General features: G+C 73.5%; 41 protein-coding genes and 1 pseudogene. 23 read left to right on the forward strand and 19 right to left on the reverse strand.

Features of this window, described 5'->3' with window-relative positions; genetic code table 11:
- From IF37_RS0122695 to tkt, 3 genes are all read right to left on the reverse strand, one after another.
- On the reverse strand, window positions 1-864 hold an 864-nt coding region (locus IF37_RS0122695; RefSeq protein WP_037856910.1), incomplete at its 3' end, for a glucose-6-phosphate dehydrogenase.
- Complete coding sequence (gene tal, locus IF37_RS0122700; protein ID WP_030745358.1) at window positions 861-2,006, reverse strand: transaldolase; 1,146 nt, start codon at window positions 2,004-2,006, stop codon at window positions 861-863. The genes tal and IF37_RS0122695, both read right to left, overlap by 4 nt.
- A 20-nt stretch (window positions 2,007-2,026) precedes the next feature.
- A complete protein-coding gene (tkt, locus tag IF37_RS0122705) occupies window positions 2,027-4,102 on the reverse strand; it encodes a transketolase (protein ID WP_030745361.1) in 2,076 nt (691 codons plus the stop codon).
- A gap of 146 nt (window positions 4,103-4,248) precedes the next feature.
- Here tkt and IF37_RS0122710 point away from each other — a divergent pair, with 146 nt between their 5' ends.
- The gene (locus IF37_RS0122710) at window positions 4,249-5,223 is read left to right on the forward strand and encodes an AraC family transcriptional regulator (RefSeq protein WP_030745364.1); all 975 of its coding nucleotides are present in this window, start codon (window positions 4,249-4,251) and stop codon (window positions 5,221-5,223) included.
- A gap of 309 nt (window positions 5,224-5,532) precedes the next feature.
- Here IF37_RS0122710 and IF37_RS45250 read toward each other — a convergent pair whose 3' ends face one another.
- Complete coding sequence (locus tag IF37_RS45250; RefSeq protein ID WP_216725850.1) at window positions 5,533-6,045, reverse strand: beta-galactosidase domain 4-containing protein; 513 nt, start codon at window positions 6,043-6,045, stop codon at window positions 5,533-5,535.
- A 218-nt stretch (window positions 6,046-6,263) separates the two neighbouring features.
- On the opposite strand from IF37_RS45250, the gene IF37_RS0122720 reads away from it, so the two are divergent.
- Entirely contained in the window at window positions 6,264-7,601 is a 1,338-nt protein-coding gene (locus tag IF37_RS0122720; RefSeq protein WP_030745370.1) for a 6-phospho-beta-glucosidase, read from the forward strand.
- Window positions 7,602-7,662: 61 nt separating this feature from the next.
- On the opposite strand, the gene IF37_RS0122725 is transcribed toward IF37_RS0122720, so the two are convergent.
- A complete protein-coding gene (locus IF37_RS0122725) occupies window positions 7,663-8,787 on the reverse strand; it encodes an ATP-grasp domain-containing protein (RefSeq protein ID WP_030745373.1) in 1,125 nt (374 codons plus the stop codon).
- 1,067 nt (window positions 8,788-9,854) lie between these two features.
- Between IF37_RS0122725 and IF37_RS0122730 the strand changes: the two genes are divergently transcribed.
- Both IF37_RS0122730 and IF37_RS0122735 read left to right on the forward strand, forming a co-directional pair.
- A complete protein-coding gene (locus tag IF37_RS0122730) occupies window positions 9,855-10,760 on the forward strand; it encodes a metallophosphoesterase (RefSeq protein WP_030745376.1) in 906 nt (301 codons plus the stop codon).
- On the forward strand, window positions 10,708-11,409 hold the full coding sequence (locus tag IF37_RS0122735) for a 4'-phosphopantetheinyl transferase (RefSeq protein ID WP_030745379.1): 702 nt from the start codon (window positions 10,708-10,710) through the stop codon (window positions 11,407-11,409). Before IF37_RS0122730 ends, IF37_RS0122735 begins: the two co-directional genes overlap by 53 nt.
- A 190-nt stretch (window positions 11,410-11,599) precedes the next feature.
- On the opposite strand, the gene IF37_RS0122740 is transcribed toward IF37_RS0122735, so the two are convergent.
- Both IF37_RS0122740 and IF37_RS0122745 read right to left on the reverse strand, forming a co-directional pair.
- The gene (locus IF37_RS0122740; protein WP_030745382.1) at window positions 11,600-11,830 is read right to left on the reverse strand and encodes a hypothetical protein; all 231 of its coding nucleotides are present in this window, start codon (window positions 11,828-11,830) and stop codon (window positions 11,600-11,602) included.
- Window positions 11,831-12,038: 208 nt separating this feature from the next.
- A complete protein-coding gene (locus tag IF37_RS0122745) occupies window positions 12,039-12,695 on the reverse strand; it encodes a helix-turn-helix transcriptional regulator (protein WP_030745386.1) in 657 nt (218 codons plus the stop codon).
- 241 nt (window positions 12,696-12,936) lie between these two features.
- On the opposite strand from IF37_RS0122745, the gene IF37_RS0122750 reads away from it, so the two are divergent.
- The 9 genes from IF37_RS0122750 (at window position 12,937) to IF37_RS0122790 (ending at window position 25,357) form a co-directional block, all read left to right on the forward strand.
- Window positions 12,937-13,608, forward strand: a complete 672-nt coding sequence (locus IF37_RS0122750) for a hypothetical protein (RefSeq protein WP_030745389.1) — start codon at window positions 12,937-12,939, stop codon at window positions 13,606-13,608.
- 415 nt (window positions 13,609-14,023) lie between these two features.
- Window positions 14,024-15,022 carry a LacI family DNA-binding transcriptional regulator gene (locus IF37_RS0122755; RefSeq protein WP_030745391.1) on the forward strand — a complete coding sequence of 333 codons (999 nt, stop codon included), beginning with the start codon at window positions 14,024-14,026 and terminating at the stop codon, window positions 15,020-15,022.
- 128 nt (window positions 15,023-15,150) lie between these two features.
- Window positions 15,151-16,503 (forward strand): ABC transporter substrate-binding protein, encoded by a 1,353-nt coding sequence (locus IF37_RS0122760; RefSeq protein ID WP_030745394.1) that lies wholly within the window; start codon window positions 15,151-15,153, stop codon window positions 16,501-16,503.
- 5 nt (window positions 16,504-16,508) lie between these two features.
- Complete coding sequence (locus tag IF37_RS0122765; RefSeq protein WP_030745397.1) at window positions 16,509-17,462, forward strand: carbohydrate ABC transporter permease; 954 nt, start codon at window positions 16,509-16,511, stop codon at window positions 17,460-17,462.
- The gene (locus IF37_RS0122770) at window positions 17,459-18,337 is read left to right on the forward strand and encodes a carbohydrate ABC transporter permease (protein WP_030745400.1); all 879 of its coding nucleotides are present in this window, start codon (window positions 17,459-17,461) and stop codon (window positions 18,335-18,337) included. The genes IF37_RS0122765 and IF37_RS0122770 overlap by 4 nt, the downstream gene beginning before the upstream one ends.
- 33 nt (window positions 18,338-18,370) lie before the next feature.
- Window positions 18,371-19,978: a glycoside hydrolase family 13 protein gene (locus IF37_RS0122775; RefSeq protein WP_030745403.1), complete on the forward strand. Its 1,608-nt coding sequence runs from the start codon at window positions 18,371-18,373 to the stop codon at window positions 19,976-19,978.
- A 56-nt stretch (window positions 19,979-20,034) separates the two neighbouring features.
- On the forward strand, window positions 20,035-22,212 hold the full coding sequence (locus IF37_RS0122780) for a discoidin domain-containing protein (protein ID WP_030745405.1): 2,178 nt from the start codon (window positions 20,035-20,037) through the stop codon (window positions 22,210-22,212).
- A gap of 193 nt (window positions 22,213-22,405) precedes the next feature.
- Entirely contained in the window at window positions 22,406-24,454 is a 2,049-nt protein-coding gene (locus tag IF37_RS0122785; RefSeq protein WP_030745408.1) for a phosphocholine-specific phospholipase C, read from the forward strand.
- A 66-nt stretch (window positions 24,455-24,520) separates the two neighbouring features.
- Window positions 24,521-25,357 carry a phospholipid scramblase-related protein gene (locus IF37_RS0122790; protein WP_030745411.1) on the forward strand — a complete coding sequence of 279 codons (837 nt, stop codon included), beginning with the start codon at window positions 24,521-24,523 and terminating at the stop codon, window positions 25,355-25,357.
- 72 nt (window positions 25,358-25,429) lie between these two features.
- Here the strand turns inward: IF37_RS0122790 and IF37_RS0122795 are convergent, their stop codons facing one another.
- Together IF37_RS0122795 and IF37_RS0122800 are read right to left on the reverse strand one after the other, a co-directional pair.
- Window positions 25,430-26,446 carry a hypothetical protein gene (locus tag IF37_RS0122795; RefSeq protein ID WP_030745414.1) on the reverse strand — a complete coding sequence of 339 codons (1,017 nt, stop codon included), beginning with the start codon at window positions 26,444-26,446 and terminating at the stop codon, window positions 25,430-25,432.
- Window positions 26,443-27,243, reverse strand: coding sequence for a phosphatase PAP2 family protein (locus tag IF37_RS0122800; RefSeq protein WP_030745417.1), 801 nt, complete (start codon window positions 27,241-27,243; stop codon window positions 26,443-26,445). Before IF37_RS0122800 ends, IF37_RS0122795 begins: the two co-directional genes overlap by 4 nt.
- A gap of 202 nt (window positions 27,244-27,445) precedes the next feature.
- Between IF37_RS0122800 and IF37_RS0122805 the strand changes: the two genes are divergently transcribed.
- A complete protein-coding gene (locus IF37_RS0122805; RefSeq protein ID WP_030745420.1) occupies window positions 27,446-28,060 on the forward strand; it encodes a TetR/AcrR family transcriptional regulator in 615 nt (204 codons plus the stop codon).
- A gap of 137 nt (window positions 28,061-28,197) precedes the next feature.
- On the opposite strand, the gene IF37_RS0122810 is transcribed toward IF37_RS0122805, so the two are convergent.
- Window positions 28,198-29,238: a DUF2510 domain-containing protein gene (locus IF37_RS0122810; RefSeq protein WP_030745422.1), complete on the reverse strand. Its 1,041-nt coding sequence runs from the start codon at window positions 29,236-29,238 to the stop codon at window positions 28,198-28,200.
- Window positions 29,239-29,576: 338 nt separating this feature from the next.
- Here IF37_RS0122810 and IF37_RS0122815 point away from each other — a divergent pair, with 338 nt between their 5' ends.
- A complete protein-coding gene (locus tag IF37_RS0122815) occupies window positions 29,577-32,258 on the forward strand; it encodes an AAA family ATPase (RefSeq protein ID WP_030745425.1) in 2,682 nt (893 codons plus the stop codon).
- A gap of 208 nt (window positions 32,259-32,466) precedes the next feature.
- Window positions 32,467-33,657 (forward strand): zinc-dependent alcohol dehydrogenase, encoded by a 1,191-nt coding sequence (locus IF37_RS0122820; protein WP_030745428.1) that lies wholly within the window; start codon window positions 32,467-32,469, stop codon window positions 33,655-33,657.
- Window positions 33,658-33,704: 47 nt separating this feature from the next.
- Here IF37_RS0122820 and IF37_RS0122825 read toward each other — a convergent pair whose 3' ends face one another.
- A complete protein-coding gene (locus IF37_RS0122825) occupies window positions 33,705-34,781 on the reverse strand; it encodes an ATP-dependent DNA ligase (RefSeq protein WP_030745431.1) in 1,077 nt (358 codons plus the stop codon).
- A gap of 73 nt (window positions 34,782-34,854) precedes the next feature.
- Here IF37_RS0122825 and ligD point away from each other — a divergent pair, with 73 nt between their 5' ends.
- Window positions 34,855-35,874 (forward strand): non-homologous end-joining DNA ligase, encoded by a 1,020-nt coding sequence (gene ligD, locus IF37_RS0122830; RefSeq protein WP_030745434.1) that lies wholly within the window; start codon window positions 34,855-34,857, stop codon window positions 35,872-35,874.
- Window positions 35,875-36,131: 257 nt separating this feature from the next.
- Complete coding sequence (locus tag IF37_RS0122835) at window positions 36,132-37,235, forward strand: LacI family DNA-binding transcriptional regulator (protein ID WP_030745437.1); 1,104 nt, start codon at window positions 36,132-36,134, stop codon at window positions 37,233-37,235.
- Window positions 37,236-37,314: 79 nt separating this feature from the next.
- Here IF37_RS0122835 and IF37_RS0122840 read toward each other — a convergent pair whose 3' ends face one another.
- Complete coding sequence (locus IF37_RS0122840) at window positions 37,315-38,106, reverse strand: VOC family protein (protein WP_030745440.1); 792 nt, start codon at window positions 38,104-38,106, stop codon at window positions 37,315-37,317.
- A gap of 268 nt (window positions 38,107-38,374) precedes the next feature.
- Between IF37_RS0122840 and IF37_RS0122845 the strand changes: the two genes are divergently transcribed.
- Window positions 38,375-38,620 (forward strand): WhiB family transcriptional regulator, encoded by a 246-nt coding sequence (locus IF37_RS0122845; protein WP_030745443.1) that lies wholly within the window; start codon window positions 38,375-38,377, stop codon window positions 38,618-38,620.
- Between the two features lie 38 nt (window positions 38,621-38,658).
- Here the strand turns inward: IF37_RS0122845 and IF37_RS0122850 are convergent, their stop codons facing one another.
- From IF37_RS0122850 to IF37_RS0122865, 4 genes and pseudogenes are all read right to left on the reverse strand, one after another.
- On the reverse strand, window positions 38,659-39,633 hold the full coding sequence (locus tag IF37_RS0122850; RefSeq protein WP_030745446.1) for an acyl-ACP desaturase: 975 nt from the start codon (window positions 39,631-39,633) through the stop codon (window positions 38,659-38,661).
- 221 nt (window positions 39,634-39,854) lie between these two features.
- A complete protein-coding gene (gene ddaH / locus IF37_RS0122855) occupies window positions 39,855-40,631 on the reverse strand; it encodes a dimethylargininase (protein WP_030745449.1) in 777 nt (258 codons plus the stop codon).
- A 186-nt stretch (window positions 40,632-40,817) separates the two neighbouring features.
- Window positions 40,818-42,445: pseudogene (locus IF37_RS39605) on the reverse strand (ABC-F family ATP-binding cassette domain-containing protein).
- 292 nt (window positions 42,446-42,737) lie between these two features.
- Window positions 42,738-43,154 (reverse strand): SsgA family sporulation/cell division regulator, encoded by a 417-nt coding sequence (locus tag IF37_RS0122865; protein WP_030745452.1) that lies wholly within the window; start codon window positions 43,152-43,154, stop codon window positions 42,738-42,740.
- A 284-nt stretch (window positions 43,155-43,438) separates the two neighbouring features.
- Between IF37_RS0122865 and IF37_RS0122875 the strand changes: the two genes are divergently transcribed.
- Both IF37_RS0122875 and IF37_RS0122880 read left to right on the forward strand, forming a co-directional pair.
- The gene (locus IF37_RS0122875; RefSeq protein ID WP_030745456.1) at window positions 43,439-44,569 is read left to right on the forward strand and encodes a hypothetical protein; all 1,131 of its coding nucleotides are present in this window, start codon (window positions 43,439-43,441) and stop codon (window positions 44,567-44,569) included.
- A gap of 74 nt (window positions 44,570-44,643) precedes the next feature.
- Complete coding sequence (locus IF37_RS0122880) at window positions 44,644-44,982, forward strand: hypothetical protein (RefSeq protein WP_030745458.1); 339 nt, start codon at window positions 44,644-44,646, stop codon at window positions 44,980-44,982.
- Between the two features lie 7 nt (window positions 44,983-44,989).
- Here the strand turns inward: IF37_RS0122880 and IF37_RS0122885 are convergent, their stop codons facing one another.
- A complete protein-coding gene (locus IF37_RS0122885) occupies window positions 44,990-45,286 on the reverse strand; it encodes a YciI family protein (RefSeq protein WP_030745461.1) in 297 nt (98 codons plus the stop codon).
- A 60-nt stretch (window positions 45,287-45,346) separates the two neighbouring features.
- Between IF37_RS0122885 and IF37_RS0122890 the strand changes: the two genes are divergently transcribed.
- Window positions 45,347-46,105 carry an endonuclease V gene (locus IF37_RS0122890; RefSeq protein WP_030745466.1) on the forward strand — a complete coding sequence of 253 codons (759 nt, stop codon included), beginning with the start codon at window positions 45,347-45,349 and terminating at the stop codon, window positions 46,103-46,105.
- Here the strand turns inward: IF37_RS0122890 and IF37_RS0122895 are convergent.
- A complete protein-coding gene (locus tag IF37_RS0122895; protein WP_030745471.1) occupies window positions 46,054-46,242 on the reverse strand; it encodes a hypothetical protein in 189 nt (62 codons plus the stop codon). The two genes, IF37_RS0122890 and IF37_RS0122895, sit on opposite strands and share 52 nt — an antisense overlap.
- Window positions 46,243-46,317: 75 nt before the next feature.
- The gene (locus IF37_RS0122900; protein ID WP_030745474.1) at window positions 46,318-47,496 is read right to left on the reverse strand and encodes a trans-acting enoyl reductase family protein; all 1,179 of its coding nucleotides are present in this window, start codon (window positions 47,494-47,496) and stop codon (window positions 46,318-46,320) included.
- 321 nt (window positions 47,497-47,817) lie between these two features.
- Here IF37_RS0122900 and IF37_RS0122905 point away from each other — a divergent pair.
- On the forward strand, window positions 47,818-48,927 hold a 1,110-nt coding region (locus tag IF37_RS0122905; RefSeq protein WP_052845305.1), incomplete at its 3' end, for a CaiB/BaiF CoA-transferase family protein.

Consider the following 48,927-nt stretch of genomic DNA (forward strand, 5'->3'; position numbering starts at 1 on the left):
GTGGTTCTGGATGACGTCGCGGGCGGCGCCGATGCCGTCGTAGTAGCCGGCCCGGCCGCCGATGCCGATGTCCTCGGCCATCGTGATCTGCACGTGGTCGACGTACGACCGGTTCCAGATCGGCTCGTACATCTGGTTGGCGAAGCGCAGCGCCAGGATGTTCTGGACGGTCTCCTTGCCGAGGTAGTGGTCGATGCGGAACACCTGGTCCGGCTCGAACACCTCGTGCACGATCGCGTTCAGGTCGCGCGCGCTGTCCAGGTCGTGCCCGAAGGGCTTCTCGATGACCGCGCGCCGCCAGGAGCCCTCCGGCGGGTTGGCCAGGCCGTGCTTCTTCAGCTGCTGGACGACCTTCGGGAAGAACTTCGGCGGCACCGAGAGGTAGAAGGCGAAGTTGCCGCCGGTGCCCCGGGAGGCGTCGAGTTCGTCGACGGCGTCCTTCAGCTGCTTGAAGGCGGTGTCGTCGTCGAAGTCGCCGGGGATGAACCGCATGCCCTCGGCGAGCTGCTGCCACACCTCCTCGCGGAACTCGGTGCGCGAGTGCTCGCGGACCGCGTCGTGCACGACCTGCGCGAAGTCCTGGTCCTCCCAGTCCCGGCGGGCGAACCCGACGAGGGAGAAGCCCGGCGGCAGCAGACCGCGGTTGGCCAGGTCGTAGACGGCCGGCATCAGCTTCTTGCGGGACAGGTCACCGGTGACGCCGAAGATGACCAGGCCCGACGGTCCGGCGATGCGCGGGAGCCGGCGGTCGCGGGCGTCCCGCAGCGGGTTCGCCCAGTCGGCGGCCGTGACCGCCGGGGCCGGGGCCGGGGCGGCCGGGGCCGCCTCGGGCGCGGGCGTCTGGGCGGGGGCGTTCTCGGTCATCGGGCGTCAGCTCCCTTGCTCTTCAGGGACGTGGCGACGGCGTCCAGCAGGTCCTGCCAGGCCGTCTCGAACTTGGCGACGCCCTCGTCCTCCAACTGCTGGACGACCTCGTCGTAGGAGATGCCGAGCCGCTCGACGGCGGCCAGGTCGGCGCGGGCCTGAGCGTAGCCGCCGGTCACCGTGTCGCCGGTGATCCGGCCGTGGTCGGCGGCGGCGTTCAGGGTGGCCTCGGGCATGGTGTTGACGGTGCCGGGCGCGACCAGCTCGTCCACGTACAGGGTGTCCTTGTAAGCGGGGTCCTTCACCCCGGTCGACGCCCACAGCGGGCGCTGCTTGTTCGCCCCGTCACCGGCCAGCGCCAGCCAGCGGCCGGAGGCGAAGACCTCCTCGTAGGCCTCGTAGGCGAGCCGGGCGTTGGCGAGGGCCGCGCGGCCCTTGAGCGCCAGGGCCTCGTCGGTGCCGAGGGCGGTCAGCCGCTTGTCGATCTCGGAGTCCACCCGCGAGACGAAGAAGGACGCCACCGAGTGGATGGTGGAGAGGTCGATGCCCCGCTCCCGGGCCTTCTCCAGACCGGCCAGGTAGGCGTCCATCACCTCGCGATAGCGCTCCAGGGAGAAGATCAGGGTCACGTTGACGCTGATGCCGAGGCCGATGACCTCGGTGATGGCCGGGAGACCGGCCTTCGTCGCCGGAATCTTGATCATCACATTGGGGCGGTCCACCAGCCAGGACAGCTGCTTGGCCTCGGCGACGGTCGCCGCGGTGGCGTGGGCCAGGCGCGGGTCGACCTCGATGGAGACCCGGCCGTCCCGGCCGTCGGTGGTGTCGTACACGGCACGCAGGATGTCGGCGGCGTCGCGCACGTCGGCGGTCGTCATCATCCGCACGGCCTCGTCCACCGTGACCCCGCGCACGGCGAGGTCGGTGAGCTGCTCCTCGTAGCCCTCTCCGGAGCCTATGGCCGCCTGGAAGATGGACGGGTTCGTGGTGACACCGACGACACTTCCGCTCGACACCAGTCCGGCGAGGCTGCCCGAGGTGATCCGCTTGCGCGACAGGTCGTCGAGCCAGATCGACACGCCTTCGTCGGCGAGGCGCTTGAGGGCTCCCGGGGTCGCCGTTGTTTCGTTCACTTTGATCATCTTTCTATTCTGCGTCGATATCAGGCGCGCGTGGTGGCGAGCGACTCGCGGGCCGCCGCGGCGACGTTCTCGGGGGTGAAGCCGAACTCGGTGAACAGGGTCCCGGCGTCGGCGGAGGCGCCGAAGTGCTCCAGCGAGACGATGCGGCCGGCGTCACCGACGAACCGGTACCAGGTCAGGCCGATACCGGCCTCGACGGCGACGCGGGCCTTCACGGCCGGCGGCAGCACCCGGTCGCGGTACTCGCGCGGCTGCTCCTCGAACCACTCCACGGACGGCATCGAGACCACCCGGGTGCCGATCCCCTCGGCCTCCAGCCGCTCCCGCGCGGCCACGGCGAGCTGCACCTCGGAGCCCGTCGCGATGATGATCACCTCCGGGACCTCCGTCGAGGACTCGAACCGCACGTAGCCGCCCTTGGCCGCGTCCTCGTCCGGCGCGTACACCGGCACGCCCTGGCGGGTGAGCGCGAGCCCGTGCGGGGCGGGGTGCGTGGCGTGCCTCTTCAGGATCTCGGCCCAGGCGATCGCGGTCTCGTTGGCGTCCGCCGGGCGGACGACGTTCAGGCCCGGGATCGCGCGCAGCGAGGCCAGGTGCTCCACCGGCTGGTGGGTCGGGCCGTCCTCGCCGAGGCCGATGGAGTCGTGCGTCCACACGTAGGTCACCGGCAGCTGCATCAGCGCCGACATCCGGACGGCGTTGCGCATGTAGTCGGAGAACACCAGGAAGGTGCCGCCGTAGACGCGGGTGTTGCCGTGCAGGGCGATGCCGTTCATCTCCGCGGCCATCGAGAACTCGCGGATGCCGAAGTGCACCGTACGGCCGTACGGGTCCGCACCGGGCAGCGGGTTGCCCTCGGGCAGGAAGGAGCTGGTCTTGTCGATGGTGGTGTTGTTGGAGCCGGCCAGGTCGGCGGAGCCGCCCCACAGCTCGGGGAGGACCGGACCGAGGGCCTGGAGCACCTTGCCGGAGGCGGCGCGGGTGGCGACCGACTTGCCCGCCTCGAACACGGGCAGGGCGTCCTCCCAGCCCGTGGGCAGCTCGCCCTTGCTCACACGGTCGAACAGCTCGGCCCGCTCCGGCTGGGCGGCACGCCACTCGGCGATCCGCTTGTCCCAGGCCGCGTGTGCCTCGGCGCCCCGGTCCAGGGCCCCGCGGGTGTGCTTGAGCACCTCGTCGGCGACCTCGAAGGTCCGCTCAGGGTCGAAGCCGAGGAGCCGCTTGGTGGCGGCGATCTCCTCCTCGCCGAGCGCGGAGCCGTGGGACGCCTCGGTGTTCCGTGCGTTCGGCGCGGGCCAGGCGATGATCGTGCGCAGCGCGATGATCGAGGGCCGGCCGGTCTCGGCGCGGGCGGCCTCGAGCGCCGCGTACAGGGCGGGCGCGTCGATGTCGCCGTCGGCGGTGGGTGCCACGCGCTGGGTGTGCCAGCCGTAGGCCTCGTACCGCTTCAGCACGTCCTCGGAGAACGCGGTCGCGGTGTCGCCCTCGATGGAGATGTGGTTGTCGTCGTAGACGAAGACCAGGTTGCCGAGCTTCTGGTGGCCGGCCAGCGAGGACGCCTCGGCGGAGACGCCCTCCTCCAGGTCGCCGTCGGAGACGATCGCCCAGACGGTGTGGTCGAAGGGGGAGGTGCCGGCGGGGGCCTCCGGGTCGAACAGGCCGCGTTCGTAGCGGGCGGCCATCGCCATGCCGACGGCGTTGGCGACGCCCTGGCCGAGCGGACCGGTGGTGGTCTCCACGCCCGCGGTGTGCCCGTACTCGGGGTGGCCCGGAGTCTTCGAGCCGTGCGTGCGGAACGCCTTCAGGTCGTCCAGCTCCAGCTCGTAGCCCGCGAGGAAGAGCTGCGTGTAGAGGGTCAGCGAGGTGTGGCCGGGGGAGAGGACGAACCGGTCACGGCCGGTCCACTCGGGGTCCGCCGGGTCGTGTCGCATCACCTTTTGAAAGATCGTGTACGCGGCAGGCGCCAGGCTCATCGCCGTGCCCGGGTGTCCGTTGCCCACCTTCTGCACTGCGTCGGCCGCCAGAATGCGGGCGGTGTCCACGGCACGCCGGTCGAGGTCGGTCCACTCGAAGCCGTCGGAAGTCTGCGTCGTCATCTTCAAGAAGTCCTTGTTCAGTGCGGTTGGGCTGGCCGGACGCGTTCAAACATAAAAGTCTGACTTTTTCGAAGGAAGGGCGGGGTGTGTCAGCCTGTGGTGAATCTGGGACAGTGGTCACGCGATAGAGACGGCATAAAAGGGACATGACCGATACAAGACGGCAAGCCGCCGGTAACGGCAGCGGCGTCACCGGCGGCGGCACGACGGACGCCGCCGGCGGTTCCGGCGGCGAGGGCGACACCGATCGCGACGGGATCAGGACCTTCCCCTTCCCGGCGGAACTGGCCCTCGGGGGCGTCGGCATGCAGGTCGGCCCGATGGGCACCGACCGGCCCTGGCACGCCGACGCCCCCCTGCACCGCGTCCACCGCATCGACTTCCACGTGGTCATGCTCTTCACCGACGGCCCCGTACGGCACATGATCGACTTCGCCGAGTACGAGGCCGGCGCCGGCGACCTGCTGTGGATCCGCCCCGGACAGGTCCACCGCTTCTCCCGGGAACCCGTGTACCGCGGAACCGTGCTGACCATGCAACCCGGCTTCCTGCCGCGCAGCACCGTCGAGGCCACCGGCCTGTACCGCTACGACCTGCCCCCGCTGCTGCGCCCCGGCCCGGCCGAGCGCGCCGCGCTCCAGGCCGCCCTCGACCAGCTGCGCCGCGAGTACGAGGACGCCGACACCCTCCCGCCCGGTCTGCACACGGCGGTCCTGCGGCACACGCTGACCGCGTTCCTGCTGCGCCTCGCCCACCTCGCCACCAGCACGGCGCGGATCTCCGGGCAGCACACCGACAGCACCTTCACCCGCTTCCGGGACGCCGTCGAGCACGGCTTCGCCACCAACCACAGCGTCAGCGCCTACGCCGACGCCCTCGGCTACTCCCGGCGCACCCTGGTCCGCGCCGTCCGCGCGGCCACCGGCGAGACCCCCAAGGGCTTCATCGACAAACGCGTCGTCCTGGAGGCCCAGCGCCTCCTCGCCCACACGGAACTCCCGATAGGCCGCGTCGGGGTGGCCGTGGGCTTCCCCGACGCGGCGAACTTCTCCAAGTTCTTCCACCTGCACACCGGCCAGACCCCGGTGGCGTTCCGGGCGGAGCTGCGTTCGCCCGGGTGAGCCCCCCCCGCGGTGTCCGCACCGCCGGGCCGCGCCCGGTGCCCGATGCCGAACCGGTTGACGTTCGCGGAGCCGAACCGGTTCACGTTCCCGGAGCCGGCCGCCCGGCCGCCGGTGAGGGCGAGGCGGGTGTCGCGCCTGCCGGTGACCGCGTCGAAGTCTGCCGGGACCGTCCGCCGGGACCGCCGGTCACCGGCGCCCGTGGCCCCCGCGACCGCGCCGGACCGGCTGTCGTCGCGGTCGGACAGACTCGGCCCGCACGCGACGGCAGGCGTCCCGGCCGCCGGAGGGCTCGGCCCGCAGGAGGGTTCAGCGGCCGAAGGCCGTCGCCGACCGCCGTCCGCCCGCCGCTTGCCGCGCGGCGTCCGCCTCCGTCCGGAGCCGGACGCGTGGTGCGCACACCCGGGTACCGGGCGGTGCCCCCGGGTGCTCCTCGGCCGTCACCACCCGAAGCGTCAGCCAGACCGCGCCGCCGTCCGCCGGCAGCGGCAGCGGCAAGGGCCGTGGCAGCGGCACGGCGGCGGTCTCGCCCGGCCGCAGATCGGGCAGCTCGGCCGGGGCGGCGAAGGTCCGGCCGTCGGCCAGGCTCAGCTCCCAGGTGGCCGCCGGCCCGGCCAGACCACGGGCCCGCCGGTGGTTGACGACGACGATCCCCTCGTGCCGGTGGCACCGGATGCCGACCGGGCCCGGGCTCCCGGGGTCCCGCCGTACCCGCTCGTCGCGCTCACCGCCGTACGCCGGGCGCCCGCCGGACGCGGTGGCAGCGTTATCCCGCCGTCCGGCGCCCACCGGCCCGGGCCCGGCCGGTCCTCGGTCCGTCACGCGCCGAGGATCGCGCGGGCCCGCGACCCCTGGATGAAGGCGCCCTGAAGACCGCGGCGTGGAGCCGGTGGCGGACGGTGGCCGGGGTGCCGGGCGGGTGGGGCGGCGGCGCGGCGGATGACAGGGTGGTACCGGTCGCCGGTGTGGCCGAGGAAAGGCCCGGGTACGGGCGGGGCGGGGCCGGCGCGGACGGGTACGGCGTGACGAAGGGTACGGGCGTGAGGCTGACGATTGTGGGCGGTGGCGGGTTCCGGGTGCCGCTGGTGTACGGCGCGCTGCTGACGGACCATGCCGAGGGGCGGGTCACCGAGGTCGTGCTGCACGATCCGGACGACCGCCGGCTGCGCGCGGTCTCCCGGGTGCTGGCGGAGCAGGCCGCGGGCGTCCCCGACGCGCCCCGGGTGTCCGCCACCACCGACCTGGACGAGGCCCTGCGCGGCGCCGACTTCGTCTTCTCCGCGATCCGCGTCGGCGGCCTCCAGGGGCGGGCGGACGACGAGCGGGTGGCCCTCGCCGAAGGCGTCCTCGGACAGGAGACCGTCGGCGCGGGCGGCATCGCGTACGGCCTGCGCACGGTACCGGTCGCCGTCGACATCGCCCGGCGCGTGGCCCGCCTCGCCCCGGACGCCTGGGTCATCAACTTCACCAACCCGGCCGGGCTGGTGACCGAGGCGATGTCCCGCCACCTCGGCGACCGCGTCATCGGCATCTGCGACTCGCCGGTCGGCCTCGGCCGCCGTATCGCCCGCGTCCTCGGCGCCGACCCGGGCCGGGCGTTCGTCGACTACGTCGGCCTCAACCACCTCGGCTGGGTGCGCGGCCTGCGCGTCGCCGGGCGTGACGAACTGCCGCGGCTGCTCGCGGACCCCGCGCTGCTCGGCTCGTTCGAGGAGGGCCGGCTGTTCGGCGCCGACTGGCTGCGCTCGCTTGGCGCCGTCCCCAACGAGTACCTGCACTACTACTACTTCAACCGGGAGACCGTGCGCGCCTACCAGGAGGCCGGGCAGACCCGCGGCGCCTTCCTGCGCGACCAGCAGGCCCGGTTCTACGAGCGGGCGGGCGACCCCGGCGGCTCCGCCCTGCGCGCCTGGGACCGCACCCGCGCCGAGCGGGAGGCGACGTACATGTCCGAGAACCGGGAGAGCGCCGGCGCGGGCGAACGCGAGGCCGACGACCTGTCCGGCGGATACGAGAAGGTGGCCCTCGCCCTGATGCGGGCCATCGCCCGCGACGAACGCGCCACCCTGATTCTCAACGTCCGCAACCGCTCCACCCTGTCGGTCCTCGACGCCGACGCGGTCGTCGAGGTGCCGTGCCTGGTCGACGCGAGTGGCGCCCACCCGCTCGCCGCCGATCCGCTGCCCGGCCACGCCACCGGCCTGGTCTGCGCGGTCAAGGCCGTCGACCGCGAGGTGCTCGCCGCCGCCGAGTCCGGTTCCCGGGCCAGTGCCGTGGCGGCGTTCGCGCTGCATCCGCTGGTCGACTCGGTCACGGTGGCCCGCCGGCTGCTCGAGGGCTACACCGCGGTCCACCCGGGCCTGGCGTACCTGAGGTGACGAGGGAGGGGACCCGCCCTGGCCTACCCGAGGTGACAGGGGAGGCGACCGCTCCGCCGCCCTAGAGCGGCAGCACCTCACCCGCCGGAGCCGCCCGCACCGGCTCCGGCACGGCCGGCCGGGGCACCTGGTCCGCCCCCGCCCGCTGCCGCGGCAGGCTCGCCGCCGGCAGCACCGGCCGGGGTCCCGAGACCACGGTGTAGTCCTGCCCGAGGAACGGCGGTTCGATGACCCCCGGGTCCTCACCGAGCGCCAACCGCACCGCCGCCCACGGGGCGTTCACCCCGCAGAGCGACAGCTGGTGCAGTCCTCCGGCGGGCCTGGTGTTGACGTCCAGCAGCACCGGGCGGTCGCCGAGCATCCGGAACTGGATGTTGGACAGGTGGTGCAGCCCGAAGCCCTCCGCGATCAGCCGGGCCGGCGCCAGCCACCGCTCGTCCAGGGTGAAGCCCCGGCGGCGGCCGTTCTTGGTGCGGCCCACCGCGAGCCGCACCCGGTTGTCCGGCCCGGTCAGGCAGTCGACGGAGACCTCGGGCTGCTCCAGCCGGGGCATCACCAGCCAGTCCACGGGCTCCTCGGCCCGCCGCAGTGCCTCGACGACCAGGTCCAGCTGGACGTACGGGCTCGGGAAGCCGTTCAGGTGCGTGAGCGAGAAGGGGTCCCGGGTGATCATCCGGAAGCCCACCCCGCCCGCACCGGCGGCCGGCTTGAAGCAGACCCGGTACCCGGCCGCCTCCAACTCCTCGACAGCGGCCAGGAGTTCGTCGGCCGTACGGACCCGCCGCCACGGCGGAACCGGGACGCCCACCGAGCGCACCGCCTCGTACGCGGTCGCCTTGTCCTCGAACACGGCCACCGCCTCGGGCGTCGGCGCCAGCAGCGCCGTGCCGACCGCCGTGAACTCGGCCCGGTGCGCCACGATCGCCGCCTGGTGCAGCCGGGGCACGAACACGTCGATGCCGCGCCGGGCGCACTGGTCGAGGGCGTACTCGACGTACGCGGCCGGGGACAGGCCCTCCGGCTCCGGCTCGGCGGTGTCGGCGGCGGCCAGCACGGGGGAGTCGGGATCACCGTGCGTGGCATGGATCTCGACCGCGCGGTCGCTGGGATTTCTGCGCAGCTGATCCATGAAGAACACGTTCTCCGCGTACGTGCGGTTGAGCCAGACGCGTACGCGAGAGAGCATGCAGGCCGCCTTTCAGGGCGTGCGGGCAGGGCGGAGCGGCCCGTGCCCGGGCAGGAGAGTGGAAGGGTCACCAAACAGCCCTGTGCGAAGGGGAATTCGGGGGGCGTTGGTTGGTGTCGGGGCGATCATACGGCCAACCGGAGGTGCCCCGTGCAACGCCCGTGTTACGGCTTCCCGGGCGCCGCGCGGTCGCGGACGCCGGGGTCCGCGGCGGCCCGTGCGGGGTCCGGTGAGCCGGTGACGGGGGAGCGGCCGGCCCGGCGGCGGGGCGGGCGGAGCAGGGCGAGCGGCCCGGCGGCCGTGCCGAGCGCGGTGAGCAGGACCAGCCGTCACTCCCCGTCGGCGGTGGCGACCCGCGGCGCCGGCTGCCGACGCCTTCGGTGCCGGCGTCGGCGGGCGCGGCGAGGACGGCCGGGCGGACGGCGTTGCCCAGGTCGAGCGTGGCGGAGGCCATGCCGCCCGCGATGCACTGCTCGGCGGGCGCGAGGCCGGTGGACGCGGCGATCCACATGGCGGTCCAGGTCGGCGCCGATGTCGGGCAGCGCCATGAAGGCGATCTCCGGGTCGAGCGGGAAGATCAGCTGTGCCGGAGCCGGCGGCGCCGGGCTCCGGCCCGGCCGGGTCCGGCGGCCACCGGACGGGTCCGCGTGCGGTCCGGGGGAGGCGCGCAGGAGGGCCGGCCCTTCCGGGTCGCGGGCGGGACGGCCCGGCTCGTATCCATTGTCTGCTCCATTGTCTGCGAATCCGCGTACGGTCGAACCTCCCTCAACGGAGTAAGCGTGATCCGGCCATGCCCGGGCCCGCCCGGCGCGGAGGGGCGCCGCGACGGACGCGGTTGGACGAGCGCTCCACCGGACGGTCGCGGTACCGTGGAGCAGCCATCTCGCACGGCCCGGACCGTGCCGGCGGCCGTCCGCGGCCCGTCTTCGACGGTGTCCCGAAAGTGACCCCGCGGGGCCAAGCCGCCGCCGCGGCCCGGGAGCTGACACCCGGCCGGATTGCTCTTGTCCCGGGCCGGGTCGATGTGTTCTTGTGGTGGCAGCGGATGATCGGAAGGGGTGTGCGAGGTGGAGTCGACGGCCGGGGCCGGACAGCTGCTGGCCATCAGCGACCTGCACATCAGCTACCCGGAGAACCGCGCCCTCGTCGAGGACATGCGCCCCGGGCACGACGACGACTGGCTGATCGTGGCCGGTGACGTCGCGGAGACCGTGGCCGATGTCCGCTGGGCCCTCGAAACGCTCGCCCGCCGCTTCCGCAAGGTGCTGTGGGCACCCGGCAACCACGAGCTGTGGACCCATCCGAAGGACCCGGTCACCCTGCGCGGTGTCGCCCGCTACGAGCACCTGGTCGAGGTGTGCCGGGAGCTGGGCGTCGTCACCCCCGAGGACCCCTACCCGGTGTGGCGCGGCGCCGGCGGACCGGTCGTCGTCGCCCCGCTGTTCCTCCTCTACGACTACTCGTTCCTGCCGGCCGGCTGCGCCACCAAGGCGGAGGGCCTGGCCTACGCGGAGGGCACGGGCATCGTCTGCAACGACGAGTTCCTGCTCCACCCCGACCCGTACCCGACCCGTGAGGCGTGGTGCCGGGCACGGGTCGCCGAGACCGAGCGCAGGCTCGCCGAGCTGCCCGAGGACCTCCCGACCGTGCTGGCCGGCCACTACCCGCTGGACCGGCACCCCACCGAGGTCCTGTGGCACCCCGAGTTCGCCATGTGGTGCGGCACCGGGCTGACCGCCGACTGGCACCGCAGGTTCCGGGTCGCCACCATGGTCTACGGTCACCTGCACATCCCGCGCACCACCTGGCACGACGGAGTCCGCTTCATGGAGGTCTCCGTGGGATACCCCCGCGAGTGGCGCAAGCGTCCGGAACCCCCGGGAAGGCTGCGCCGTATCCTGCCGATGGAGGTCGAAGCAGGTGATCGAGGAGCTGCTCCCGGAGTCGGTCGTGGCCGTGGAGGCACACGCTGACGACCCGCTGTGGGACGCCCCGCTCTACCCGGCGGAGGAGGCGCTCATCGCGCGCGCGGTGCCCAAGCGGCGCCGTGAGTTCGCCGCCGTGCGCGGCTGTGCCCGGCGGGCCATGGAGAAGCTCGGCGTGCCGCCGCAGGCCGTGGTCAGCGGCGAGCGGGGCGCACCGCGGTGGCCGGACGGACTGGTCGGCAGCATGACCCACTGCGACGGCTACTGCGCCGCCGCGCTGGTCCGTGCCGCCGACCTCGCCTCCGTCGGCATAGACGCCGAGCCGCACGGGCCGCTCCCGGACGGCGTCGGCGCGTCCGTCTTCCTGCCCGCCGAGCTGGTGCGGCTCGACCGGCTGGCCGAGCGGCACCCCGCCGTGCACTGGGACCGGCTCCTGTTCAGCGCCAAGGAGTCCGTCTACAAGGCGTGGTTCCCGCTCACCCGCAAGTGGCTGGACTTCTCCGAGGCCGACATCACCCTGGAGCCGGACCCCGGCGGCGATGCGAGCGGCACCCTGCGCGCCGAACTCCTGGTCCCCGGCCCCCTCGTCGACGGCCACCGGCTCCAGACCTTCGAGGGCCGCTGGGTGGCACGCGACGGCGTGGTCGCCACCTCGGTGGTGGTCCCGCACGCCTCCACCACGGCCCGCGTCCCCTGACGCCCGGCCCACCCGGCCGCCCGCGGCACGCCGGCCGCCCGCGCGTCGGCGGGGTCGCGATGCGCCGGGGGTGGCCGCGCCCCTCCGGTCCGGCACCCGCGGAGCCCTCCGGCGTCCGGCGTCCGCCCCGCCCCCGACCGGCGGCGCGCCCGGGCCCTCGGACCGTCCCGGCGGCCCGCACCCCAGGGCTTCAGGCCACCGGGGGGCACCAGTCGCGCAGGAGACGGAAGAACTCCTCCTCGTTGCCCGCCAGGCCCGCGTGGGCCAGTGCGCGTTCGGCCTCGGCGAGCACGGTGGGCGGGACGACGGCGGGCCGGTCCTCCTCCGGTGGTCCGTCGAAGGCGGCGCGCACGGTGTGGAGCAGCCGCAGGTACGCCTGCACGGCGGTGCGCTCACGGTCGGTCAGTACGGCGGTGGGCATCGGTCGGCTCTCCCCGGGTAGGCGTCACGGTCACGCGCTCTGCGGCGCACACCCCCAGCTTGCCGCCCACCACTGACAATCCCGTCCGGCTCGGTCCCGGTTCGCCCGCTCAGCGGAGGCACGACCACACCCGAGCGCCCCGGCCGGTCACGGCACTTGCCGCGTCACCGGACGGCTTGTCATACCGCCGCCCATGACCCCCGGCGGGTCACGACTCAGGGCGCTTGACGCTCTCCAGGAGCATGTCGAGCCACTCCGCCACCTTGTCCCGGTGCTGATCGGTCGGCAACTGCGCCGCCCGCCAGGCTATTCCGCGCACCCCGTGGTCCTGGAGCAGCCGCTCCAGCGGATCCTCCGCGGCCTCGATGTCGGCCCGCTCCCGGTCCGCGAGCTTCTGCAACAACTCCTGCTCGGTGCGCTGGAGGGCGCCCGCCAGCGCCTCGGGGTCCTCCGCGGTGAGGAACCCGGCGTGCACCCGGAAGAAACGCTGGATGGCGTCGCAGTGCTCCATGGTGGGGCGCCGGTCGCCGTTGATGAGGGCACCGGCCTGCTGCCGGGACATGCCCGCGCCGTCGGCTATCTCCTGCTGGGTGTACCGGCGCCCGCCCGGTTTCAGCCGGGTCCGGCGCAGCAGGTCCAGCCGCTGGAGGAAGCGTGCCTGGACGTCCGGTTCGCCCGCGGGCCGACCGCTCAGCAGGGCCCTGACCACCGGCTCGGGCACCCCGCAGGAGATGGAGAGCCGCCCGACGTCGAAGACCTCGGCGTGCGGCACGCCGAGGCGGTCGGCGAGCGCGGTGACGCGGGCGACGACGGCCGGCAGCTGGGCGGTCGCCGAGGCGCCCGGATCCTCGTAGCCATCCGTCACCGACAGAACTCCTACGTCTAGAGAGGGCTTCAGATGCGTCCGTGCTTCTCACGAGCGATCGCCGTGAACTTCCCGGAGAGTAGCCCGTGTCTCGAACCCACATCCAGGTGTCGCCACAACTGTGGCGAATTTCAGCCGTCAACCGGCATGAAATGCCACGATAGTTGACACGACTCCGGGCTGGGCACCAGGATCGCATCGCCGCGTGAAAGGCCGCAGAGGCAAGAGGGGTGACCTCCCGATGGCACATCAGGCAGGAGGGCAGCGGCCGGCACCGCGGCCCGTCCCCGACACTTGCGAGACCCAGGGGTACCTCCAGGACTACGGAGCACTGCTGGAGTACCTGCCCTGCCCGTCCCTGGTCGTCGACCGCCAGTGGAACGTGGTCATGGCGAACCGTGCGTTCGAGTCGCTCTTCTGCGGCATGCGCGCCCACCCGACGGCCATGCCGGGGGACAACTTCCTGCGGTTCGTCCTGTTCCACCCCGACGCGGGGCAGGTCCTGGGCGAACACGAGTCGGGCTGGTGCCTGCCGATGCTGGCCCAGCTCCGCTCCGCCCTGGAGACGCACGGCCACGACCACGAACTCCAGGCGGTCCGCCGGGACATCGCCCAGGACCCGATCATGGAGGCCGCCTACCGGCAGGGCCTGCCGCACTGGATCCGCGCGGTAGGCGAGGCCGCGACCCGTCTCGACGGCGCGGTACGCTTGCTGCACCACCCGGATCCGCGGCACGGACGCGTCGAGTGCCGGATCGTCGAGGAGACACCGCGGCCGTTGCGGGAGCTCGGCTACCGGCGTCTGACGATGGTCCTGCGCGAACCCCACCGGCCCGCCGCGCCGGTACGCCGTCCGCGCCGTCCGCGAGGTCCCGCGTCGCACCTCACGGTGGTCCCGGCGGCCGAGAGCTGACCCGGCACCGCCGGCGTTCAGGTCGCCGGCGGCGTCGGGTCCGAGACCCCTCCCGCACACGGGCGGCGCCCGCCGTCGCATTCCAGGCCGCCGCGCGTGTGCCCGCACCGCGCATCTTTCGGTGGCGCCGCCCGCCACCGGCACCCGGGCGCCGCGTGCGCGCCCCGCACCGCGCACCTTTTGGTGGCGCCGCCCGCCACCGGCACCCGGGCGCCGCGTGCACGTCCCGCACCGGGCCGTGCGTGCGCGCCCCGCACCGGGCCCGTCCCGGCCCCGACCACGCCGCCGCCGGAGCGGCCACCGTGCGGGAGCCCGTCGAGAGCACCGGAAGCGGCCCCGGCGGCCCCACCGCCCCCCACTTCCCCTCCCCTTCTCCACGCAAGCTGCTTGCATGGCTTGCGATACTCTTGCGTTCATGACGCGACGACTTGCGGAAGTGGCGAAGAAGGTCGGGGTCAGTGAGGCCACGGTCAGCCGGGTGCTGAACGGCAAACCCGGGGTCTCCGACGCCACCCGGCAGGCGGTCCTGACCGCCCTCGACGTCCTCGGCTACGAGCGCCCCACCCAGCTGCGCGGCGAACGCGCCCGGCTGGTCGGCCTCGTCCTGCCCGAACTCCAGAACCCCATCTTCCCGGCGTTCGCCGAGGTCATCGGCGGCGCCCTGGCCCAGCTGGGGCTCACCCCGGTGCTGTGCACCCAGACCAAGGGCGGGGTGTCGGAGGCCGACTACGTGGAACTGCTGCTGCACCAGCAGGTCTCCGGCGTGGTGTTCGCCGGCGGGCTGTACGCCCAGGCCGACGCGCCGCACGACCACTACCGGCTGCTCGCCGGGCGCAACATCCCGGTCGTGCTGGTCAACGCGGCCATCGAACACCTCGGCTTCCCCGCCGTCTCCTGCGACGACGCCGTCGCCGTGGAGCAGGCGTGGCGGCACCTGGCCTCCCTCGGGCACGAGCGCATCGGCCTGCTCCTCGGCCCCGGCGACCACGTCCCCTCGGCCCGCAAACTGGCCGCGGCCCGCGCCCTCCGTGCCGACCTGCCGGAGGAGTTCGTCGCGCGGTCCATCTTCTCCATCGAGGGCGGTCACGCCGCCGCCGCCCGGCTGATGGACCGCGGCGTCACCGGCATCATCTGCGCCTCCGACCCGCTGGCCCTCGGCGCGGTCCGGGCGGCACGCCGCAAGGGGTACGACGTCCCGGGCCGGATCTCCGTCGTCGGCTACGACGACTCGGCGTTCATGAACTGCACCGAGCCGCCGCTGACCACCGTCCGCCAGCCCATCGAGGCCATGGGACGCGCGGCCGTGGAACTGCTGAACGCGCAGATCGGCGGCACCGCCGTACCCGCCGAGGAACTGCTGTTCGAGCCGGAACTGGTCGTCCGCGGCTCCACCGGACAAGCGCCGCGCGACTGAACCCCGGAAGATCCGATCAGCTGTCGAATAATTACAGATTCCGCGCGACATATTGCGTACCGGTGTCGGCGGTGCTTGAGTGTGCGACGCCCACCGCTCCCGCCATGAGTGCCATGAGGGGTCCACCGATGAGACACACCGGGTTCCGCCGTACCGTCGTAGCGCTAAGCGTCTGTTCCTCCCTCGCCCTCGCGGCCACCGCCTGCGGGTCCGGTGACGACGACGCGGCGAGCGGCAAGACCCGCATCACCGTCAACTGCGAGCCGCCCAGGAGCGCCAAGGTCGACCGCGGGTTCTTCGAACAGGACATCGCCGCCTTCGAACGGCAGAATCCGGACATCGACGTCGTCGCGCACGACGCCTTCCCGTGCCAGGACCCGAAGACCTTCGACGCCAAACTGGCGGGCGGCCAGATGGAAGACGTCTTCTACACGTACTTCACGGACGCGAAGCACGTCGTCGACGTCGGACAGGCCGCCGACCTCACGCCGTACCTGAGGGAACTGAAGGGCTACGACAGCATCCAGAAGCAGCTGCGGGACATCTACACCGTGGACGGCAAGGTCTACGGCATCCCCCGCACCGGCTACTCCATGGGGCTGATCTACAACCGCGCGCTCTTCGAGAAGGCCGGCCTCGACCCCGACAAGCCCCCGGCGACCTGGGACGAGGTGCGCGCCGCCGCCAAGCGGATCGCCGCCCTCGGGAACGGGACGGTCGGCTACGCCGACTACAGCGCGCAGAACCAGGGCGGCTGGCACTTCACCGCGGAGCTGTACTCCCAGGGCGGCGACGTCGTCGACGCGGACGGCGGGAAGGCCGCCGTCGACAGCCCCGAGGGCCGTGCCGTCCTGGAGAACCTGCACGCCATGCGGTGGACCGACGACTCGATGGGCAGCAAGCAGCTCCTCGTCATCAACGACGTGCAGCAGATGATGGGTTCGGGCAAGCTCGGCATGTACCTCGCCGCCCCGGACAACATCCCGATCCTGGTCAAGGAGAAGGGCGGCGACTACAAGGACCTCGCCCTGGCCCCCATGCCGGGCGGCCAGGGCACCCTCATCGGCGGCGACGGCTACATGTTCAACAAGAAGGCCACGCCCGCCCAGATCCGGGCCGGCCTGAAGTGGCTCGACCACATGTTCCTCACCCCGGGCAAGGGCTTCCTCGGCGACTACGCGCGGGCCAAGAAGAACGACGCCCCCGTCGGCCTGCCCGAGCCGCGTCTGTTCACCGGCACCGCCGACGCCACGGACCAGCGGACCAAGAAGGCCAACGCCAACGTCCCGGTGGGGAACTACCGGGCCTTCCTCGACGGCAACCAGCGGCTCCGGATGAAGATCGAGCCGCCGCACGCCCAGCAGATCTACTCCGTCCTCGACGGCGTCGTCTCCGCCGTCCTGACCAAGGAGGACGCGGACGTCGACCAGCTGCTGAAGGACGCGTCCGACAAGATCGACGGCATCCTGGCCCGGAGCTGACCACGATGACGAAGACGGCCGAGCGGCGGCCCGGGACGACGGCCGCCGCCCACCCGGTCCCGGTGCCACCCCCGGCGGGAGGCCCGCGGCGGCGCCGGCTGGCCGACCAGGCCCGCGCCTACGGCTTCCTCCTCGGCGGGCTGCTCTGCTTCGCCCTGTTCTCCTGGTACCCGGCGATCCGCGCGGTCGTCATCGCCTTCCAGAAGTACACACCCGGCTCGGCGCCCCAATGGGTCGGCACCGCCAACTTCACCCGCGTCCTCCACGACCCCGAGTTCACGGCCGCCTGGCGCAACACCCTCACCTTCACCCTGCTGGCCCTGCTCATCGGCTTCGCGATCCCCTTCGTGCTCGCCCTCGTGCTGAACGAACTCCGGCACGCCAGGGCCTTCTTCCGGGTCGTGGTCTACCTGCCGGTGATGATCCCGCCGGTGGTCAGCGCCCTGCTGTGGAAGTGGTTCTACGACCCCGGGGCCGGCCTCGCCAACGAGGCGCTGCGCTGGCTCCACCTGCCCACCTCCAACTGGTCCAACGGCGCCGACACCGCGCTGGTCTCCCTGGTGATCGTCGCCACCTGGGCCAACCTGGGCGGCACCGTCCTGATCTACCTCGCCGCGCTCCAGTCCATCCCCGGCGAGCTGTACGAGGCGGCCGAACTGGACGGCGCGAACCTCCTCCAGCGCGTGCGGCACGTCACGGTCCCGCAGACCCGGTTCGTGATCCTGATGCTGATGCTCCTCCAGATCATCGCCACCATGCAGGTGTTCACCGAGCCGTTCGTCATCACCGGCGGCGGACCGGAGAACGCCACCGTCACCGTCCTCTACCTCATCTACAAGTACGCCTTCCTCTACAACGACTTCGGCGGCGCCTGCGCCCTCAGCGTGCTGCTCCTGCTGCTGCTCGGCGCCTTCTCCGCGGTCTACCTGCGGCTCACCCGCTCGGAGGGGAACGCATGAGCGCCACCCGCACCCTGATCTCGCCGGCCACCCTCGCCCGCCCCCGCGGCAAGGCCGTGTACTGGACGGTGTTCACGGCCGTCGTCGTGCTCTTCGCGCTCGCCTTCCTCTTCCCCGTGTACTGGATGGTGACCGGCGCGCTGAAGTCCCCGGACGAGGTGGCGCGGACCCCGCCCACCCTCGTGCCCGAGCACTGGCACCCCGACGGCTACACCGACGCCTGGAACCTGATGGAGCTGCCGCGGCACCTGCTGAACACGGTCGTCCAGGCGGCCGGCGCCTGGGCCTGCCAGCTCGTCCTGTGCACCGCCGCGGCCTACGCCCTGTCCAAGCTGAGGCCCGCCTTCGGCAAGGTGATCCTCGGCGGCATCCTCGCCACCCTCATGGTGCCGGCGCAGGCGCTGGTCGTCCCCAAGTACCTCACCGTCGCCGACCTGCCGCTGATCCACACCAGCCTACTCAACGACCCCCTCGCCATCTGGCTGCCGGCGGCCGCCAACGCCTTCAACCTCTACCTGCTCAAACGGTTCTTCGACCAGCTGCCGCGCGATGTGCTGGAGGCCGCCGAGATCGACGGCGCCGGCAGGCTGCGCATCCTGTGGTCCGTCGTCCTGCCCATGTCCCGGCCGGTGCTCGGCGTGGTGTCCATCTTCGCCCTGGTCGCCGTCTGGCAGGACTTCCTGTGGCCGCTGATGGTCTTCTCCGACACCGGCAAGCAGCCGATCAGCGTGGCCCTGGTCCAGCTGTCGCAGAACATCCAGCTCACCGTGCTCATCGCCGCGATGGTGATCGCCAGCATCCCGATGGTGACGCTCTTCCTCGTCTTCCAGCGGCACATCATCGCCGGGATCAGCGCGGGCAGCACCAAGGGCTGACGCCGCCGCCCCGTCTACAGAAAGGCAAGCCCCGTGGGACAGCCCACCCCTGCCCGGAAAGACCCTGACTGGTGGCGCTCCGCCGTCATCTACCAGGTGTACGTCCGCAGCTTCGCGGACGGCGACGGCGACGGCACCGGCGACCTCGCGGGCGTCCGGGCCCGGCTGCCGTACCTCGCCGAACTCGGCGTGGACGCCCTGTGGTTCACCCCCTGGTACCTGTCACCCCTGAAGGACGGCGGCTACGACGTCGCCGACTACCGGACCATCGACCCGGCCTTCGGCACCCTCGCCGAGGCGGAGAAACTCATCGCGGAGGCACGGGAGTCGGGCATCCGCACCATCGTCGACATCGTGCCCAACCACGTCTCCGACCAGCACCCCTGGTTCCGGGCCGCGCTCGCCGCCGGACCGGGCAGTCCGGAGCGCGAGCTGTTCCACTTCCGGCCCGGCCGCGGACCGGACGGCGCACTCCCGCCGAACGACTGGCCCTCCCAGTTCGCCGGCTCCACCGAACCGGTGTGGACCCGGCTGCCCGACGGCGACTGGTACCTGCACCTGTTCACCCCCGAACAGCCCGACCTGAACTGGGCCCACCCGGTCGTCCGCCAGGAGCACGAGGACATCCTCCGCTTCTGGTTCGAGCGGGGGGTCGCCGGCGTCCGCATCGACTCGGCGGCGCTGCTCGCCAAGGACCCGGACCTGCCCGACCTCGCCGCGCACCCCCGGCCGCACCCGTTCGTGGACCGCGACGAACTCCACGACGTGTACCGCTCCTGGCGGCGGATCGCGGACGAGTACGACGGCGTCTTCGTCGGCGAGGTCTGGCTCCCCGAACCCGAGCGCTTCGCCCGCTACCTACGCCCCGACGAACTCCACACCGCCTTCAACTTCGCCTTCCTGGCCTGCCCCTGGGACGCCGGCCGGCTGCGCACCGCCATCGACACCACCCTCGCCGAGCACGCCCCCGTCGGCGCCCCGGCCACCTGGGTGCTGTGCAACCACGACGTCACCCGCACGGTCACCCGGTACGGCCGCGCCGACACCGCCTTCGACTTCGCCACCAAGACCTTCGGCACACCCACCGACCTCGCGCTCGGCACCCGCAGGGCACGGGCCGCCGCCCTGTTGTCCCTGGCGCTGCCCGGCGCGGTCTACGTCTACCAGGGCGAGGAACTGGGCCTGCCGGAGGCCGACATCCCGCCGGAGCGCGTCCAGGACCCGATGTACTTCCGCTCGGGCGGCACCGACCCCGGCCGCGACGGCTGCCGGGTGCCGCTGCCGTGGGAGGCCGGCCGGCCGTACGCGGGCTTCGGTTCCCGTGCCGAGCCGTGGCTGCCGCAGCCGGCCGGCTGGCCGGCGTACGCCGTCGACCGCCAGCGGCGGGACCCCCACTCCATGCTCGCCCTCTACCGCGAGGCCATCGCCCTGCGCCCCGGGTTCGGCGACGGCCCGCTGACCTGGCTGCCCGCCCCCGACGGCGTGCTCGCCTTCTCCCGCGCGGACGGCGCGCTCTGCGTGGTCAACCTCGCAGCCGCGCCCGCCGAACTCCCCGCGCACTCCCGGCTCCTGCTCGCCAGCGGCCCCCTGGACGACCGGGGCCGGCTGCCGCAGGACACGGCGGCCTGGCTGCGCGCCTGAGCCGCGCCCGTACGCACCTTGCTATCCCACGCACCCCACCACGAAGGGATCAGCACATGCACAGCAGCACCGCCGGACACGTCAGGCGCATGCCGGCCATCGGGGCGGTCGTCGCCCTCGCCGCCGGCATGCTCGTCACCCTCGCCCCCACCGCCCACGCGGCGGCCGGCGCCGCGCTCCCCTTTACCTCCGTGGAGGCCGAGTCGGCCGCCGGCACCGGCACCAGGATCGGCCCCGACTACACCCAGGGCACCCTGGCCTCGGAGGCGTCCGGCCGGCAGGCCGTCCGGCTGGCCGCCGGGCAGCGGGTGGAGTTCACCGTGCCGCGCGCGGCCAACGCCGTGAACGTGGCCTACAGCGTCCCGGACGGCCAGTCCGGTTCGCTCGACGTGTACGTCAACGGCACCAGACTCGCCAAGACCCTCCCGGTGACCTCCAAGTACTCCTACGTCGACACCGGCTGGATCGCGGGCGCGAAGACCCACCACTTCTTCGACAACGCCCGGCTGCTGCTCGGACGGGACGTGCAGGCCGGCGACAAGGTCGCATTCGAGTCGACGGGCACCCAGGTCACCGTGGATGTCGCCGACTTCGAGCAGGTCGCGGCCGCCGCCACGCAGCCCGCCGGGTCGGTGTCCGTCGTCTCCAAGGGCGCCGACCCCAGCGGCAACGGCGACTCCACCCAGGCGTTCCGGGACGCCATCGCCGCCGCCCAGGGCGGCACGGTGTGGATCCCGCCGGGCGACTACCGGATCACGTCCTCCCTGAACGGCGTGCAGAACGTGACGCTCCAGGGCGCCGGCGGCTGGTACTCGGTCGTGCACACCTCCCGCTTCATCGACCAGTCCAGCTCCTCGGGCAACGTCCACATCAAGGACTTCGCGGTCATCGGCGAGGTCACCGAACGCGTCGACTCCAGCCCGGACAACTTCGTCAACGGCTCCCTCGGACCGGGCTCGTCCGTCTCCGGCATGTGGATCCAGCACCTGAAGGTCGGGCTCTGGCTGACGGGCAACAACGACAACCTGGTGGTGGAGAAGAGCCGCATCCTCGACACCACCGCCGACGGCCTGAACCTCAACGGGAACGCCAGGGGTGTCGTCGTCCGCGACAACTTCCTGCGCAACCAGGGCGACGACTCCCTCGCCATGTGGTCGCTGTACGCGCCGGACACCGGCTCCAGCTTCGTGAACAACACCATCTCCCAGCCCAACCTCGCCAACGGCATCGCCATCTACGGCGGCACGGACATCTCCGTGCGGAACAACCAGATCTCCGACACCAACGCCCTCGGCAGCGGCATCGCGATCTCCAACCAGAAGTTCCTCGACCCCTTCTCCCCGCTGTCCGGCACCATCACGGTCGACGGCAACACCCTGGTGCGGGCCGGTGCGCAGAACCCCAACTGGAACCACCCGATGGGCGCGTTGCGCGTCGACTCCTACGACAGCGCCGTCAACGCGACCGTCAACATCACCAACACCACGATCACCGACAGCCCCTACAGCGCCTTCGAGTTCGTCTCCGGCGGCGGGCAGGGCTACCCGGTGCGCAACGTCAACGTGACCGGGGCGACGGTGCGGAACACCGGCACGGTCGTGGTGCAGGCCGAGGCGCAGGGTACGGCCGCGTTCAAGAACGTCACCGCGACCGGCGTCGGAGCGGCCGGCGTCTACAACTGCCCCTACCCGGCCAACTCCGGGACGTTCTCGCTCACCGACGGCGGCGGCAACTCCGGCTGGTCCAGCACCTGGTCGGACTGCTCCAGCTGGCCGCAGCCCGGGCAGGGCAACCCGGAGCCCGATCCGAACCGCAACCTCGCCAAGGGCCGCCCGGCCACCGCGACCGGCTCCCAGGACGTCTACACACCCGGCAAGGCGGTCGACGGCGACGCCAACTCGTACTGGGAGTCGGCCAACAACGCCTTCCCGCAGTCCTGGACGGTCGACCTCGGCTCCTCCTACGCCGTGCGCCGCCTGGTGCTGAAGCTGCCGCCGTCCGCGGCCTGGGGCGCCCGCACCCAGACCGTCACGGTGCTCGGCAGCACCGACGGCTCGAACTTCTCCACGGTCGTCGGCGCCCAGGGCTACCGTTTCGACCCGGCCACCGGCAACACCGCGACCGTGCCCCTGCCGAGCGGCGCGAACCTGCGCTACCTGCGGCTGAGCGTCAGCGCCAACACCGGATGGCCGGCGGGCCAGTTCAGCGAGGTGGAGGCGTATCTGGGTTCCTGACCGGCACCGCCTCCGGCACCCCTGGCCGCCTCCCCGGCCAGGGGTGCCCGACCGTCACGGCACCGCACGGACCGCCGAGTTTCACGCGGGCGCCACCAGACCCTTCCCTGACGTTTGCTGCTCTTGGAACACTCGCTCCGCGCAGATTCCGTCATCTGACGGCATCGCGTACGTCAGGAGAGGACCCTCACCCATGTCCGAAGTCAACCGGAGGCGCTTCCTCCAGCTCGCCGGCGCCGGCACGGCGTTCACGGCGCTGGCCGGCAGCATCCAGCGCGCCGCCGCCCTGCCCGCCCACTACCGCACCGGATCGGTCGAGGACGTCGAGCACATCGTCGTCCTGATGCAGGAGAACCGTTCCTTCGACCACTACTTCGGCTCGCTCCGAGGAGTCCGCGGCTTCGGCGACCCCCGCTCGGTCACCCAGAACGGCCGGTCCGTCTGGAAGCAGTCCGACGGCACGAAGGACATCCTGCCCTTCCACCCGGACGCCGACGACCTGGGACTGGCCTTCCTCCAGGACCTGCCGCACGGCTGGAGCGACACGCACACCGCCTTCAACAACGGCAAGTACGACAAGTGGGTGCCCGCCAAGGGCTCGACGACGATGGCGTACCTGACGCGCGACGACATCCCCTTCCACTACGCCCTCGCGGACGCCTTCACCGTCTGCGACGCCTACCACTGCTCCTTCATGGGCTCCACCGACCCCAACCGCTACTACATGTGGACGGGGTACGTCGGCAACGACGGCACGGGCGGCGGCCCGGTCCTCGGCAACGACGAGAAGGGCTACGGCTGGACGACCTACCCCGAGCGCCTGGAGCGGGCCGGGATCTCCTGGAAGATCTACCAGGACGTCGGCGACGGCCTGGACGCGAACGGCTCCTGGGGCTGGATCAACGACGCCTACCGCGGCAACTACGGTGACAACTCGCTGCTCTACTTCAACCGGTACCGCGACGCGGTGCCCGGCGACCCGCTGTACGACAAGGCCCGCACCGGCACCGACGCCCGCAAGGGCGAGGGCTTCTTCGACCAGCTGAAGGCGGACGTCAAGGCGCGCAGGCTGCCGCAGGTCTCCTGGATCGTCGCCCCCGAGGCGTTCACCGAGCATCCCAACTGGCCCGCCAATTACGGCGCCTGGTACGTCTCCCAGGTGCTGGACGCGCTCACCGCCGACCCCGATGTGTGGGGCAGGACCGCGCTGTTCATCACCTACGACGAGAACGACGGCTTCTTCGACCACCTCATCCCGCCCTATCCGCCGGCCTCCGCCGCCCAGGGCAGGTCGACGGTCGACCCGGCGCCGGACCTGTTCAAGGGCGACAGCGGCCATGCCGCCGGCCCCTACGGGCTCGGCCAGCGGGTGCCGATGCTGGTCGTCTCGCCGTGGAGCAAGGGCGGCTACGTCTGCTCCGAGACCTTCGACCACACCTCGATCATCCGGTTCGTCGAGCGCCGCTTCGGCGTCCGGGAGCCCAACATCTCGCCCTGGCGCCGCGCCATATGCGGCGACCTGACCAGCGCCTTCGACTTCTCCCGCAAGGACACCGCGCGGGTGGTGCTGCCCGCCACGACCGGTTACCGGCCGCCGGACCGCGTCCGGCACCCGGACTACGTGCCGAAGCCGCCCGCCCAGGGGACCCTGCCGCGGCAGGAGCCGGGCAGCAGGCCCACCCGCCCGCTGAAGTACGCCCCGGTGGTCGACGGCGCGGCGGACACCGCGGCCGGCAAGTTCACGCTCACGTTCGCCTCGGGGGCGCACGCGGGCGCGGCCTTCCTCGTCACGTCCGACCGCCGTACCGACGGCCCCTGGACCTACACCACGGAGGCCGGCAAGACGCTCTCGGACACCTGGAACTCGGTGTACTCCGGCGGTGACTACGACCTCGCCGTGCACGGGCCCAACGGCTTCCTGCGCGTCTTCAAGGGCCGCAACAAGGTCGCCGGACCCGAGGTCACCGCCCGGCACAAGGGCGACGACCTGGAGCTGACCCTCACCAACCAGGGCTCCGGCACGGTGCGGCTGAAGCTGGTCGACGGCTACGGCGGCGGCCCGGTCACGGTGACCGTGCGGCCGGGCGCGACGGTGCGGCGGACGGTCGGCCTCGCGGCGAGCGGGCGCTGGTACGACCTGACGGTCACCTCCGACGCCGACCCGGCCTTCCTGCGCGGCTTCGCCGGGCACGTGGAGAACGGGCTGCCCGGCGTCAGCGACCCGGCGATCGCCACGGGGTGAACGGGCGATGAGTGCCGTTCCGTGCGGACTGGTCAGGTACCGGTCACATCAAGGTAGTGTGCCCCGGTGACCACGCAATCGAACACTCCCGCTGGCTGGTACCCGGATCCGCACGGGGCGACGCAGACGCTCCGCTACTGGGACGGCACGCAGTGGACCGAGCACACCAACCCGGCCCAGCAGGCCGCCGGGCAGGTTCCGCCGCAGCAGCAGGCCGCCTTCCCGCAGCAGCAGGCCGCCGATCCCAGGGTGGAGCGGCAGGTGCAGCAGCAGGCCGGCGTCGCGGCCGGCGGCCCCGGCGGCGGCACCCTCTTCACCGAGCCCGTGCTCGTCGTGAACCAGAAGGCCAAGCTGATCGAGCTGACCAACGAGTACAAGGTCATGGATCAGAGCGGCCGGGAGATCGGTTCGGTCACGCAGGTCGGGCAGGGCGTGCTCCGCAAGATCCTGCGCTTCGTCTCCAGCCTGGACCAGTTCCTCACCCACAAGCTGGAGATCCGCGACGCGCACGGCCGGCCTCAGCTGCTGCTGACCCGGCCGGCGAAGATCTTCAAGTCCCGGGTGATCGTGACCCGCCCGGACGGCTCGCCGGTCGGCGAGATCGTCCAGAAGAACATGATCGGCAAGATCAACTTCGCGATGACCGTCAACGGCCAGCAGGTCGGCGCGATCAAGGCGGAGAACTGGCGGGCCTGGAACTTCGCGATCGTCGACCACGCGGACAACGAGGTCGCCCGGATCACCAAGACCTGGGAGGGCCTCGCCAAGACGCTGTTCACGACCGCGGACAACTACGTCCTCCAGATCCACTACCAGCTGCCCGAGCCCCTGCTGAGCCTGGTGGTGGCGACGGCGCTGACCGTGGACACCGCCCTCAAGCAGGACGCCCGCGGCTGGGGCTGACCGGCGCGGGACGGTACGGCGACGGCGGCCGGTGCGCGGACGACTCCGCGCACCGGCCGCCGTCGTGTGCGGTCACAGGGGCGTGAGATGCCGGGGCCGTCGCCTCCGCCACGGCGCCAGCGCCGGTTCGGCCGCCGCCGTCGAGGGCTCCAGGGCCAGGACCGCCGCCACCGGGTGCTCCTCGTGGCCTTGCAGCTCCTTCTGCTCCTCCCGGTCCTCGTGCTCCTCCCGCTCGTCGTGCCTCTCCCGGTCGTCGGCGCGGCCGGTTCCGGGTGCCGCCCGGGTGAGCAGGAGCACGCCCCGGGTGGCGAGCCCCGCGCCGGCCAGGGCCAGCAGCACTCCGCCGGCCCCGCCCTTGAGACCCTGCCCCAGCAGGCAGAGCCCGATCACCGCGGCGGCCACCGGATTGGCGAGGGTGACCACGGCCAGCGGGGCGCCCAGTCCGCCGCGGTAGGCCGTCTGGGACAGCAGCAGCCCGCCCACGGCGAACGCGGCCACGAGCACGGCGACCACGATCACCCCGGTGCCCAGGCCCGGCCCCGAGCGGTGCGTGGCCGCCACGGTCACCGTCTGGGTGAGCGCGGAGCCGACCCCGGAGGCGAAGCCGGACGCGGTCGCGTGCCGGAGCCCCGGCCGGGCACCGGGCCAGGACAGCAGCCCGATCGCGGCGGCGGTCGTCCCCGCGACCGCCAGCGCCTCGGGCAGCGACAGCACCCGGGCGGGCGCCGGACCGGAGGCGCTGACCAGCAGCGCCGCCAGCCCCAGCAGCGTGAGCGCCGTACCGCGCCACTCCGCCGTGCTGACCCGCCGGCCGGCCGCCCGCGCGCCCAGCGGCACGGCCGCCACCAGGGTGAGCGCGCCGAGCGGCTGGACGACGGTGAGCGGGCCGTACTTCAGGGCGACGACGTGCAGCAGCGCGGCGGCGGCGTTCAGCCCCACCGCCGCCCACCAGGCACCGGTGCCCAGCAGCCGCAGCAGGCCGGTGCCGGCACCACGCGCGGCCAGGCGTTCCTGGGCGACGGCGGCCAGCGCGTAGGCGACGGCCGACACGAGGGACAGGCCGAGGGCGGCCAGGGCGGCGGCGCTCATCGGCCGGCTCCCGCCAGGACGGGCTCGCGCGGACGCGGCAGGCTCGTGCCGAGCCCTGCGGTGGTGGCGGTGCGGCGCGGCGGATGGATGACGGCGAGGGCGAGACCCAGCATGACCGTGGCCACGACCGCGTCGAGCCAGTAGTGGTTGGCCGTGCCCACGATCACCAGCAGGGTGACCAGCGGGTGCAGCAGCCACAGCGCGCGCCAGCGCGACCGGGTCGCGGCGATCAGGCCGACCGCCACCATCAGCGCCCAGCCGAAGTGCAGCGAGGGCATCGCGGCGAACTGGTTGGAGAGGTGGTCGCTGGACGGCGGGCCGTACACGGACGGGCCGTAGACGCGAGCGGTGTCCAGCAGACCGGTCCCGGTCAGCATCCGCGGCGGGGCCAGCGGGAAGGTGAACGGCAGTACCAGGGCCGCCGTGGTGACCGTCGCCAGGACCCGGCGGGCCCACACGTAGTGCGCGGGCCGGCGCAGGTACAGCCAGACCAGGAAGGCGAGCGTGGCCGGGAAGTGGACGGTCGCGTAGTAGGTGTTCGCCAGGTGGACGACGGTGTCGCCGTGCAGCAGCGCGGACTGTACGGCGTTCTCGTGGGGCAGGTGGGCGGCCCGCTCCAGGTGCCACACGCGGCGGGCGTTGCGGAAGGCGTCACCGGTGTGACCGGTGGCCAACCGGCGGCCGGCTTTGTAGACCAGGAAGAGCCCGGCGACCAGCAGGAACTCACGTATCAGAGGCGGGCGTGCCGGTGCTGCCGGCTCCGCTTCCGCCTCCGCAGGCTCGGTTCGGGCATTCATCCCCCGGCCCCTTCGCTGACGGTGGTGCGTGTGGTGGTGCGTCGTGTGGCGCGGTGCTGTGAGTCCCGGTGTCGGACCGCGGCTCATCGATACGTTGTCGTACCGATACGTCAGTGTACCGATACGGTTGAGTACCGGTACACTTGCGTATCGATTGATGTGCGCCACACTGGACACAGGCACGAGTGAGGGGAAGCACCGCATGACGTCGCAGGCCGCGGAGGGACCGGAGACGGTCGTCGCCTCGCGCCGCTCCAAGATCACGCCGGAGCGTGAGCGGGAGTTCTTCGACGCGGTGCTGGAACAGATCCGCGAGTGCGGCTACGACTCCGTCACCATGGAGGGCGTCGCCGCCAGCACGCGGTGCAGCAAGTCCACGCTCTACCGGCAGTGGAAGACCAAGCCGCAGTTCGTCGCGGCGGCACTGCGCGCCAGCCGCCGGGTGCGGTTCGCCGGCATCGACACCGGATCGCTCGCCGAGGATCTGCGCCAGGCCGCCCGGGCCGCCGGAGACTGGTCCGGCAAGGACACCCGACTGCTCCAGGCGCTGGGGCACGCGGTCACCTCGGACCAGGAACTGGCCCGGGCGCTGCGCGAGGCGCTGGTCCACCCGGAGATCGCCGCGCTGGAGGAGATGCTGGCCCGGGGCGTCGCCCGGGGCGAGGTGCGCGCGGATCACCCCGCGCTGGAGTACGTCCCCGCCATGATGTTCGGCGTCCTGCGCGTACGGCCGGTGCTCAACGGCCAGTACGCCGACGGCGACTACCTCGTCCGCTTCGTGGAGGCCGCCGTGCTGCCCGCGCTCGGGCTGAGCTGAGACCCAGGCCGCCGTTCACGGGATGACTGAACGGCGACCTGTCCGCGCCGCACCGTGGGGACGGGGGCGGCGCGCACCCCCGGCCGGGTGGGGTCCTCCTTGAGCGGAGGGGGACCCCACCCGGCCGAACCCTCATCTCAGACGTCCTGGCCGTTCCCGCCGCCGGAGGAGACCTTGATCCCCTTCAGGATGTCGTCGATGACGGACACCTCCTGCCCGACGTCCACGCCGAAGCGTACGACCACGATCTGCTTCGGATCGTTGGGCGAGGGGAAGGCGACCGACTCGACGTAGCCGTCGGCGCCCTTGCTGGTGACCGCCTTCCAGCGCACCAGGTAGCCCTTCTGCCCGGCCACCGTGACCGCCTCGGAGGCCAGCACCTCGTGCGAGGTGACGCTGCCGTAGGTGGTGCCGCCGTAGGACTGCTTGGCGTTGGCCGCGATGTCCGCCTTCGCGACCTGCTCGGCCGTGGTCTCCTCGATGCCCAGCGCCACCGCCGGAGCCGTGTAGGCGCCGCCCGCCGTGCACGTCTGGGCCGAGTTGCCCGGGCACTTGTAGGAGTCGTCGGACGTCACCTGGGCGCCGGCGCTGATCGTCTGCCCGGTCCAGCCCCGCGGCACCGGCAGGCTGATCCCGTTGACCGGGTCCGGCACCGAGCCGCCGCCCTGGACCTTCGGCGCCTCGGACGGCCCCGGGGAAGCCCCGCCGGAGCCCCCCGAACCGCCGGAGCCCCCCGAACCGCCGGAACCACCGGAGTCCCCCGGGCCGCCGGGACCGCCGAACGGTCCGCCCCGGCCGCCGTCCCCGCCGCCCGGCCCCTGCCGCGACCCGGCGCGGTCGCCGCTGCCGCCGCCGTCCTTGGCGAGGGCGTACACCCCGACCCCGATGCTCGCCAGTACCGCGGCCGTCACCGCGACGGCTATGCCGGTGCGCAGACCGCGCCGGGACCGGGCCGGCGGCTGGGCGCCGTAGGCCGGGTGGCCCGGGTAACCGCCGTACCCCAAGGGCGGCGCGGACACCGGGCCGGCCGGCTGCGCCGGGGGACCCCACGGGGCGGCCGTGCCGGCGGGACGGGTCTGCTCCGTCCATGCCTTGCCGTCCCACCAGCGCTCGGTGGGCGGACCGTCGTTCGTCTGCCCGGGGTCGGGGTACCACCCGGGGGGAGTCACCTGCGTCATGCCCCCACCGTATGAGGCGACGGTGAAAGCGGGATGAGAGGATCCCCGGCCAACCGTGCGGACCCGGACAATTTCCCCGCGGGAATTTCCACGGCCCGCCCGCGCCGCCCCCGTTCACGTTCCCCGGCGGCTGCCCGCGGGCCGCCCCCGGGGCCCCGGACCGCCGCAACGCGAGCGCCGTCGACGCCTCGCCCGCCGGTCGGGCCGGGGCGGTGGCACCCGCCCGCGTCCACTGTCACCCGGCAGGGCTCCGGCTGCCGTGACCGGCCACCCGAGGCCCCGCCGGACGGCTACGCTCGGTGCCTGTACGTCATTCGGGCGACCCGGGGAGGTAACGGATGACGGAGGGACGGCCACCGGCGGCCGGCTCGGCCCCCCTCTGGGAGCGGGACGCCGAGATAGCCGCCGTCCTACAGGCACTCGACGGCCTGTGCGCCGACCGGTCCTCCGCCGGCGGCCTGCTCGTCTTCCGCGGCGAGGCCGGACTCGGCAAGACCGCGCTGCTGGCCGAGACCCGCCGCATGGCCGAACGCCGCGGCTGCGCCGTCTGGTCCGCGCGCGGCGCCGAGACCCTGAGGTCCGTCCCGTTCCACGTCTTACGGCAGTTGCTCCGGCCCGTGCTGCTGTCCCTGCCGCCCGAGGAGGCCCGCGAGTACCTCGGCGACTGGTACGACATCGCGGGCCCCGCCCTCGGCATAACCGACCCGCGCGGGGACAACGCCGACCCGCAGTACGTCCGCGACGGGCTCGTCGCCGTGGTGCGCAGGCTCGCCCGCCGCGAATGGCCGCTGGTGCTGCTCCTCGACGACGCCCACTGGGCCGACCAGGAGACCCTGCGCTGGCTCGCCGCGTTCGCCGAACGCCTGGACGAGGTGTCCGTCCTCGTCGTGGTCACCAGCAGGCCCGGTGACACGGGCGGGGACGGCGCCCGCCCCCTCGACGCGGTCGCCGCCGCGGGCCACGGCATCGGCAACCTCAGCGCCCTCACCCCGGACGCCACCGCCGGCCTCACCCGCGCCACCCTCGGCCGGCACGCCGACGACGCGTTCTGCCGCGAGGTCTGGGCGGTCACCGCCGGCAACCCCTACGACACCGTCGAGCTGCTCGCCAAGGTGCGGGACAGGGAGATCCAGCCGGTCGAGGCGCGGGCCGGGGAACTGCGCGCGCTCAACCGCACGGCGCGCGGCGGCGGACTGGTCGACCGGCTCCAGGACCTCGGCCTGGAGGCCACCCGGTTCGCCTGGGCCGCCGCCATCCTCGGCACCGGCATCACCGCCGGCATGGTCGCCCGCCTCGCCGCCATGGAGGAGGGCCTCGCCCGGAACTGCGCCGAACTCCTCTGCTCCGCCCGCATCCTCACCCGCCCCGGACCCGGCACCGGCGCCGAACGCGACGGCGACGAGCTGGAGTTCGTCCACCCGCTCATCGCCACCGCCGTCTACGACTCCATCCCGCCCGGCGTGTGCACCGCCATGCACGGCGTCGCCGCGCAGATCATCACCGGGCTGGGCCGCGGCGCCGCCGAGGCCGCACGGCACCTGCTGAAGGTGCACCCGGACGACGACGAGGAACTCGTCGGGCAACTGCGCGAGGCCGCCCGCGAACACCTCGCCGTCGGCGCGCCGGACGCGGCCCGCCGCTGCCTGGAACGCGCCCTGGAGGAGCCGCCCCGGCCCGAGGTGTACGCCCACGTCCTCTACGAGCTGGGCTGCGCCACCCTCCTGACCCACCCCGCCGGCACCATCGACCAGCTCCGGAGCGCGCTCGGCATGCCCGGCCTCGACGGGGACGACCGGGTCGACGCCGTCGTCCGCCTCTCCCAGGCGCTCCTCCACAACGACCAGCTGGAGGAGGCCGTCCGCACGGTCGAGGCCGAGGCCGCCCGGCACGAGGCGGGCCCGGTCCGGCTGCGGTTGCAGGCGTTCCAGTTCATGTGGGAGGGCATCCACGGCGAGACCGTCGCCCCGGCCCGCTCCCGGCGCCTCGCCGAACTCGCGAGCACCTGCACCGGGCGCGACAACGCCGAACGCGCCCTGCTCATCCTGCGCGGCTTCGACGCCATGACCCATGGCGAGAGCGCCGACGCGGTCCTCGAACTGTGCGACCGCGCCCTCGTCAACGGCCGCCTCGCGCCGGGCCTCGGCTGGACCGACACCGAGTGGGGCATGGAGCTGTTGCTGATGCTCGGCAGCGCGTACGCCTGCACCGACCGGCTCGACCGCGCCGAGAGCCTGTTCGCCGAGGCCCGGCGCGTCTACACCTCGGCCGGCTGGCGCGGCGTCCACCTCTCCCTGGCCAACGCCTTCCTCGGACTCGCCTACCGCCGGCAGGGCCGGCTGCGCGACGCCGAGTCGACCCTGCGCGAGGGATTGGCCCTCGCCGAGCGCGTCGGCCGCCGCCTGCCGCTGTACTGGTCGTCCGTCTGCGGATTGGTCGACACCCTGCTGGCCCGCGGACGGGTCGGCGAGGCATGGTCGGTCGCCGAACGATACGGCTTCGCGCCGCCGTACCCGTCCACCATCGTGCTGCCCGACATCCGCTCCGTGCGCGGCCGGCTGCTGCTCGCCGCGGGCCGTACCGGGGAGGGCATCGGCGAACTGGAGGCGGCCGAGAAGACCGCCGTCTCCCGGGGCGGCCACAACCCGGTCCTCGCGCCCTGGTCCGTCGACCTCGCCAAGGCCCTCGCCGGGCCGGACCCCGCCCGTGCCGCCCAGGTCGCGGCCGACGCCCGCCGGCAGGCGGAGCGGTTCGGCACGGACACCGCCATGGGCGAGGCGCTGCGCTGCGCCGCCGCGCTGGAGACGGGGGAGCGCGCGGTGCGGCTCGCCGCCCGGGCCGTCGCCCACCTGGAAGCGTCGCCCTGCCAGTACGAACACGCGGCGGCCCGGGTCGAGTACGGCATCGCCGCCCGCTCGGTCACGGAACTCACCCGGGGCCTGGACCTGGCCCGGGCCTGCGGCGCGGACGGCCTGGCGGACCGGGCCGCGGAGGCGCTGGAGGCGGTGCGGGGACCGCGCTGAGCCGGGACCGGAGCCGTCCGGACCGGGCGGCCCCGTCGGCCCGGGCGCCGGACGCCCGGTGGTTCCCGCGCGGCCCGGTCGGCCCCGGTGTGCCGTCGGCCGGGCCGGCCGTCGATCACGACCGCACGGGTTCGGCGCTGGTCGGCATGGGTACCCGCACGGCACCGCCCACGGGACGCAGCCGTACGCGACCAAGGGAGTACGACTCATGAAGGCAGTCACCTGGCAGGGGAAGCGGGACGTCCGGGTCGAGGAGGTGCCCGACCCGCGGATCGAGGAACCCACCGACGCCGTCATCCGCGTCACGTCCACCGGACTGTGCGGATCCGATCTGCATCTGTACGAGGTGCTCACCCCGTTCATGACCCCGGGTGACATCCTCGGCCACGAGCCCATGGGCATCGTGGAGGAGGTCGGCCCCGAGGTGCCGAACCTCAAGCCCGGCGACCGCGTCGTGGTGCCCTTCCAGATCGCCTGCGGCCACTGCTTCATGTGCGACACCGGGCTGCCCACCCAGTGCGAGACCACCCAGGTCACCGGCGAGGGCATGGGCGCTCCGCTGTTCGGCTACACCCGCCTCTACGGTGCCGTGCCCGGCGGCCAGGCCGAGTATCTGCGGGTCCCGCAGGCACAGTTCGGCCCGATCAAGGTGCCCGAGGGCCCGGCGGACGACCGGTTCGTCTACCTCTCCGACGTGCTGCCCACCGCCTGGCAGGCCGTCGAGTACGCCGCCGTCCCGCCCGGCGGCACGCTCGCCGTCCTCGGGCTCGGCCCGATCGGCGACATGAGCTGCCGCATCGCCAAGGCGCGCGGCGCGGAGCGGGTCTTCGGCGTCGACCTGGTGCCGGAGCGGCTCGCCCGGGCGCAGCGGCGCGGTGTGGAGACCTACGACCTGCGGGCCTTCGACGACGAGAAGGCGCTGGTGCACGCGATCCAGGACCAGACCGGCGGCCGGGGCCCGGATGCCGTGATCGACGCCGTCGGCACCGAGGCCCACGGCAGCCACGTCGCCAAGCTGGTCCAGCAGGCCGCCGCGATCATGCCCCGCAAACTCAGCGGTCCGCTCGCCGAGCGTTTCAGCGTCGACCGCATGGGCGCCCTCTACATGGCCATCGACCTGGTCCGCCGCGGCGGCACCATCTCGCTCAGCGGTGTCTACGGCGGCATGGCCGACCCGATGCCGATGCTCACCCTCTTCGACAAGCAGATCCAGCTCCGCATGGGCCAGGCCAACGTCCGCAGGTGGAGCGAGAAGATCATCCCCTTCCTGACGGACGAGGACCCGCTCGGCGTCGACGACTTCGCCACGCACCGCGTGCCGCTCGCCGAGGCCCCGCACGCCTACGAGATGTTCCAGCACAAGCAGGACGGCGCCATCAAGGTCCTGATGCGGCCGTAGGCGAGGGGAGCGGACGGGAGAGGGATACGGCTCCGCGCGGCCGGGGCTCAGCGGTGGTCCCGCTCGCCTAGGACCTCCGCCAGGTCGTACCGCACCGGCTCCTCCAACTGGGCGTAGGTGCAGCTCTCCGGCGTACGGTCCGGGCGCCAGCGGCGGAAGCGGGCCGTGTGCCGGAAGCGCTGCCCGTTCTCCATGTGGTCGTACGCCACCTCGGCCACCCGCTCCGGCCGCAGCGGCACCCACGACAGGTCCTTCCTGCCGGACCAGCGGCTCGGCGCGCCCGGCAGCCGGGCCGCCTCGTGCGCCGCCTCGTCCGTCCAGGCGGCCCACGGGTGCCCGGAGACGTCGTCCAGGCGCAGCGGCTCCAGCTCCTCCACCAGCTCCGCCCGCCGCTTCATGGTGAAGGCCGCCGACACGCCCACGTGCTGGAGCCGGCCGTGCTCGTCGTACAGCCCCAGCAGCAGCGAGCCCACCACCGGACCGCTCTTGTGGAAGCGGTACCCGGCGACCACGACGTCCGCCGTCCGCTCGTGCTTGATCTTGAACATGGCGCGCTCGTCCTGGACGTAGCGCAGGGTGGGCGGCTTGGCGACGATCCCGTCCAGACCGGCGCCCTCGAACTGCTCGAACCACCGCCGGGCCACCTCGACGTCGGTCGTCGCGGGCGCCAGGTGCACCGGTGGCGTCACGCCCGCGAGGGCCCGGTCCAGCAGGGCGCGGCGATCGGTCAGTTCCGTGTCGAGCAGCGCGTGGTCGTCCAGGGCCAGCAGGTCGAAGGCGACGAAGGACGCCGGGGTCCGCTCGGCCAGCGTCCGCACCCGGGAGGCAGCCGGATGGATCCGCTCGGTCAGCGCGTCGAAGTCCAGCCGGCCGTCGCGCACGATGACGATCTCCCCGTCCAGGACGCACCGCTCGGGCACCCGCTCCCGCAGCGCCTCGACCAGCTCGGGGAAGTACCTGGTCAGCGGCTTCCCGGTGCGGCTGCCCAGCTCGACCTCGGCCCCGTCCCGGAACACGATCGAACGGAAGCCGTCCCACTTCGCCTCGTAGTGCATGCCCGGCGGGATCCTCGCCACCGACTTGGCGAGCATCGGCTTCACGGGCGGCATCACGGGCAGATCCATGCCTCGATTCTGCTCGCACGCATACGGCTTCGCCCGGTGTGCGAGGTGTGCGGGGTACGCCTACGGTGGCCGCATGGGTGATGCGGTGGAACTGGAGGTGGGCGGGCGTACCGTACGGCTGTCCAGCCCGGACAAGGTGTTCTTCCCGGAGCGGGGCTTCACCAAGCTGGACGTCGCCCGCTACTACGCGGACGTCGCCCCCGGCATCCTGCGTGCCCTGCGCGACCGCCCGACCACCCTGGAGCGCCACCCGGACGGCGTCGGCGGCGAGTGGTTCTACCAGAAGCGGGCGCCGAAGGGCATGCCCGACTGGATCCCGACCGCCCACATCACCTTCCCCAGCGGGCGCAGCGCCGACGAGATGTGCCCCACCGAGGAGGCCGCCGTGGTGTGGGCCGCGCAGTACGGCACCCTCACCTTCCACCCTTGGCCGGTCCGCGCCACCGACGTCGACCACCCCGACGAACTCCGCATCGACCTCGACCCGCAAGCAGGCACCGACTACGCCGACGCCGCCCGCGCCGCCGGCGAACTGCGCGCCGTGCTCGACGAGTTCGGCGGTCTGCGCGGCTGGCCGAAGACCTCCGGCGGCCGGGGCCTGCACGTCTTCGTGCCCATCGAGCCGCGCTGGACCTTCACCCAGGTGCGCCGCGCGGCGATCGCGGTCGGCCGGGAGATGGAACGCCGGATGCCCGAGCGGGTGACCATCAAATGGTGGAAGGAGGAACGCGGCGCGCGCATCTTCCTCGACTACAACCAGACCGCCCGGGACCGCACCATCGCCTCCGCCTACTCCGTCCGGCCCCGCCCGCACGCCCCCGTCTCGGCACCGCTGCGCTGGGAGGAGGTCGGCGTCGCCGAGCCCCGCGACTTCGACCTCGCCACCATGCCCGCCCGGTTCGCCGAACTCGGCGACGTGCACGCCGACATGGACGACCACGCCTACTCGCTGGACGCGCTGCTGGAACTGGCCCGCCAGGACGAGCACGACCACGGCCTGGGCGACCTGCCGTACCCACCTGAGTACCCGAAGATGCCCGGCGAACCGAAACGCGTCCAGCCCAGCCGGGCACGCCGCGAAGCGTCGTCCTGACCCCCTCCGGCCGCCGTCCCTCGTCATCCCGGCCATCCCCGCCCCCCGAGTCCGCGGGCGCCCCCGCGCCACTGATCACAGCATGCACCCCGGCACTGACAACGGGCCCCGGCCCACGGCCGATCCACCGCCCGCTCCACCGCCCGACCCACGGCCCGGGCCACCGTCCGGGCCGCCCGGCCCCGGTCCTTCCGGGCACCGGACCGGCCGGTGGCCCGCGGCTATCCTGATCGCCAGCCGCCGACGAGGAGTGCGAAGTGACCGAGGCAGTGTCGCGTCCCACCCTGGAGGCCGTGGCCGCGCGCGCCGGTGTCTCCCGGGCCACCGTCTCCCGGGTGGTCAACGGCGGCGACGGGGTCCGCGAGCCCCTGGCCGAGCGGGTCCGGCGGGCCGTGGACGAGCTGGGCTACGTGCCCAACCAGGCGGCGCGCAGCCTCGTCACCCGGCGCCACGACGCCGTCGCGGTCGTCATCGCCGAGCCGGAGAGCCGGGTCTTCGCCGATCCCTTCTTCGCGCTCCAGCTGCGGGGCATCAGCAAGGAGCTGACCGCCCACGACAACCAGCTGGTGCTGCTGCTCACCGAGGGCCGCGCCGACCACGCGCGCGTGGCCCGGTACCTGGCCGGAGGCCATGTCGACGGCGCGCTGGTCTTCTCGCTGCACCTCGACGACCCGCTGCCCGGCCTCATCCACGAGGCCGGCGTGCCCACCGTGTTCGGCGGACGCCCCGACCGGGGCGCCGCCGACCGGGCCGCCGGCTCCGGGCGGCGCGCGCGGACGGGGGAGGAACGCGGTGTGGCGTACGTCGACTGCGACAACCGGGGCGGGGCGCGCGCGGCGGTACGGCACCTGCTGGACCTCGGCCGCCGGCGGGTCGCACACCTCACCGGGGCACTGGACCAGACGTCCGCGGTGGACCGGCTCGACGGCTACCGGGACGTCATGGCCGACGCCCTGGGTGCGAGCGATCCCCGGCTGGTCGTGGAGAGCGACTTCACCCCGGCCGGCGGCGAACGCGCCATGCGCGAACTCCTCGGCCGCTGCCCGGACGTGGACGCCGTGTTCGCCGCCAACGACCTGACGGCGCTCGGCGCGCTGCGGGTGCTGAGGGAGAGCGGCCGGCGCGTGCCCGAGGACGTGGCCGTGGTCGGCTTCGACGACATGGTGCCGGTCGCCGAGCAGACCGACCCGCCGCTGACGACGGTCCGTCAGGACATCGAGGGCATGGGCCGGCTGATGGCCGGGCTGCTGCTGCGGGGCCTGTCCGACGGCCGGGACGGAAGGCGCCCGACGACCGGCACCCGGGACACGCCGGGGGGCGTGATCCTGCCGACCACCCTGATACGCCGCGCCTCCGCGTGAGCCGTAGCGGCCGTGCGCGGGCCGCCCCGAGCGAGCCCCCCGGTCCCGTCCCGAGGAGCCGGCCCCGGTACCGCTGTGGTCAGTCCTGCGGAGGTTCGCTCGTGATCACCGCGAAGCGGGCCCCGTAGGGGTCGGCGAGCCTGGCCGTGCGGCCCACGCCCTCCACCGTCGTCGCGGGCATCCGCACCGTCGCGCCGAGCCGCTCGGCCCGTTCCACCACGGCGTCGGTGTCCCGCACCTCGAAGTAGGGCAGCCAGTACGGACCGGCCTCCGCCTCGGCGGGCGCGTCGGCCAGCGGCACCATCCCGCCGAACAGCGCGTCGTCCCCGGCACCGGCGGGGTTGACGCCGGTGTACGTCCCGGCCGGGAAGGGCACCGCCGAGGTCTCCAGGCCGAGCACCTTGTGGTAGAAGGCGGCGGCCGCCGCGATGTCCGGCGTGTACAGCTCCACCCAGCACAGCGCCCCCGGCTCGCCCGCCGCCTCCACGCCGGTGGTCCGGCCCGGCTGCCAGATCCCGAACGGCACGCCCGCCTGGTCGGCGAGGATCGCCATGTGGCCCTCGCCCCTCACGTCGAGCGGCTGCGACAGCACCCGCCCGTGGGCCTGTTCGGCGGCCTCTGCGGTGGCCCGGGCGTCCTGGCTGCGGAAGTACACCGTCCAGGCGGGCGGTCCCTGTCCGGGGCCGGTCGGCATACCGCCCGCGACGGTCTTCCCGTCCAACCGGAAGAAGCCGTAACCGTCGGCGTCCGGGCCCGCGGACCTGAACCGCCAGCCGAAGAGGGCGCCGTAGAAGGCGGCGGCACCGTCGAGGTCGGGGCTGCCGACGTCGATCCAGTTGGGGGCGCCGTCCACGAAACGGGTGGTGAGCATCTCGGCCCTCCTCGCAAGGTCCCGTCCTGTGCACTGCCGAGTCTGGCACCCTCCACCGGCACGCGCCGCCGGGCGGGCCGCGACGCGCCGGTCCGCCGGGCGCTCACCCGGGGTGGGCGGACGGGTTCCGGCTGTTTGCGGATCGTTCCGCGCGCCGCCGTGCGCGAACCGGAGCCGGGGGCGCATCATCGGGTCGGCACGGAGCCGGGGGCCCGCCGTTGAGCCGGCGTTGATCGGACGTTTTTCCGCGCGGGGCAGGCTCGTGCCCATGCACTCCGAAACCATCACCCCGGCCGATCACACCTGGCAGGCACAGGCCCTGTGCGCGCAGACCGGTCCGGACTTCTTCTTCCCCGAGCCCGGAAGCTCGGTACGCGACGCCAAGCGCATCTGCGCCATGTGCGAGCTGCGCCCGGCCTGTCTGGACTACGCGCTCGCCAACGACGAGCGGTTCGGTGTCTGGGGCGGCATGTCGGAGAAGGAACGGCTCGCCCTCCGGCGTACCGCCCGCTGACCCGGCCGGACGACCGTCCGGCCGGATCGGCGCGGGCGTCAGCCCGCGGCGCGTGCCGCCATCCGGGCCTTGCGCGCGGCCAGCTTCTCGTCGAACTTCACGGCCTCCGCGTCCAGTCCGCCCATGTACAGGCCGAGTTCCTCCTGGGCCTGGCGCCCCTCGGGGCCGAGGCCGTCGATCTCCAGGACCCGCAGGAAGCGCAGCACCGGCTGGAGCACGTCGTCGTGGTGGATGCGCAGGTTGTAGACCTCGCCGATCGCCATCTGCGCGGCGGCCCGCTCGAAGCCGGGGATGCCGTGGCCGGGCATTCGGAAGTTCACCACGACGTCCCGCACCGCCTGCATGGTGAGGTCGGGGGCGAGCTCGAAGGCGGCCTTCAGCAGGTTGCGGTAGAAGACCATGTGCAGGTTCTCGTCGGTCGCGATGCGGGCCAGCATGCGGTCGCAGACCGGGTCCCCGGACTGGTGGCCGGTGTTGCGGTGGGAGATCCGCGTGGCCAGCTCCTGGAAGGCGACGTAGGCGATCGAGTGCAGCATCGAGTGCCGGTTGTCGGACTCGAAGCCCTCGCTCATGTGGGACATGCGGAAGCGCTCCAGCTGGTCCGGGTCGACCGCGCGCGAGGCGAGCAGGTAGTCGCGCATCACGATGCCGTGCCGGCCCTCCTCGGCCGTCCAGCGGTGCACCCAGGTCCCCCAGGCGCCGTCGCGGCCGAAGAGCGTGGCGATCTCGTGGTGGTAGCTCGGCAGGTTGTCCTCGGTCAGCAGGTTCACCACGAGGGCGATCCGGCCGATCTCCGTCACCTTGGACTGCTCCTTGCCCCAGGGCTCGCCGTCCTCGAACAGGCCGGGGAAGTTGCGGGCGTCGCTCCACGGCACGTACTCGTGCGGCATCCAGTCCTTGGCGACCTTCAGATGCCGGTTCAGCTCCCGCTCGACCACTTCCTCCAGCGCGTACAGCAGCCGCGCGTCGGTCCAGACGGACGGGCTGGACAGGTGGGGGGAGGTGATCGTCACAGGAACTCCAGGGGGACGGCGAACACGGGGGGAGCAAAGGGGGACCGGCGAGCGGTGCCGGAACCTACGTGATCGTAGGCTACGAAGCCGTAGGTTACGAAGCCGTAGGTTAAGGCGACTGTAAAGAACCGCTGATCAGCCCGCCCGTACCGGCTTCCCGCCGGTGTGCCGGACCGCGCGGGGACCCGCGGGTCGCGGCTCGGGGCGAGGGGATCGGCCGGTCAGGCGTACAGCTCCCGCAGGCGCACGGAGAGGCAGGTCACGGAACCCTCCAGTTTCTCGAACTCGCTGATGTCGACCGTCACCACGTCATGGCCGAGGTCGGTCAGCAGCTCCGCCGTCCGCGGGGCGCTCGCCGCCATCAGCAGCCCGCCCCCGCCGAGCAGCACCACGTGCGCGCCGGACTCCTCCGGCACCGGCAGTAAGCCGGGGAACAGCGACGGCCGGTCCACCCGGGGGAGGTGTCCGATCACCGTGCCGTCGGGCAGCGCGGTCACCGCCGACTTCAGGTGCAGCACCCGGCTCACCGCTACGGCGACCACCCGGGCGCCCAGCGGTTCGAAGGCCGCCCGCACCTGCCGCACACCGTCCGCGTCGGTCCGTCCGCCGCGGCCGACGTACACGGTGTCGCCGACCTTGAGGACGTCACCGCCGTCCAGTGTGCCCGGCTCCGTCACCCGGTTGACCGAGCAGCCGAGGCGGGTCACCGCCTCCTGGACACCGGCGGTCTCGGCCCGCCGGGAGACGGCGCCCGGCCGGGTGATCAACGCCACGTTCCGGTACATGACGACGGTGTCCTCGACGAAGACCGCGTCCGGGCAGTCGTCGGCCGGTTCGACCTCGATCGTCTCCCAGCCGTGCGCGCCCAGGGCCGCCACATAGGCATCCCACTGCTCGGCGGCGAGCCCGACGTCGACCTTCTCCCGCGCGATGTGCGTCACCTGGCCGTCGGGGAGGCGGGGACCGGGACGGCGGACGAGGGCCTTCTTGCCGGGCACGAGGGGCCTTTCGCGTCGGTCGCTGGGCTGGTGCGGGGGTGCGGGGGGTGCGGGGGGTGCGGTCCTGCGGTCGTGCGGTGGCCGGCGCCCGGGGGAGGGCGCCGGTCCGTCATCATGCAGGGTGCCCCGGCCCGGGCGGAACCCCGCTCGCCGGACCGTGCCCCTTCCGACGCCCCGCCGGGCCGGTCACACCGCGCCGCCGAGCGCCTCCGGTGTCGTCTCCGTCAGCTCACCCCCCTCCATCAGCAGCCACCGGGTGACCCCGATCGACCTCAGGAACGGCAGGTCGTGGCCGGCGACGAGCAGCGCGCCCCGGTAGGACTCCAGAGCCGTGGTCAGCTGCCGGACGCTCGCCATGTCGAGGTTGTTGGTCGGCTCGTCGAGCAGCAGGAGCTGCGGTGCCGGCTCGGCGAGCATCAGCGCGGCCAGCGCCGCCCGGAAACGCTCGCCGCCCGAGAGGGTGGCCGCCTTCTGGTCGGCCCGGGCACCCCGGAACAGGAAGCGGGCGAGACGGGCCCGGACCCGGTTGGCGGTGGCGCCCGGCGCGAACCGGGCCACGTTCTCGGCGACCGACAGAGCGTCGTCCAGCACGTCCAGCCGCTGGGGCAGGAACCGCAGCGGGACGTGCGCCGTCGCCGTGCCGCCCAGCGGCGCCAGCTCCCCCGCCACGGTCCGCAGCAGCGTCGTCTTGCCGGCGCCGTTGCGGCCGACGAGCGCGATCCGCTCCGGCCCGCGCAGGTCGAGCGTGCCCCGCACGCGCGCGTGGTGGGCCATCTCCAGGTTCTCCAGGGTGAGCACCTGCCGGCCGGGCGGTACGGCCGTGTACGGCAGGTCGACGCGGATCTCGTCGTCGTCCCGTACGGCCTCCGCCGCCTCATCCAGCCGTTCCCTGGCCTCGGCGAGCCGGTCCTCGTGCAGCAGGCGGTGCCTGCCCGCCGACTCCTGGGCGGCGCGCTTGCGCGCGCCCATGACGATCTTCGGCTCACGCTTGGAGTCCCACATCTTCTGGCCGTACCGCTTGCGGCGGGCCAACTTGACCTGGGCGTCGGCCAGTTCCCGCCGCTGCTGCGCACATCGGCCTCCGCGGTGCGCAGCAGCCGCTCGGCCGCCTCCTGCTCGACGGCCAGGGCCGCCTCGTAGGCCGAGAAATTGCCGCCGTACCAGGTGACCTCCCCGGAGCGCAGCTCCGCGATCCGGTCGACCAGGTCGAGCAGCTCCCGGTCGTGGCTGACCACGACCAGGACGCCCGGCCAGGAGGCGATGGCCTGGTGGAGCCGGCGGCGCGCGTACAGGTCGAGGTTGTTGGTGGGTTCGTCCAGCAGCAGGACGTCGGGGCGGCGCAGCAGCAGCGCGGCGAGCCGCAGCAGCACCGACTCGCCGCCGGACAGCTCGCCGGCGGTCCGGTCCAGGCCGATGTGACCGAGGCCGAGTTCGCCGAGGGTGGCCAGGGCGCGCTCCTCGACGTCCCAGTCGTCGCCGACGGTCTCGAAGTGCTCCTCGGCGGTGTCGCCCGCCTCGATGGCGTGCAGGGCGGCCCGCCGTTCGGCGATGCCGAGGGCCTGGTCGACGCGGAGGCGGGTGTCGAGCGTGACGTTCTGCGGGAGCAGGCCGATCTCCCCGGCCGAGCCGACGGCGCCGGCGGTCGGGACGAGTTCCCCGGCCAGCAGCTTGAGCAGGGTGGACTTGCCCGATCCGTTGGCGCCGACGAGGCCGGTCCTGCCGGGTCCGAAGGCGATGTCCAGGCCGTCGAGGACGGTGGTGCCGTCGGCCCAGGTGAAGGAGAGGTGGGTACAGGTGAGGGAAGCTGCTGACATGGGCGCCTCGCGAGGGTGTGGGCGTGCGGTGGACGCGTATCGAGACACCGCGAGGCGGAAACCGGAGGTCCGGGCACGGAGGCGGCCCGAGAAGGGGGCCGGTGCCGAAGGACGGCTCGGACGCCGAGGTCGTACGCCGCGCACACCTCACCGGTGCGACGCGGTGTCCCAGGACCTCAGACGAGCAACGTCCTTCTCCTGTCGACGGCAACAGAACCGCTGCCCACCGTAGGAGCGGGCCGGATGGACTGTCAACGCGTTTACCGCACGCGCCACACGCGCGCCCGAGCGCTCAGCAGGCGTCCCGCATCAGCTCGGCGAGGCCGTCGTCCAGGTCGAGCTGGAGGTGCTCAAGACCGACGGGCACCAGCTCGTTGGCCGCCTCCAGGAACCGCCGTATCTCACCGGAGCGCACATGCACGACGGCGGTGCCCTCCGGGGCGTGGAACTCCAGCACCGTCCGGTCGTAGCCGTACGGCCGCACGCGTACGTCGCCCTGGCCCTCGGGGCCCTGGAGCCCGGCCGTCAGCAGCTCGCGGGAGAAGGTCCAGCACACGTCGACCCCCTCCAGGGTGGCCGGCGCCGGGAACGCCATGCGGACCGCGAACGGGTCGCGCCGGTCGTAGCGCAGCGTGGCGGGAATGCTCGGCATACGCGGTGCGGCGGCGACGAGACGGGCCTCGACGGGCTGCTCGATGACGGTGGACAACACCTTGCTCCCTCGTGACGGCTGGCCTGCGCCTGGGTGTGCGAGCCCCGGCACCTCAAGAGACGACGGAAACGGCCGATGCGTGCACACCCTGATCGAGTGACCTCGGTCACCGCGTTCATGCACGATCACCGCACGGCCGTTCGCGCCCGGCACCGGCCGGCCGGTGCCGGGCGGTGGCGGGCGGTGGCGGGCGGCCCTCTGGACGGGGCCGGGGGACTGGGCTAGCTTCGCCCGCCATGAGGCGCTTGGGGACTACGCGACACAAGGGACGGGCGAGCCGGATGGTGGCGGCGGCGGTGGCGTGCGCGGCGGTGCTGGCCGCGCTCGCGGTCCCGGCGGCCGAGGCCCGGACCCGCACGGGGAACGGCGCCGACCGGGCGGGCGGGGGAGGGGCGGGTGCGCAACAGGTGAGCGCGGCACGGACTCCCGGCCGGGCGGGGACCCACTGGGCCGGGAAGGACACCGGCACCCCGCAGGTCCGGTTCCGCGGCCTCGCGGCCGTCGACCGGCGCACCGCCTGGCTGGCGGGCACCGGCGGCACGGTGCTGCGCTCCACGGACGGCGGCGCGAGCTGGCGGAACGCCTCGCCGCCGGGCGCGGCCGGCCTGGAGTTCCGGGACGTGACGGCGTTCGACGCGCGGCGGGCGGTGGTGCTGGCCATCGGCGAGGGCGAGGCGTCCCGCGTCTACCGCACCGACGACGGCGGTACGACCTGGACGGAGTCCTTCCGCAACACCGACCCGAAGGCGTTCTACGACTGTCTCGCCTTCTTCGACCGCCGCCACGGACTGGCCCTGAGCGATCCGGTGGACGGACGGTTCCGGCTGCTGTCCACCGCCGACGGCGGCCGCTCCTGGCGGGTGCTGCCCGCCGACGGCATGCCGCCCGCCCTGGACGGCGAGGCCGGTTTCGCCGCCAGCGGCCAGTGCCTGGTCACCTCCGGCCCCGACGACGTCTGGCTGGCCACCGGAGGCGGCGCCCGCGCGCGCGTGCTGCACTCCGCCGACCGCGGGCTGACCTGGACGGCCGCCGACACGCCGATCCCGGCGGGCGACCCGGCCAAGGGCGTCTTCGCGCTCGCCTTCCGCGACCGCGCCCACGGCATCGCGGTCGGCGGCGACTACCGCCCCGGGCAGTCCTCGCCCGCGTCGGCCGCGGTGACGGCCGACGGCGGCCGGACCTGGCGGCCCGCCGCCACCCCGCCGCCCGCATACCGCTCCGGCGCCGCCTGGCTCGCGCACAGCCGGGGCGCCGCGCTCGCCGTCGGGCCGACCGGCACCGATCTGACCACCGACGGCGGCCGGACCTGGCGGACGGTCGGCACCGGCTCCTACGACACCGTGGCCTGCGCCCCGGACCGGAGCTGCTGGGCGGCCGGGGAACAGGGCCGGGTGGCCCGGCTGGAACGGTGAGCGGGCGGAACCGGTGTGGTGAGGACCGTCTCGTCGCGGGTACTCGGCTCCCGCCGCAGAGGAAAGGAGCGATCATGCCAGCCGGTTCCAGCCCCAAGCGCGAGCGTCAGTACGAGCACATCAAGGAGAGCGCGCAGGAGCGGGGCGAGAGCGCCGGGCGCGCCAAGGAGATCGCCGCGCGGACGGTGAACAAGGAACGCGCCCGCTCCGGCGAGTCCAAGACCGCCAGCCGCAGCTCGACGCAGGACATGTCGTCCGGCAAGCGCGGCGGTCAGCGGTCGGGCAACCGGGTCGGCCCGCACGGCCCGACCCGCGACCAGCTGTACAACGAGGCCAGGCAGCGCGGCATCGAAGGCCGCTCGAACATGAACAAGGAGCAGCTCCAGCGCGCGCTGGACAGCAAGAAGGGGTGAGGACGGCTCAGCCGAGCGTCTGCCGGTGCCGCGCCAGCTCGGGAGCCGTCTTCGTGGCGACGAACTCGACGACGCGGTAGGAGCACACGCCCGCGGTGACGAACGGGTCGGCCGCGACGATCTCCTCGATCCGCGCGCGGTCCTCCGCGACGGCCAGGATCACCCCGCCGTCGCGGGGGTTCTTGCGTCCGGAGGCCAGGAAGAAGCCCTTCTCGTACTGCTGCTCCAGCCAGGTCACGTGGTCGGGCAGGACGGCGTCCACGGCGTCGAGCGGCGCGGTGTAGGTCAGCTCCAGTACGAACATGATCACGAGCCTACCCCCGTCCGGCCGGCGGCGTCGGGCGGACGCGTACAGTCACCCGGCATGACGATCGTCGGTGTACCCGCGGGCTGGCCCGCGACCGAGGAAGAGGCCCGTGCCGTCCAGGACGAGCTGCGCGGACGCGTGGTGCTGGACGAGCCCGGACCGCCGGTCGGCGAGGGCCGCGTCACCGGGGTCGACGTCGCCTACGACGACGCCCTGGACCTGGTCGCGGCGGCGGCCGTCGTGCTGGACGCCGCCACCCTGGAGGTCGTCGCGGAGGCGACGGCCGTCGGCCGGGTCTCCTTCCCGTACGTGCCCGGCCTTCTCGCCTTCCGGGAGATCCCGGCCGTCCGGGCCGCCCTGGACCGGCTGCCCTGCCCGCCCGGCCTGGTCGTGTGCGACGGCTACGGCCTGGCCCACCCGCGCCGCTTCGGCCTGGCGAGCCACCTGGGGGTTCTCACGGGCCTGCCGACGATCGGCGTCGCCAAGAACCCGTTCACCTTCACGTACGACGAACCCGGCCCGGCGCGGGGCGACTGGGCGCCGCTGCTCGCCGGGACGGAGGAGGTCGGGCGCGCGCTGCGCACCCGGGACGGCGTCAAGCCGGTGTTCGTCTCCGTCGGCCACCGGGTGGGCCCGGCCGCCGCCCTGGCGCACACCCTGGCGCTGACGCCGCGGTTCCGGCTCCCGGAGACCACGCGCCGGGCGGACGCGCTGTGCCGGCGGGCCCTGCGCGAGGCGGCGCGGGGCCCGGCCGGCGGCGCGACTCAGGACTCGACGACGCGCCAGGCGCCGACCTCCCGGTACGCCGAGTCGTAGACGGCCGAGCCGTCGCCCGGTTCCAGGGCGTAGTGGCGCAGGTTGCCGCCCCAGTAGCGCAGGACGCGTTCCAGCTCGCGCACCCGGTCCTGCGCCGTCCCGCCGTCGTCCACGGTCACTTCGAGCACGAACTTCACGTCCGCTCCGCCTCCTCGGGCCGCTCCGTCACGGGTTCCATCGTCTCAGTTCCGGTGGTGCGCGACGGACGCCGGTCAGCGTTCCGCCGCCACCCGGAAGGTGATCCCGGCGGCACGCAGCCGCGCGGTCAGGGCGTCGCCCATCGCCTCGGCCGTGGTGACCTGCCCGGCCGTCGGCGGCAGCTCGTCCGCGGCCAGGCACAGGGCGGCCTCGGCGAACATCTTCGCCGTCTCGTCGTATCCGGGGTCCCCGCCGGAGACCTCGGTGAACACCCGCCGCCCGCCGCCCTCGCCGACGAACCGCACCCGGAACCAGCTCTTCGCCCGCTTCTCCGGGCCCGGTCCGTCGCCCGGCTTGAGCAGGTCCGACAGCCGGCGCCGCACGGGCGGCAGCTGGACGGCGGCCGTCAGCGCGCCGAGGGCGGCCACCCCGCCGAGAGCGACCGGCAGGTGCCGCACGGCCGCGTAGTGCCGGTAGCGGAAGTCCGGGCCGTACCGCTCCAGCGCCCGCGCCGAACGGCGCACGACCCGCGGGTCGATGGTGGGCAGCGGCAGCGCCCACGCGCCCACCTCCGCCGCGTACCGCGGGGCCCCCGCCGGCGCGGTCACCCGGCGGCCCGGCAGCCGGGGCTCGTGCCGGGCCCGGTCCCGCGCCGCCGCCAGCATCCCCCGGCCGCGGGCCAGCTGGTTCAGCGCCGAGGCCAGGGTGCCGCCGGAGAAGGCCGCGTCCACGGTCACGTAGCCGTCCACGGTCAGCGGTACGCCCTCGGGCAGCTGCCGCACCGTGAAGTACGCGCCGAGATCGTGCGGCACCGAGTCGAAGCCGCAGGCGTGCACCAGGCGCGCGCCCGTCTCGCGCGCGCGTGCGTCGTGCCGGACGTACATCAGGTCCACGAACTCCGGCTCCCCGGTGAGGTCCAGGTAGTCGGTGCCGGACTCGGCGCAGGCGGCGACGAGGCCCTCGCCGTGCAGCACGTACGGGCCCACGGTCGTGGCGACCACGCGCGCGTGGTCCGCGAGCACGCGCAGGGTGGCCGGCTCGCGCACGTCGGCGCGCAGGACGCCGATGTCCGCGCCGCCGGGCAGCGTCCCGCACAGCCGCTCCAGCCGCCGTTCGTCGCGGCCGGCGACCGCCCAGCGCAGGCCCCGCGGCGCGTGGTCGGCGAGGTGGCGGGCGGTGAGCGCGCCGACGAAGCCGGTGGCCCCGAAGAGCACGAGGTCGTAGGGACGGTCGGTCCTGCTGGTCCTGCTCATGACACCCCTTGGTCCGTCGCCCGCCGCGCAGCCCGCGCCGCTGTCGGTGGCCGAGGCTAGCGTGAGGAGTGCGCAGTCCGAACACCAGCCCGGAGGCAGCGGTGACCGTGGCCAGGAACGCCCGGAACAAGCGGGAGGAAGCGCACGCGCCCGGACCGGCGGGGCGGCCCGGCACGGGGACCGGTCACCCGACCGGGTGATGACCGGCGCACCGGGCACTTGGCTAAGCGCTTGCTCGTTCAGGTCTTGTGTCCGGTGGAACACGTTCCTAGCATCACCGGTGTTACATCATTGGTGTCACACACGCAGGGGGCTGGTCGCATGACAACGGCAGGGACGCCGCCGGCGGGTGCCGGTCCGCTCTCCGGCGTGCGCGTGGTGGAGCTGGCCGGCATCGGGCCGGGCCCGTTCGCCGCCATGCTCCTGGCCGACCTGGGCGCCGACGTGGTCCGGGTGGACCGCCCGGGCGGACCGGGCCTCGGCCTCGACCCGGCGCACGACGTCACCAACCGCAACAAGCGCTCGGTCGTGGTCGACCTGAAGGCGCCGGACGGCCCCGCGCGCGTCCTGGACCTCGCCGAGCGGGCCGACGTCCTGGTCGAGGGCTACCGCCCCGGCGTCGCCGAACGGCTCGGCGTCGGCCCCGCGGACTGCCACGCCCGCAACCCCCGCCTGGTCTACGGGCGGATGACCGGCTGGGGCCAGGACGGCCCCCTCGCCCAGCGCGCCGGCCATGACGTCGCCTACATCGCGCTCACCGGCACCCTCGGCATGATCGGCCGCCCCGGTGAACCCCCGGCCGTGCCCGCCAACCTCCTCGGGGACTACGCGGGCGGCTCCCTCTACCTGGTCGTCGGCGTCCTCGCCGCGCTGCACCACGCGCGCGCGACCGGCACCGGCCAGGTGGTCGACGCGGCCATCGTGGACGGCACGGCTCACCTGTCCACGATGATCCACGCCATGCTCGCGGCCGGCGGCTGGCAGGACCGGCGCGCCGCCAACCTCCTGGACGGCGGCTGCCCCTACTACGGCACCTACGAGACCGCCGACGGCCGGCACATGGCGGTCGGCGCCCTGGAAGGCAAGTTCTTCGCGGAGTTCCTGCACCTGCTCGGCCTGGACGACCTGGCGCCCGCCCGTACGGACCTCACCCGCTGGGACGAGCTGCGCGAACGGATCGCCACCGCCTTCAAGTCCCGCACCCGGGACGAGTGGACCGCCGTCTTCGAGGGCTCCGACGCCTGCGTCGCGCCCGTGCTGAGCCTGCGCGAGGCACCGGACCACCCGCACCTCGCCGCCCGCGGCACGTTCACCGAGCACGGCGGCATCACCCAGCCCGCCCCCCTGCACACGGTCGGGGCGGCGGCTGCCCCTACGCCGGCCCCTACGGGACCGCCGACGGCCGAGAGCATGGCGTGGATCATCGTGGAC

This window comes from Streptomyces sp. NRRL S-31 (genome assembly GCF_000718775.1).
GTDB lineage: Bacteria > Actinomycetota > Actinomycetes > Streptomycetales > Streptomycetaceae > Streptomyces.

Coding starts and splice junctions, on each gene's coding strand:
- tal (WP_030745358.1), bottom strand. CDS start 2,006: ATGATCAAAGTGAACGAAACAACGGCGACCCCGGGAGCCCTCAAGCGC.
- IF37_RS0122795 (WP_030745414.1), bottom strand. CDS start 26,446: ATGAGCGCCGCCGCCCTGGCCGCCCTCGGCCTGTCCCTCGTGTCGGCC.
- IF37_RS0122755 (WP_030745391.1), top strand. CDS start 14,024: ATGACGCGACGACTTGCGGAAGTGGCGAAGAAGGTCGGGGTCAGTGAG.
- IF37_RS0122805 (WP_030745420.1), top strand. CDS start 27,446: ATGACGTCGCAGGCCGCGGAGGGACCGGAGACGGTCGTCGCCTCGCGC.
- IF37_RS0122875 (WP_030745456.1), top strand. CDS start 43,439: ATGGTGGCGGCGGCGGTGGCGTGCGCGGCGGTGCTGGCCGCGCTCGCG.
- IF37_RS0122890 (WP_030745466.1), top strand. CDS start 45,347: ATGACGATCGTCGGTGTACCCGCGGGCTGGCCCGCGACCGAGGAAGAG.
- IF37_RS0122815 (WP_030745425.1), top strand. CDS start 29,577: ATGACGGAGGGACGGCCACCGGCGGCCGGCTCGGCCCCCCTCTGGGAG.
- IF37_RS0122885 (WP_030745461.1), bottom strand. CDS start 45,286: ATGTTCGTACTGGAGCTGACCTACACCGCGCCGCTCGACGCCGTGGAC.
- IF37_RS0122770 (WP_030745400.1), top strand. CDS start 17,459: ATGAGCGCCACCCGCACCCTGATCTCGCCGGCCACCCTCGCCCGCCCC.
- IF37_RS0122845 (WP_030745443.1), top strand. CDS start 38,375: ATGCACTCCGAAACCATCACCCCGGCCGATCACACCTGGCAGGCACAG.
- IF37_RS0122725 (WP_030745373.1), bottom strand. CDS start 8,787: ATGCTCTCTCGCGTACGCGTCTGGCTCAACCGCACGTACGCGGAGAAC.
- tkt (WP_030745361.1), bottom strand. CDS start 4,102: ATGACGACGCAGACTTCCGACGGCTTCGAGTGGACCGACCTCGACCGG.
- IF37_RS0122760 (WP_030745394.1), top strand. CDS start 15,151: ATGAGACACACCGGGTTCCGCCGTACCGTCGTAGCGCTAAGCGTCTGT.
- IF37_RS0122820 (WP_030745428.1), top strand. CDS start 32,467: ATGAAGGCAGTCACCTGGCAGGGGAAGCGGGACGTCCGGGTCGAGGAG.
- IF37_RS0122780 (WP_030745405.1), top strand. CDS start 20,035: ATGCACAGCAGCACCGCCGGACACGTCAGGCGCATGCCGGCCATCGGG.
- IF37_RS0122710 (WP_030745364.1), top strand. CDS start 4,249: ATGACCGATACAAGACGGCAAGCCGCCGGTAACGGCAGCGGCGTCACC.
- IF37_RS0122750 (WP_030745389.1), top strand. CDS start 12,937: ATGGCACATCAGGCAGGAGGGCAGCGGCCGGCACCGCGGCCCGTCCCC.
- IF37_RS0122740 (WP_030745382.1), bottom strand. CDS start 11,830: ATGCCCACCGCCGTACTGACCGACCGTGAGCGCACCGCCGTGCAGGCG.
- IF37_RS0122785 (WP_030745408.1), top strand. CDS start 22,406: ATGTCCGAAGTCAACCGGAGGCGCTTCCTCCAGCTCGCCGGCGCCGGC.
- IF37_RS0122765 (WP_030745397.1), top strand. CDS start 16,509: ATGACGAAGACGGCCGAGCGGCGGCCCGGGACGACGGCCGCCGCCCAC.
- ligD (WP_030745434.1), top strand. CDS start 34,855: ATGGGTGATGCGGTGGAACTGGAGGTGGGCGGGCGTACCGTACGGCTG.
- IF37_RS0122840 (WP_030745440.1), bottom strand. CDS start 38,106: ATGCTCACCACCCGTTTCGTGGACGGCGCCCCCAACTGGATCGACGTC.
- IF37_RS0122900 (WP_030745474.1), bottom strand. CDS start 47,496: ATGAGCAGGACCAGCAGGACCGACCGTCCCTACGACCTCGTGCTCTTC.
- IF37_RS0122825 (WP_030745431.1), bottom strand. CDS start 34,781: ATGGATCTGCCCGTGATGCCGCCCGTGAAGCCGATGCTCGCCAAGTCG.
- IF37_RS0122880 (WP_030745458.1), top strand. CDS start 44,644: ATGCCAGCCGGTTCCAGCCCCAAGCGCGAGCGTCAGTACGAGCACATC.
- IF37_RS0122800 (WP_030745417.1), bottom strand. CDS start 27,243: ATGAATGCCCGAACCGAGCCTGCGGAGGCGGAAGCGGAGCCGGCAGCA.
- IF37_RS0122810 (WP_030745422.1), bottom strand. CDS start 29,238: ATGACGCAGGTGACTCCCCCCGGGTGGTACCCCGACCCCGGGCAGACG.